The sequence below is a fragment of the Lentilactobacillus sp. TOM.63 genome, from assembly GCF_030361045.1.
In the GTDB taxonomy this organism is placed as follows: domain Bacteria; phylum Bacillota; class Bacilli; order Lactobacillales; family Lactobacillaceae; genus Lentilactobacillus; species Lentilactobacillus dabitei.
On the sequence record NZ_JAUCAP010000003.1, the window covers coordinates 1 to 57,671 of the forward strand.

Annotated in this window: 53 protein-coding genes; 6 read left to right on the top strand and 47 right to left on the bottom strand. The window is 42.0% G+C overall.

The window, feature by feature from the left end; all coding sequences use genetic code 11:
• Positions 1–160: 160 nt before the first annotated feature.
• From rpoD to rpsU, 11 genes are all read right to left on the bottom strand, one after another.
• Positions 161–1,342, bottom strand: a complete 1,182-nt coding sequence (rpoD, locus tag QUF07_RS00885; protein WP_217161309.1) for an RNA polymerase sigma factor RpoD — start codon at positions 1,340–1,342, stop codon at positions 161–163.
• A 17-nt stretch (positions 1,343–1,359) separates the two neighbouring features.
• Positions 1,360–3,186 carry a DNA primase gene (gene dnaG / locus QUF07_RS00890; protein ID WP_217161394.1) on the bottom strand — a complete coding sequence of 609 codons (1,827 nt, stop codon included), beginning with the start codon at positions 3,184–3,186 and terminating at the stop codon, positions 1,360–1,362.
• A gap of 135 nt (positions 3,187–3,321) precedes the next feature.
• Positions 3,322–5,403, bottom strand: coding sequence for a glycine--tRNA ligase subunit beta (gene glyS / locus QUF07_RS00895; protein WP_289426605.1), 2,082 nt, complete (start codon positions 5,401–5,403; stop codon positions 3,322–3,324).
• Positions 5,403–6,329, bottom strand: coding sequence for a glycine--tRNA ligase subunit alpha (gene glyQ, locus QUF07_RS00900; protein WP_056982814.1), 927 nt, complete (start codon positions 6,327–6,329; stop codon positions 5,403–5,405). Before glyQ ends, glyS begins: the two co-directional genes overlap by 1 nt.
• 290 nt (positions 6,330–6,619) lie before the next feature.
• Positions 6,620–7,381: a DNA repair protein RecO gene (gene recO / locus QUF07_RS00905; RefSeq protein ID WP_217161312.1), complete on the bottom strand. Its 762-nt coding sequence runs from the start codon at positions 7,379–7,381 to the stop codon at positions 6,620–6,622.
• Positions 7,382–7,686: 305 nt separating this feature from the next.
• Positions 7,687–8,580 (bottom strand): GTPase Era, encoded by an 894-nt coding sequence (gene era, locus QUF07_RS00910; RefSeq protein ID WP_056982816.1) that lies wholly within the window; start codon positions 8,578–8,580, stop codon positions 7,687–7,689.
• 12 nt (positions 8,581–8,592) lie between these two features.
• Positions 8,593–8,994: a diacylglycerol kinase family protein gene (locus QUF07_RS00915; protein WP_056982817.1), complete on the bottom strand. Its 402-nt coding sequence runs from the start codon at positions 8,992–8,994 to the stop codon at positions 8,593–8,595.
• On the bottom strand, positions 8,978–9,460 hold the full coding sequence (gene ybeY, locus QUF07_RS00920; protein WP_217161314.1) for an rRNA maturation RNase YbeY: 483 nt from the start codon (positions 9,458–9,460) through the stop codon (positions 8,978–8,980). Before ybeY ends, QUF07_RS00915 begins: the two co-directional genes overlap by 17 nt.
• Before the next feature lie 20 nt (positions 9,461–9,480).
• Positions 9,481–10,446: a PhoH family protein gene (locus QUF07_RS00925; protein WP_217161315.1), complete on the bottom strand. Its 966-nt coding sequence runs from the start codon at positions 10,444–10,446 to the stop codon at positions 9,481–9,483.
• A gap of 79 nt (positions 10,447–10,525) precedes the next feature.
• Positions 10,526–10,975, bottom strand: a complete 450-nt coding sequence (locus QUF07_RS00930; RefSeq protein WP_054746610.1) for a GatB/YqeY domain-containing protein — start codon at positions 10,973–10,975, stop codon at positions 10,526–10,528.
• 93 nt (positions 10,976–11,068) lie between these two features.
• Positions 11,069–11,260: a 30S ribosomal protein S21 gene (rpsU, locus tag QUF07_RS00935; protein ID WP_003553874.1), complete on the bottom strand. Its 192-nt coding sequence runs from the start codon at positions 11,258–11,260 to the stop codon at positions 11,069–11,071.
• A 180-nt stretch (positions 11,261–11,440) separates the two neighbouring features.
• On the opposite strand from rpsU, the gene QUF07_RS00940 reads away from it, so the two are divergent.
• Positions 11,441–12,262 carry a pyruvate, water dikinase regulatory protein gene (locus QUF07_RS00940; protein ID WP_217161316.1) on the top strand — a complete coding sequence of 274 codons (822 nt, stop codon included), beginning with the start codon at positions 11,441–11,443 and terminating at the stop codon, positions 12,260–12,262.
• Between the two features lie 185 nt (positions 12,263–12,447).
• On the opposite strand, the gene QUF07_RS00945 is transcribed toward QUF07_RS00940, so the two are convergent.
• The 7 genes from QUF07_RS00945 to hisS all read right to left on the bottom strand — a co-directional run bounded on the left by QUF07_RS00945 (position 12,448) and on the right by hisS (position 21,082).
• Positions 12,448–13,371, bottom strand: a complete 924-nt coding sequence (locus QUF07_RS00945) for a deoxyribonuclease IV (protein WP_289426606.1) — start codon at positions 13,369–13,371, stop codon at positions 12,448–12,450.
• Complete coding sequence (locus QUF07_RS00950) at positions 13,371–14,582, bottom strand: CDP-glycerol glycerophosphotransferase family protein (RefSeq protein ID WP_249778543.1); 1,212 nt, start codon at positions 14,580–14,582, stop codon at positions 13,371–13,373. The genes QUF07_RS00945 and QUF07_RS00950 overlap by 1 nt, the downstream gene beginning before the upstream one ends.
• A 16-nt stretch (positions 14,583–14,598) precedes the next feature.
• On the bottom strand, positions 14,599–15,408 hold the full coding sequence (locus QUF07_RS00955; protein WP_054746608.1) for an ABC transporter permease: 810 nt from the start codon (positions 15,406–15,408) through the stop codon (positions 14,599–14,601).
• Between the two features lie 13 nt (positions 15,409–15,421).
• Positions 15,422–16,582, bottom strand: coding sequence for a CDP-glycerol glycerophosphotransferase family protein (locus QUF07_RS00960; protein ID WP_289426607.1), 1,161 nt, complete (start codon positions 16,580–16,582; stop codon positions 15,422–15,424).
• A gap of 219 nt (positions 16,583–16,801) precedes the next feature.
• Positions 16,802–17,677, bottom strand: a complete 876-nt coding sequence (locus QUF07_RS00965; protein WP_054746606.1) for a YitT family protein — start codon at positions 17,675–17,677, stop codon at positions 16,802–16,804.
• A gap of 307 nt (positions 17,678–17,984) precedes the next feature.
• A complete protein-coding gene (gene aspS, locus QUF07_RS00970; protein ID WP_217341334.1) occupies positions 17,985–19,772 on the bottom strand; it encodes an aspartate--tRNA ligase in 1,788 nt (595 codons plus the stop codon).
• A 2-nt stretch (positions 19,773–19,774) separates the two neighbouring features.
• Positions 19,775–21,082: a histidine--tRNA ligase gene (gene hisS / locus QUF07_RS00975; protein ID WP_217161319.1), complete on the bottom strand. Its 1,308-nt coding sequence runs from the start codon at positions 21,080–21,082 to the stop codon at positions 19,775–19,777.
• A 367-nt stretch (positions 21,083–21,449) separates the two neighbouring features.
• Between hisS and QUF07_RS00980 the strand changes: the two genes are divergently transcribed.
• Positions 21,450–22,295, top strand: coding sequence for an N-acetylmuramoyl-L-alanine amidase family protein (locus QUF07_RS00980; protein ID WP_289426608.1), 846 nt, complete (start codon positions 21,450–21,452; stop codon positions 22,293–22,295).
• 12 nt (positions 22,296–22,307) lie between these two features.
• Positions 22,308–23,147, top strand: a complete 840-nt coding sequence (locus QUF07_RS00985; RefSeq protein WP_289426609.1) for a fructosamine kinase family protein — start codon at positions 22,308–22,310, stop codon at positions 23,145–23,147.
• A 7-nt stretch (positions 23,148–23,154) separates the two neighbouring features.
• Here the strand turns inward: QUF07_RS00985 and QUF07_RS00990 are convergent, their stop codons facing one another.
• The 6 genes from QUF07_RS00990 to QUF07_RS01015 all read right to left on the bottom strand — a co-directional run bounded on the left by QUF07_RS00990 (position 23,155) and on the right by QUF07_RS01015 (position 28,880).
• A complete protein-coding gene (locus QUF07_RS00990) occupies positions 23,155–23,796 on the bottom strand; it encodes an HAD-IA family hydrolase (protein WP_217161322.1) in 642 nt (213 codons plus the stop codon).
• A gap of 194 nt (positions 23,797–23,990) precedes the next feature.
• Positions 23,991–24,437 carry a D-aminoacyl-tRNA deacylase gene (gene dtd / locus QUF07_RS00995; protein ID WP_289426610.1) on the bottom strand — a complete coding sequence of 149 codons (447 nt, stop codon included), beginning with the start codon at positions 24,435–24,437 and terminating at the stop codon, positions 23,991–23,993.
• A 12-nt stretch (positions 24,438–24,449) separates the two neighbouring features.
• A complete protein-coding gene (locus QUF07_RS01000; protein ID WP_217161324.1) occupies positions 24,450–26,678 on the bottom strand; it encodes a RelA/SpoT family protein in 2,229 nt (742 codons plus the stop codon).
• An 83-nt stretch (positions 26,679–26,761) separates the two neighbouring features.
• Entirely contained in the window at positions 26,762–27,508 is a 747-nt protein-coding gene (locus QUF07_RS01005; protein ID WP_289426611.1) for a 16S rRNA (uracil(1498)-N(3))-methyltransferase, read from the bottom strand.
• On the bottom strand, positions 27,509–28,468 hold the full coding sequence (prmA, locus tag QUF07_RS01010; RefSeq protein ID WP_289426612.1) for a 50S ribosomal protein L11 methyltransferase: 960 nt from the start codon (positions 28,466–28,468) through the stop codon (positions 27,509–27,511). It lies immediately after the preceding gene.
• A 43-nt stretch (positions 28,469–28,511) separates the two neighbouring features.
• Positions 28,512–28,880: a hypothetical protein gene (locus QUF07_RS01015; RefSeq protein ID WP_056982836.1), complete on the bottom strand. Its 369-nt coding sequence runs from the start codon at positions 28,878–28,880 to the stop codon at positions 28,512–28,514.
• Positions 28,881–29,051: 171 nt separating this feature from the next.
• Between QUF07_RS01015 and QUF07_RS01020 the strand changes: the two genes are divergently transcribed.
• The 3 genes from QUF07_RS01020 to QUF07_RS01030 all read left to right on the top strand — a co-directional run bounded on the left by QUF07_RS01020 (position 29,052) and on the right by QUF07_RS01030 (position 30,110).
• A complete protein-coding gene (locus QUF07_RS01020) occupies positions 29,052–29,201 on the top strand; it encodes a hypothetical protein (RefSeq protein WP_249778389.1) in 150 nt (49 codons plus the stop codon).
• Between the two features lie 66 nt (positions 29,202–29,267).
• Positions 29,268–29,447 carry a hypothetical protein gene (locus QUF07_RS01025; protein WP_243685839.1) on the top strand — a complete coding sequence of 60 codons (180 nt, stop codon included), beginning with the start codon at positions 29,268–29,270 and terminating at the stop codon, positions 29,445–29,447.
• Between the two features lie 237 nt (positions 29,448–29,684).
• Positions 29,685–30,110: a hypothetical protein gene (locus QUF07_RS01030; RefSeq protein ID WP_217161327.1), complete on the top strand. Its 426-nt coding sequence runs from the start codon at positions 29,685–29,687 to the stop codon at positions 30,108–30,110.
• Positions 30,111–30,176: 66 nt separating this feature from the next.
• Here the strand turns inward: QUF07_RS01030 and lepA are convergent, their stop codons facing one another.
• From lepA to rpsB, 23 genes are all read right to left on the bottom strand, one after another.
• Positions 30,177–32,015 (bottom strand): translation elongation factor 4, encoded by a 1,839-nt coding sequence (gene lepA, locus QUF07_RS01035; protein WP_217161328.1) that lies wholly within the window; start codon positions 32,013–32,015, stop codon positions 30,177–30,179.
• Positions 32,016–32,131: 116 nt separating this feature from the next.
• The gene (dnaJ, locus tag QUF07_RS01040; RefSeq protein ID WP_056982845.1) at positions 32,132–33,280 is read right to left on the bottom strand and encodes a molecular chaperone DnaJ; all 1,149 of its coding nucleotides are present in this window, start codon (positions 33,278–33,280) and stop codon (positions 32,132–32,134) included.
• A 111-nt stretch (positions 33,281–33,391) separates the two neighbouring features.
• Positions 33,392–35,263: a molecular chaperone DnaK gene (gene dnaK / locus QUF07_RS01045; protein WP_289426613.1), complete on the bottom strand. Its 1,872-nt coding sequence runs from the start codon at positions 35,261–35,263 to the stop codon at positions 33,392–33,394.
• Positions 35,264–35,290: 27 nt separating this feature from the next.
• Complete coding sequence (gene grpE / locus QUF07_RS01050; protein ID WP_217161330.1) at positions 35,291–35,896, bottom strand: nucleotide exchange factor GrpE; 606 nt, start codon at positions 35,894–35,896, stop codon at positions 35,291–35,293.
• 34 nt (positions 35,897–35,930) lie between these two features.
• Positions 35,931–36,974, bottom strand: a complete 1,044-nt coding sequence (gene hrcA, locus QUF07_RS01055) for a heat-inducible transcriptional repressor HrcA (protein ID WP_217161397.1) — start codon at positions 36,972–36,974, stop codon at positions 35,931–35,933.
• A 125-nt stretch (positions 36,975–37,099) separates the two neighbouring features.
• A complete protein-coding gene (gene ribF, locus QUF07_RS01060) occupies positions 37,100–38,056 on the bottom strand; it encodes a riboflavin biosynthesis protein RibF (RefSeq protein WP_289426614.1) in 957 nt (318 codons plus the stop codon).
• A 21-nt stretch (positions 38,057–38,077) separates the two neighbouring features.
• Positions 38,078–38,983: a tRNA pseudouridine(55) synthase TruB gene (gene truB, locus QUF07_RS01065; protein ID WP_217161332.1), complete on the bottom strand. Its 906-nt coding sequence runs from the start codon at positions 38,981–38,983 to the stop codon at positions 38,078–38,080.
• A gap of 212 nt (positions 38,984–39,195) precedes the next feature.
• Positions 39,196–39,549 carry a 30S ribosome-binding factor RbfA gene (gene rbfA, locus QUF07_RS01070; RefSeq protein ID WP_217161333.1) on the bottom strand — a complete coding sequence of 118 codons (354 nt, stop codon included), beginning with the start codon at positions 39,547–39,549 and terminating at the stop codon, positions 39,196–39,198.
• A 15-nt stretch (positions 39,550–39,564) separates the two neighbouring features.
• Positions 39,565–42,144, bottom strand: a complete 2,580-nt coding sequence (gene infB / locus QUF07_RS01075) for a translation initiation factor IF-2 (RefSeq protein ID WP_217161334.1) — start codon at positions 42,142–42,144, stop codon at positions 39,565–39,567.
• A gap of 4 nt (positions 42,145–42,148) precedes the next feature.
• On the bottom strand, positions 42,149–42,466 hold the full coding sequence (locus QUF07_RS01080; protein ID WP_056982855.1) for a L7Ae/L30e/S12e/Gadd45 family ribosomal protein: 318 nt from the start codon (positions 42,464–42,466) through the stop codon (positions 42,149–42,151).
• Positions 42,456–42,755 (bottom strand): RNase P modulator RnpM, encoded by a 300-nt coding sequence (rnpM, locus tag QUF07_RS01085; protein WP_289426615.1) that lies wholly within the window; start codon positions 42,753–42,755, stop codon positions 42,456–42,458. The genes QUF07_RS01080 and rnpM overlap by 11 nt, the downstream gene beginning before the upstream one ends.
• Before the next feature lie 18 nt (positions 42,756–42,773).
• Positions 42,774–43,976 carry a transcription termination factor NusA gene (nusA, locus tag QUF07_RS01090; RefSeq protein WP_217161336.1) on the bottom strand — a complete coding sequence of 401 codons (1,203 nt, stop codon included), beginning with the start codon at positions 43,974–43,976 and terminating at the stop codon, positions 42,774–42,776.
• An 18-nt stretch (positions 43,977–43,994) separates the two neighbouring features.
• A complete protein-coding gene (rimP, locus tag QUF07_RS01095; RefSeq protein WP_054746590.1) occupies positions 43,995–44,468 on the bottom strand; it encodes a ribosome maturation factor RimP in 474 nt (157 codons plus the stop codon).
• A gap of 124 nt (positions 44,469–44,592) precedes the next feature.
• Positions 44,593–48,909 carry a PolC-type DNA polymerase III gene (locus QUF07_RS01100; protein WP_217161337.1) on the bottom strand — a complete coding sequence of 1,439 codons (4,317 nt, stop codon included), beginning with the start codon at positions 48,907–48,909 and terminating at the stop codon, positions 44,593–44,595.
• Positions 48,910–49,154: 245 nt separating this feature from the next.
• Positions 49,155–50,864 carry a proline--tRNA ligase gene (locus QUF07_RS01105; RefSeq protein WP_289426616.1) on the bottom strand — a complete coding sequence of 570 codons (1,710 nt, stop codon included), beginning with the start codon at positions 50,862–50,864 and terminating at the stop codon, positions 49,155–49,157.
• Between the two features lie 34 nt (positions 50,865–50,898).
• Positions 50,899–52,173 (bottom strand): RIP metalloprotease RseP, encoded by a 1,275-nt coding sequence (rseP, locus tag QUF07_RS01110; RefSeq protein WP_289426617.1) that lies wholly within the window; start codon positions 52,171–52,173, stop codon positions 50,899–50,901.
• Between the two features lie 21 nt (positions 52,174–52,194).
• Positions 52,195–52,983, bottom strand: coding sequence for a phosphatidate cytidylyltransferase (locus QUF07_RS01115; RefSeq protein ID WP_217161340.1), 789 nt, complete (start codon positions 52,981–52,983; stop codon positions 52,195–52,197).
• A 12-nt stretch (positions 52,984–52,995) separates the two neighbouring features.
• Entirely contained in the window at positions 52,996–53,757 is a 762-nt protein-coding gene (gene uppS, locus QUF07_RS01120) for an undecaprenyl pyrophosphate synthase (RefSeq protein ID WP_289426618.1), read from the bottom strand.
• A 72-nt stretch (positions 53,758–53,829) separates the two neighbouring features.
• Positions 53,830–54,276: a hypothetical protein gene (locus tag QUF07_RS01125; RefSeq protein ID WP_054746588.1), complete on the bottom strand. Its 447-nt coding sequence runs from the start codon at positions 54,274–54,276 to the stop codon at positions 53,830–53,832.
• Between the two features lie 16 nt (positions 54,277–54,292).
• Complete coding sequence (gene frr / locus QUF07_RS01130; RefSeq protein WP_056982862.1) at positions 54,293–54,856, bottom strand: ribosome recycling factor; 564 nt, start codon at positions 54,854–54,856, stop codon at positions 54,293–54,295.
• Positions 54,857–54,858: 2 nt separating this feature from the next.
• The gene (pyrH, locus tag QUF07_RS01135; protein ID WP_289426619.1) at positions 54,859–55,581 is read right to left on the bottom strand and encodes a UMP kinase; all 723 of its coding nucleotides are present in this window, start codon (positions 55,579–55,581) and stop codon (positions 54,859–54,861) included.
• Positions 55,582–55,793: 212 nt separating this feature from the next.
• The gene (gene tsf, locus QUF07_RS01140) at positions 55,794–56,672 is read right to left on the bottom strand and encodes a translation elongation factor Ts (RefSeq protein ID WP_217161343.1); all 879 of its coding nucleotides are present in this window, start codon (positions 56,670–56,672) and stop codon (positions 55,794–55,796) included.
• 93 nt (positions 56,673–56,765) lie between these two features.
• On the bottom strand, positions 56,766–57,563 hold the full coding sequence (gene rpsB, locus QUF07_RS01145) for a 30S ribosomal protein S2 (RefSeq protein ID WP_217161344.1): 798 nt from the start codon (positions 57,561–57,563) through the stop codon (positions 56,766–56,768).
• Between the last annotated feature and the right edge of the window lie 108 nt (positions 57,564–57,671).

A 57,671-nucleotide genomic window follows, 5' to 3' on the forward strand; every position in this document is an offset into this window, starting at 1 on the left:
TCAAAACAAAAAGAGCCCTAATCACAAAGTGATTAGAACTCGAATTTAGTTTCACCAACAACAGTTGACGAAGAGCCAATTTAGTTTCACCAACAACAGTTGACGAAGAGCCCAAAATTTGTCACTTTGTTATGAACGCCTGCTGTTCTGTTGAATCAGATTATTCCAAAAAATCTTTTAATTGCTTGCTACGTGATGGATGACGGAGCTTCCGTAATGCTTTAGCTTCGATTTGACGAATCCGCTCACGGGTTACACCAAACACTTTTCCAACTTCTTCAAGGGTCCGAGTTCGACCGTCATCAAGGCCGAAACGCAACCGTAAAACATTTTCTTCACGATCGGTTAACGTATCAAGAACACTTTCCAGCTGTTCCTTTAACAACTCATAAGCTGCATGGTCGGCTGGTGAAGTTGCATCTTGATCTTCGATGAAGTCACCCAAGTGAGAGTCATCCTCTTCACCAATTGGGGTTTCAAGCGAAACTGGTTCTTGGGCAATCTTCAGAATTTCTCGAACCTTCTCTGTTGGCATGTCCATCTCAGCACCAATTTCTTCAGGCAATGGCTCACGGCCCAAGTCTTGAAGTAATTGCCGTTGGATTCGGATCAATTTGTTGATGGTTTCAACCATGTGAACTGGAATCCGAATTGTTCGAGCCTGGTCAGCAATGGCCCGGGTGATGGCTTGACGAATCCACCAAGTGGCATAAGTTGAGAATTTGAATCCCTTCCGATAATCAAACTTCTCAACGGCCTTCATTAAGCCCATGTTACCTTCTTGAATCAAATCAAGGAACTGCATCCCCCGACCCACATAACGTTTGGCAATCGAAACCACCAACCGCAAGTTGGCTTCAGCTAGTTCCTGCTTAGCTTCTTCATCGCCATCTTCAATTCGTTTAGCAAGTGAAATTTCTTCGTCGGCACTTAAAAGTGATACCCGGCCAATCTCTTTAAGGTACATTCTAACCGGATCATTGATCTTAACACCAGTGGGCGCAGAAACATCAGAAAGTTCCTTCTTAGTAACCTTCTTAGCGGCGCCAATCGCACGTGGATCTGGCTCGCCATTTTCATCAACGACACTAATTCCTGAGTCTTCGATTTCTTCAAGGAGTCCTTCCATATCCTTTTCGTTCAAAGAATATGGTTCTTGGATTTTCTTCTGGAGTTCATCATAGGTAATATGACCAATTTGCTTATTCGCTTTAACAATTGCGTCAAATTCCTTTTTATACGGCTTAGCAGCTTTCTTTGCGGCCTTTGTCTTAGTTGATGCAGCCTTTTTGCTTGTAGTTGCCTTTGTTACCTTTACCTTGCTTGTTTTTTTGTTAGCCATCAAAATGCCTCCTGAAGTTAGACTTGTTGCTTCGTTCTCTTTTGTTGCTCAAGTTTGATAATTTCAATCATTAATTCTTTTTGTTTGTCAACATCGCCAATCTTCGTTGCTTGTTTCAATTCGGTTCGCCTTTGCTTCAACTTGGCGTCTACGGGTGCCTGATGCATCAACACATTGACACAGTTATCAATTTCTTGATCGCTGGGTTGATCTGGTAATTCAAGCATTTCAATATCAATTAACAAGCTTTGCAGTGAATTTTCCGTGATGAGATTACTAAACGCAGCCACATTATAATCGCTGTATTTGGTGAAATAGCCCTCTGCTAATAGATACAACATTTGAAATTTTTCATCAACAAACGCAAATCCGGCAATATTACTGACTTTCAACCAAACATCATGATAATGGAGCATTCGATTAAGCAGTTGCATTTCTGCAACCTGCACTTTAGTTAAATGCTTTGTCTGCCTTGGCCGAATGGGGGGATTAGGCTGTTGATACTGATTAGTCGAAACCGATGGCGTTCGCTTTAATAACGGCATCAACTGCTGTTGCAACAACTTCTTCTCCACCGAAAATTCATCCGCCAACCGATTCAGATAAAGATCCCTCGAAATGCTGGAGTCCACTTTGCTAATTAATTTGACTGCTTCAGCGATATAGTTGCTCTGGTCAACTTCAGAATTCAAATTGTATTGCTTTTTCAAGTAGCTCAATTCAAATTCAATGGGTGCCTGGGCGTGAGTGAGCAACTCCTTAAAGGGATCGGCGCCTTTACTGCGAATGAATTCGTCGGGGTCCATACCATCGGGAACCGTGACAACCTTGATACCCATACTGTTATCATGCTCACCGAATTCATCAATGGCGCGTTTAATGGCTTTTTGTCCAGGAATATCACCATCGTAGCAAATAATAACATCCCGCGTAATCCGTTTGATATCATAAATTTGCTGTTCAGTAAGACTAGTGCCCATCGAGGCAATCCCAGACTTAATGCCAGCTTGATACGCTGTAATCACATCCATAAAGCCTTCAAACAACAAGGCAGGTTGCTGGCTTCGAATGTTTGCCCGCGCTAAATCCAGGTTAAAGAGGATTTTGCGTTTATTAAACGTTTCGGTTTCCGGACTATTCAGGTACTTTGGCATATCTGGATTCTTCGTCAGCATCCGGCCGGAAAAGCCAACCGTTTGCCCGCCACCATTTCGAATCGGATACATCACCCGATCAACAAAACGATCGCGCAAGTTACCATCCTGATCCTCAGAAAACAGCCCCGTTTTGCGTAGCAGCTGATAATCAACCTTGCGTTCATCGAAAAATGGCTTCAACAATCGTTGGACAGGCGCATATCCAAGCTTGTAGGTGGCAATCGTTTCATCAGTAATTCCCCGTTTGTGGAGATAATCCAACGCCGGTTGTCCCATCTTGGTGTTTGTCAAAATATGGTTATATAACTTGACTGTCTGCTCATGGAGATCAATCAATTGCTTTTGTTGTGAATTCTCATTAGCAGATGGGTCATTCGAATGATCCGCAAAATACTTCTTATCTAAAGGAATATTTTCGAGTTGGGCAACTTCATTAACGGCTTCTGGGAATGAAATATTCTTTAACTCCATTAAGAACTTGAATACATTTCCGCCGCGGCCACAACTGAAACAATGAAAAATCTGCTTATCCTCCGAAACTGAAAAAGACGGGGTCCGCTCTTCATGGAACGGACAGAGGCCAAATAAATTCTTGCCAGACTGTTTCAATTGAACGTACTGAGAAACAACATCAACTATGTTGACCTGTGATCTAACTTGCTCAATCACATCTTCTGGGATCTTGATAGTCTTTCGCCTCCCATCTTTAAAAGCCGTATAAATACCGGCAAAAAGCCGCACCCAAGAGTGCGACTCATTGTCTTAGCGATACGTGATTAAATACTATCATACAATGTCAATTAGTACAATCATAAGCACTCATTATCCCTTGACAACCAATTTATCCAAATCACCTAAGAACATAATCATGTTGGCAATCATTGTCAACTGACGAAGCCGGTTATTCCTCAGCTTTTCATCCTTAGCCATGATCATTGTAGCGTCAAAATAAGTGTTAATTTCATCTTTAAGCCCTGCTAGCCGTTTAAAATCGGCTTCAGCAGTCAAGTCTGTGTAACCATCTGCAGCCTTGGCCACAGCATCATGAAGTGACTTTTCGGAATCATTCTCAAACAAACTTGGGTCAACCGTCAAATCATCACTGCCAAATGAACCCTTTTTAGCGATCCGTTGAACCCGGGTCAGTGACTCAATGACCTCCTTGAAGTCACGATCATCACTGTGATTTTGCAAGGCCTTGCCACTAGCAATGTTAAAGACAATGTTGGTATGTGATCCAGAGGTAACGGCATCTGAAATATCATAACGAATACCTAAGTCATCAAGGAACTGTTTGATTCGATCCTTAATAAAGTCATCAATCGCTGAAACCCGTCCGCTCATATCCAAATCAGGGGCAACGTTTTGCTGTTTCTGCAACTCAATCACCTTGTTCAACGTTGAAGTTAAATCAAATTTCCAGTTCTTGTTAGAAACGATTCGAACAATCCCAGTTGCTTGACGACGTAAGGCATAAGGATCGTTTGAGCCACTTGGGATCATCCCGGCGGCAAAGAACGTTAAAATGCTATCCAATTTATCGGCAATCGACAAAATTGAACCAATATCTGATTGAGGTAAATCGCCGTTTGCTGAGATTGGCATGTAGTGTTCGGAAATTGCTTTGGCAACCGCCTCGGATTCGCCATTTAGCAACGCATATTTTTCACCCATTACACCTTGGAGTTCGGCAAACTCGCCAACCATGCCGGTAACTAAATCAAATTTGTAAATTTCAGCTGCCCGCTTCAAATCTTTGAGTTGGTCGTCAGAAAGGCTGAATAATTGGCCAAAGTAATGTGAAATAACTTGCACTCGCTGCATTTTGTCATACATTGTCGAAATTTTGTCATGGAAGCTGACCTTTTTCAGACGTTCCACATAATCAGCAATTGACTTCTTTTGATCTTCTTGATAGAAGAACATGGCATCTTCCAGACGGGCAGTTAAAACTTTTTCATTTCCTTGAACCACGTTCTGCAAGTCATAATCATTCCCGTTTCGGACGGAAACAAAATGAGGAAGTAATTTGCCTTCTTGATTAGTTACATAGAAGAAACGCTGATGATCTTTCATCGAGGTAATCAGGACTTCATCTGGGATTTTGAGGTATTTGTCATCAAACTTACCCGCAAATGCGGTTGGCCATTCAACCAGGTTATTAACCTCTTCCAATAAATCAGGATCCAGATTGATCTTCCAGTTGTTGTCTTGGGCAATCTTCTGAATTTGCTTGGTGATCATTTCTTTTCGTTTATCAGCATCGGCAACGACAAATTGTTCAGTCAACTTTTCTTCGTATTCATCTGCGTTTGCCAATTCAACATCTTTACCAAAGAAGCGATGTCCAGAAGTAATGCGATCAGTTGTCACGTCAAGGATCTTAAAGGGAACAACCTGATCGTTAAGTAAGGCGACCAGCCATTTGATCGGTCGGACATATTCAAATGAATAGTTCCCCCACTTCATCATCGTTGGGAAAGTCATTGCAGTAATAACGTCTTTCATCCCGGTTAAAATCTCGTCGACAGGTTTACCAGCAATGTGTTTTTCAACGAAAACGTATTGTGTCCCTTTAACATCCTTAAACGTGATGTCATCCGTGGTAGCGCCTTGCCCTCTTGAGAAACCAATCGCAGCCTTCGTCCAGTTACCGTCAGCATCTTGAGCAATCTTTTTTGCGGGTCCTTTGACGGATTTATCAATATCTGGCTGCTTATCAGCTAACTCCGTTATATAAAGAGCCAACCGCCGAGGGGTGCTAAAAGTCTTAATGTTGGCAAATGTAATTCGTTGTGCTTTAAGAAAATCGGTTGCCCGTTTTTTGAGTTGATTAATGCTTGGCGTCACAACATGGGCAGGGATTTCTTCCAAACCGATTTCCAGTAAGAAATTGTTAGCCATTATTTTTCCTCCGTTTCGTCTTTGAGTAGTTCTTGACGTTTCTTCTCGTCTTTAATCAACGGGAATCCTCGACGTTTTCTAGCGGCAACAAATTCCTTGGCGACCCGCCGGGCTAAATTGCGAATTCGGGATAGATAACCAGCTCGTTCGGTAACTGACACAGCGCCGCGAGCATCCAAAAGATTAAACGTATGACTGCACTTCAAAATGTAGTCATAAGCAGGATGAACAAGGCTTTGATCCAATAAGCGCTTGGCTTCATGTTCATACTCATTGAAATGCTTCAACAGCATTTCTTGGTCACTAACCTCAAAGCTGTACTTGGAATGTTCATATTCAGGTTCTTTGAAGATATCACCGTAAAGAACATCGTCTGACCATTCCAAATCAAATACAGAGTTGACGTTTTGAATGTACGACGAGAGCCGCTCCAAACCATAAGTAATTTCAGATGCAACGGGATCCATTTCGAGGCCCCCAACGATTTGGAAATATGTAAACTGGGTAATTTCCATTCCGTCTAGCCAAACTTCCCAACCAACACCGGCACATCCCATCGAAGGGTTTTCCCAGTTATCTTCAACAAAACGGATGTCATGTTCCAAGGGATTAATACCAAGTTCCTTCAAACTGTTCAGATAAAGTTCCTGAATATTTTCTGGTGAAGGCTTCATAATAACTTGAAACTGATGATGTTGATACAGCCGGTTCGGGTTTTCACCATAACGGCCATCAGCTGGTCGTCTGGAAGGTTCAACATAAGCGGCATTCCATGGCTCTGGGCCAATTGCCCGCAAGAACGTGTAAGGACTCATTGTTCCAGCCCCTTTTTCGGTATCGTATGCCTGCATTAACATACATCCTTGAGCTGCCCAATACTTTTGCAGCCGCAGGATAATTTCTTGAACTGATAGTTTTTCAGTCATCAATATTCCTCCTAGTTTAATCACAAAAAAATCCCTATGTTTAAAAGCTATACTTAGCCACTTAAACATAGGGACGAGTCAATCGCGGTTCCACCCTACTTCTGGTAAATTATTACCAGCACTTAATTGTTCAGCTCAAAAAGCGCCATCTAATTGATCAGTTTGAACTGGCTCTCACTTACCCAGTCTCGTTGGACAAAATCATCAATCAGTTTCTTTTCTCATTGCCGAATTATTTATTTCAGAAATAATCATAGTTGACATTAAAACGATTGTCAACGCAGCTTACATCAAATTTTGAATTTACCCAGTTGATCAATGAATCGTTTGCTTTTGGGAACCACCCCGACGCTGCGCTGATAGATTTGGTCTAAAACTTGTCGTAATAACTTTTTGGTTTTGTCACCTACTGCAATGTGCGCTAATTTTGATAAATCCACAACCGAAAATAACCTCAAGTAATAAATGGTTCTCGCGTCCAGATGCATTCGGTAAGGATCCTTGTCCCAGTGATTTTTGCATAGCAAGCCACCATACGCCTCGGAATAGTCAAACGGCAAATCTCGCCGATGACAGATCACACAGTCAACCCAATTAGGGGCAACCCCAAAGGCTTGAAGCAATTGAACTTCAAAGATATTTGTGATAATTTCTGCGTCGAAGCCTTCATCAATCAGTTTCAACCCCATTAACAACTTGTCGTACCAAACAGCTATGGGCTCACCGTCGTGAAATGCCAGATCGATTAACGACATTGTGTAAGTTGCATAAGCATTCTTAGTGATATCTTCAGCGATCTGATTAAAGTGTTCAACATGTTTGCCGTCATTGATGTATGACAAGCCATCATCTTTGATGTCGCCACCGTACAAGCCATATGTAAACGGTAAAATCGCCGCCCGCATTTTGAAGCGAGGTCGCTTGGCACCACGGACCAAAAACATTTTCTTCCCAAATTCACGGGTCAAAAATTTCACCAAAAGGTCATGTTCACGGTAGGGCTTGGTGTAAAGTAAAATTCCATTAAAATCTGTGATTTGGCCTTTGGACATGAAATCACCTCAGAACGCGATAATAAGTGCTTTGATCCCGGAATGTAAGGAAAAATTAATTACTTCCATTTTGGAATGATTGATTTCTAGCTTACATGGTTGAGATCAGCCTCCTGGTGCACATTTTTGTTAGGCAAAATAGGACAGCTTCAACCAACATTGAAAAAAGGTAAAGTTGCGTCTACATAGAATAGATTAGCTGTGCAAAGTAGGAACTGCCACAAAAGCAGCCGGACGATCCCCAGAGCAAAGAATCCATGCGTGGGTGACTTAAGTTCCAGTTCCTAAACGCTTTGCTTCGTTCACTATTTTTTGTACCCATACGAATCCAATAAGCTTTGCTTGTCACGCCATCTTGGTTGAACCTTTACCCATAACTCCAAGAACACTTTGTTGCCCATCATGTTCTCGATGTCTTTTCTTGCTAGGGTCCCAATTTTCTTCAACATTGAACCACCCTTACCGATCACAATTCCCTTTTGACCGTCCCGTTCAACGATGATTGTTGCTTGAATTCTCAACAACCCATTGTCATCCTTAATCTTTTCAATATAAACGGCGGTCGAGGTCGGAATTTCTTGGCGAGTTAATTGCATCACTTTTTCTCGAATTAACTCTGAAATCACAAATCGTTCCGGGTGATCCGTTACTTGATCTTCTGGATAGTACTGAGGTCCTTCTGGCAATTCCTTTACCAAAGCATCAATCAATTCTGGGACATTGTTTCCTTGTAAGGCAGAAATTGGGAAAACATCCTTGAATTTTAACGCATTTTGGTACTCACCAATAATTGCCATAATGTCATCAGGCGAAATTTGGTCAATTTTATTAATTAACAGGTAAACTGGTTGGTCAGTCTTCTTCAACTGGTCAATAATATAATTATCCCCAGCGCCTCGCCGTTCAGTCGCATTGACCATGAATAACACAGCGTCAACTTCTTTCAAAGCTGACAAAGCTGATTCCATCATAAAATCGCCCAATTTATCCTTGGGCTTATGAATTCCAGGGGTATCAATAAACACAATTTGAGCTTCCTTCGTTGTGTAGACTCCCTGGATCTTATTTCGAGTTGTTTGGGCTTTGTCACTCATGATCGCAATTTTCTGGCCGATCACTCGATTTAAGAAAGTTGACTTCCCGACATTGGGCCGGCCAACAATTGCAACAAATCCTGAATGATAATTTGGATTATCCATTTTTTACCTCACCTAACTTAGTAACTCAATAAACCGGGGAATAAAGATTAACGACCCGATAATGATTGCAAATAGCGCAGACATCAGGACACCACCAGCGGCGATATCCTTTGCTCGTTTGGCTAACAAGTCAAAATGATGGCCAACAATTAAATCGACCACATTCTCAATGATTGAGTTCAACACTTCCGATCCAATCACAGAAAAGAATGCAGCAAATAACCATAGCCATTCGTTAATTCTTATCTGAAGAATCACGCCTAGACACAACGTTAAAAATGCAATGATAAGGTCAAACCGAAAATTACGTTCCTCTAAAATGAGACGTTTGATTCCTTCTAAGGCGTGTCCTACTGATTGGAAAAAAGTCTTGTTCTTATCTATTTGTCTGCTGTCTTTATCTTTTAAGGCCATATTTATTTAAAATCTCTTTTTGCAAGGGAAACATCACGTCAGCATCAGCTTTCTTCATGTGATCATAGCCATTCAGATGCAAGAAGCCATGAACCACTAGAAAGCCAAGTTCTCGCTGGAAAGAATGACCCAAGTAATCAGCTTGTTCGGCAACTTTATCAACTGACACAAAGATGTCGCCAATGTTCTCTGGAATGCTTTCTTTGAGAGATTCATCCATAATAATCGGGAAATCATCATCGGCAGAATCTTCAATCGCAAAACTAATCACATCAGTTGCCCGATCGACGCCGCGATATTTTTTATTAATCCGGTGAATCTCGTCGTTATTGACCAAGGTCACAGACATTTCCGTGTTATCTGCCAGCTTAATGTACTTACCGGCAAAATCAAGCACGTTGGCAATTAATTTTCGGTCTTTTTCATCAATGCCGTCCTTTGTTTTATCGTATATCTCTAAATCCATTCTCATTCTTCCTCGATTAGTTAATGACCGCTATTCTCGTACGCGGTGATGATTTTTGCAACCACTGGATGTCGAACAACATCTTCCGCAGTGAAGGTTACAAATTCAATTTGGTCGATATTTTTCAAGATTTTTTGGGCAGCAACCAACCCACTGGTTGTTCGCTTTGGCAAATCAATTTGTGAAATATCACCGTTCACAATCATCTTTGAACCAAATCCTAACCTGGTTAAAAACATCTTCATTTGCATATTGGTGGTATTTTGAGCTTCATCCAAGATCACAAATGCATTATCCAGGGTCCGGCCACGCATATATGCCAACGGCGCAATTTCAATCACGCCACGATCCATCAACCGTTCAGTATGCTCCGCGCCTAAAATTGCGTGCAGGGCATCATAAATTGGCCTGAGATAAGGGTCAACCTTTTCTTTCAAATCACCCGGCAAAAAGCCAAGACTTTCCCCGGCTTCAACAGCGGGTCGTGTCAGCACAATTTTATCAACGGTTCCCTGTTTTAAAGCCGCCAGCGCCATGACAACCGCCAAATAAGTCTTACCGGTTCCAGCAGGTCCAATGCCAAAAGCCACATCATGATGACGAATCGCTTGAACGTATTGTCGCTGACCAAACGTTTTGACTCGGACTGCCTTACCCTTAGCATCTTTGATTAAGACTTGGTTATATAAATCCTGAAAATATTCTAATGTGCCGTTCTTGGCCATATTAATTGCACTAATAAAATCACTGCTATTAATACTGATGCCCTTTCCAATCAGGGAAAGAATATTTTCCAAAATGTGGATCGTCGTTTTGACTAAATCTTCTGTACCAGAGATCCGCATCGAATTACCGAACACGTTAATGGAAACGTCCATGCCCTCCTCAAGAATCGTCACAAACTCATCTTGAGTACCGACAATTTGCAATAGCTCATTGGGATCGGATACGATAAATTCTTTTGTAATCTGTTCAGTATCAGCCAAATACACAAACTCCTTTTTAATCCTATTATTGTGATACTAGCATAGAAAAAGCCATTTCCAAAGCATTATTAATCATTAATTAACCTTGAAGGTGTTTTTTTACAAGTTGATTAATAATACTTCCATCGGCTTTACCTTTAACTTTAGGCATCACAGCTCCCATCACCTTACCAAAGTCAGCCATTGACTCTGCGCCAACCTGTTTAATGGTTTCCTCGACAACGGCTTTAACCTCATCGGTTGACATTTGTTTGGGTGCATATTCTTCGGCAATCTTTAATTTGGCTTCTTGATCCTTGACCAAATCATCACGATTACCCTTCTTAAATTCTTCAATCGATTCTTTTTGTTGTTTAATTTCTTTCATGACGATTGAACTCACTTGATCTTCAGTTAACTTATGATCAGCACTTTCAACTTCAGCGTTCATTATTTGAGCTTTAATGCCCCGAATCACACCTAAGCGAATTTTATCATGTGCCTTCATTGCTTCTTTTAAGTCTGCATTCAATTGATCATAAACAGTCATCAAAGTAACCTCTTTTCAATTTATAATTAAATTTTACCATTAAAAAAGATCAGAGACTAATAAAAATTAGGCTCCGATCTCTCGAGTAGTGTCTTAGAAACGACGCTTCTTCTTGTTATTACGCTTACGTGCTGCTTCTGACTTTAATTTACGCTTTACACTTGGTTTTTCATAAAACTCACGTTTACGATATTCCTGTAATGTACCGCTTTTTGAAACTGTACGTTTGAAGCGTCGAAGAGCATCATCAAGAGACTCGTTTTTACGAACGACTGTCTTTGCCATGTGAAATTCCCTCCCTCCGAGCTTGAATGTAACTGTTTAAAAAGCACTCCAAGTGCATCCTAAAACGGTTCGAAATAAATTATACATATTAATGTCTTTGTCGTCAATGATTTAAGTTAAAAACGCTATCACATGTTAATATTTAATTAGGAAATTTTATTTTAGAGGAGAATAACCTATATGAAAACGCAAAATGTGTTCATTATTTCTGATTCAAGTGGTGCCACCGCTCAAACAATTGCCCAAACAGCCGTTTCACAATTTCCTAATCTTAAGGCCGAAATGCGGCGCTTTCCGTTCATTCAAACCGACTCAATCTTGCGGGGAATTCTTAAATTGGCCAAAACCAACCATGCCATGATTTTTCATACATTGGTTAACACCGATTTAAGTGAAATGGTTGATGAATTTTGCACTCAAAATCATATTTATGACTTTGATTGTATTCAAGAGCCAATGCGGATGCTCAGCAAGCTAACCGACGAGCAACCTGCCCATATTCCTGGGTTGATCCACGATCTTAATCAAAATTATTTCGAAAGAATTTCATCAATCGAATTTGCGGTTGAAAATGACGATGGTAAGAATGCCAAAGGCCTATTGGAGGCGGATATTGTCGTACTGGGAGTTTCCAGAACATCCAAGACACCACTCTCCCTTTATTTGGCTAACCAAAATCAAAAGGTCGCAAACTTACCCATCGGACCAAGTTTAAAAATTCCTGAAGAACTCGACCAAGTAGACAAGAATAAAGTCTTTGGCCTCTTGAACACCCCTGAGAAGCTCCACAAGATCAGAAGACAGCGGATGTTGTCATATGGTCTAGATGCAGATACACCTTACTCAGACACCGAAAATATTAAGAAAGAATTGAAATATGCAAAGGACCTCTACAGAAAGCTTGGTTGCTTGACGATTAACGTTGCCAATAAGTCAATTGAGGAAACCGCAACAATTATTTTGGAAAGTTTGAACCTGGACACGACAACATTTGAAGACTAATGGTCAGGAAGCATTGAGGTGACCTAACGACTTCATCACACTATCAGGAAAGACACGCACGATCGATTTTAACGCAATGTGGGCTTGATGAGCCTGCTTAGCACTTATAAAAGAGTTACAAAAGTAGGGCACTTCATGATTGGTATGCCACTTCTGTAACTCTTCTTTTTACAACTGTCAAAAACCTAACTAAATGGCCGACCAGCCTTCATATCAGCAATAATATTTGGGTTGAATTGCTGCCGTTTGAGCATCGCAACTTCGTAGCCATGGGGATTATATTTAATCTTCTTATCTGTTTCGTCTTTTAAAATCGGTGTTTCCATAATCTTTGGGACGTTGGTCAACTGTTCATGATGCGCAATATAGTTCAACGTCTCAAAGCCAATGGTCCCCAACCCAATAATTTGGTGGCGGTCTTTATGGCTGCCCTGTTCGTTCTTGGAGTCATTGAGATGAATGACTTTCAATCGATCAATGCCAATCACATGATCAAATTCATTCAAAACACCGTCGAAATTATTCTTGATATCATAGCCGGCATCACTGGTATGACAGGTATCAAACGTCACTGAAAGTTTATCATTATCTGTAACCTTGTCAATAATTTCTGCCAGTTGTTCAAACGTGATGCCCACTTCGGTTCCTTTACCAGCCATGGTTTCTAGCGCGATTTGGACTTTTTGATCGCTGGTGATGACTTCGTTGAGGCCCTTGGCAATTTGAGCAATCGCCTTTTGCGGACCTGCCCCGACATGCGCACCTGGATGTAAAACAATCTGCTTAGCCCCAATGGCTTCAGCCCGTTTAATTTCTTGCTGCAAGAATTGAATGCCAAAGGTAAAATTCTGAGGCTTCAAAGTATTCCCCAAGTTGAAGATATAAGGGGCATGGACAACAACCTCTTGTAGCCCATGCTCCTTCATATAGGCTTTACCGGCATCTCCATTTAACTTATCAATTGGTTTGCGAACCGTATTTTGAGGGGCCCCAGTATAAACCATAAAGACGTTTTCGCCGTATGAATCGGCTTCCTTGGCCGAACCCAGGAACATGTCCTTGCCATTCATACTGACGTGGGAACCAATTAAGAACCTTTCTTCACTCATTATTTTCCTCCTCGTAAAATCAACTGACCAATCTTTTCAGCTGCATGACCATTTTCCCAAGTACAGAATTGATGATTAAATGCGCGCAATTGATCATCAAAAGCCGAAAATTGACCAGTCTCAGTGTATTCTTTTAAGTATTTTGTAAAGGCCGCTTCGTCAGTCGCCATCGGTCCCGGTAAATTGGCTTGGTCATAGTCAAAATAAAATCCTCGCAACTCATCTCGATAATGAGCGAGATCATACGGGAAAAACAACATTGGTCTTTCAAGATTGGCATAATCAAACATCACCGAAGAATAATCGGTGATTAGCAGATCTGTGATCAAATATAACTCGTTAATATCTTCTTCAGCAAAGATTTTCACCCGATCGGCAAAACCAGTGATATCGATGTGATCTTTGACCAAATAATGGGGCCGAATAATCAGAACCGTGTCATCAGAAACTGTTTTGAAAAAATTTGCAAGCGAAAACGGCAACGTAAAGTTGTAGCGCCCTTGTTGTTTAAAATTATCATCCCGCCATGTGGGCGCATACATGATAATCCGTTTTGGCTGATAACCGAATAATCGTTGCTTAATCTCCGCGATGTGGCTTTGACGATTATCCTGATAAAGGGTGTCGTTACGGGGATAGCCAACTTCTAAAAAGTCATGTTTGAACTTGAAGGCAGATTTAAAAATATCCTCTGAATATTGATTGGGAGCGATTAAATAATCCCAGCGAGCAGCTTCATCAACGAATCCCTGATGATATTGTGCCGTGGTCGTTCCGGGAATCTCGACATGTTCAATGTCCACACCCAATTTTTTTAACGGCGTCCCATGCCAAGTCTGAATATAGGTCGTCTGGTGGTTTTTATGCCACCATTTGGGCATCCGGGAATTCATCACCCAGAAATCTGCGCGGGCTATGTAACTGACCCACCCCGGAGTAAACCGCCGAATGAGTTGAATGTCCGGAAATGCTTTGGATAACCGCTGATATTCAGATGGTTTCACACTGAAATAATAATGATCCCGGTCAGCAGGATTCATTTTCACCAATTGCTTGTAGATAGCAAATGGATTGTCGCTAATATCACGCCCATTAAAGCTTTCAAAAATAACCGTGCCTTTTTTCACTCGCATACAAAGAAACCCATCGTTCATCACGATGAGTATCCAGCGAGCTATCAATTTAATTAACTGAATCATTTGATTTTTCAACAGCTCATCCTCCACACTATATTAAATCAACAAATCTTGATCTGAACTTGTAGTGGAGATGGGACCCAACTAGGAGGAAGAAGAGAATCATTCCCCAAAAGACAACTGTTAAGGTTGGCTTTTGCCAGAACCAATTCGTCGATAGCATCGAATCCCTGAAGCCAGAAACAACATAGAAGAATGGATTTAGCTGCAAAATGTGGACGAATGGTGCCGGAAATGAGTTGGTTTCAAAGTTAAAAAGCACGCCAGACATATAAAATAACATTCTCATCAATGATTGCAATAGGATTCGGTAATCCCGAACGAGCACAGAAATGGTTGAATTGAAAATACCAAACGCAATTAACCAGGCAATCATGCAAATGAAGTAATAGAGCCATTGGAACCAATAGATTGATGGTCTAACACCATACATCCCGCCAACTACAATTGAAAAGACCAACATTGTCCAAAAGGCACTTAAATTGCTGACAATCTTGATGGTTGGCAAAATACTAACTGGAAACTTCATTTTAGAAACCATCCCAACCCGCTGGTAGATACTCTTTGAGGCATCCAAACTTGCCCGGTTCATGAAGAACCATGGTGTAATTCCAATCACCATCCATGGCAGGTAATCGACCCCGTGAGTGGTATTCCCATGTTTCAAGCCGATACCAAATACCAGCCAGTAAATTCCGATTTGAATTAATGGATAGAGATATTCCCAAACAAGTCCTAAATAATGGCTTTGATACTCAGCTTTATCTTCATACTTGGAAATCCGAAAAATAATCCCAATATTTTCAAACTGTTCTCGTAATAGCGTTAAAACTTCTTTCACTTTCAGGCACTCCTTAACGTGACTTCAGCAACTGGATATACCGATCAACGACCCGCTGAGTTGCTTGACCGTCGTTAAACGTATTCCATCTTTTGTTAAAATCATCAAAATTAGTTGGTTTAGCGTCAATAATTGCTTGTTTTAATTGATGAACCGTCGTAATCGGCGGGGTTGGCAACCAGTCTAAATAATCATCTTGAATGCCTGGATTGCGCCGATATTGATCGATGTCAAACATGAAAAAGATCATTGATTTGGCATTGGGCAGTAAACTAAAATCAAAGGCTACCGATGAATAGTCGGTTACTAATGTATCTGCAACGGCCAATAAGTCACTGGTCGCCAGTTCATGATAGAACTTGATTCTTGGATTGCCGACTTCCCGCACGGCGATTTCCTTATCTCGAAACACCGGATGCAATTTGACAACGACGATCGCATTTGGATCAGCGGCCAAGGCATCACTCAGCCCAATTGGCAGCTTAAAACTTTGGTGGGGCCGATAAGTCGGGGCATATAAAATGACTCGCCTGCTTCTTAATTCAGGAGCTGCCCGGTAGATTCGTTCCCGAGCGACTTGTTGCCACTTCGGATCGAGGTATTGATCGGATCTGGGGTAACCTAACAGCCGAATCTTATCAAAACTTTCATGATAACTTGAAACAAACACATTTCCCATTGCTTTGGAAGCAACAATGTATTCATCAAAATGATCATAAACAGATTGGAATCGTCGTTTATCAAATTGACTTCGTTTAGCGGTCGTTGGGTCTTCCCAACCAAACTTTTTGATTGCCCCATCCGCATGCCAAATTTGAACGATCTTGGTTGAAGGCCGATGAACCAGCCCTCCCAAGAAAGCATAATAATTATCACAAATAATTAACCTTGCCCCCATCAATAATGGCACAAAATCAAAAACAAATTTGAGACCATCATTAAATGGCCGAGTGACAATTCCAAACGCGGCCAAATCGGTTGCAGCTGCTTCAGTATCGGGACGATACAGGACGACCAGCTTCATCTTCGGCGGCATCTTCTGGGCCAGTTCTTTGATGAAGTCAACATTATCATCAAAACTCATCAAGTAAACGACTTTATTTCTGCGCCGAAAAACGTTCAACCCAGAAATCATTTTAATCAGCCATAAATATAAAACTTTCAAAATTTTCACCGTTTTTCAGTATTTTGTAATCACACACTGAAATATTATAACATAAACATTTTTCAGAACTGGTTTCTTAAAGAATCTTTAGAAAGAAGCGTCGGCTTCAAGCTAGATCCCCCTTTTGCATGAATCAGGCAGTCAAGAAAGCTAACTTGAACAACTTGGTTTTCAATCTGCTAATTCGAACTCAAACAAAGGATTAGACCAATGACTCTTTCGAATTTCTCACGGTTTCGGTTCATAAAATCTTCCCAATATCTTAACTGAGTCTGCGATACTTGCGAACGCATTTGGATCCGACTCCAATAAGGCCTCTTCCAATTCATTCATCTCATAACGCGAAATAACCGTGAATAAAATCGTTTTCGCATCATGCCGATAGGCACCTTCTGCATTGTGAACAATGGTAATCCCCCGACGAAGATGATTTTGGACACTGTCGATCACTGTATTGGGTCGATTGGTGATGATCATTACCTGCATTCGTTGCTGTTTGGTATAGGTCATATCCATGACCTTTGCATTGACAACCAAACTCAAGGCCGAGTAAAAGGCATATGGCCAACCATACATGAAAGCTGCGGCAATGATGATCAAAGTATTGAAGGCAATATTAATCGTCCCAATACTCCGGCCAGTCCGCTGACGGATGACAATACCAAGAATATCCAAGCCACCGGTTGAAATGCCATTCTTCAAAGCCAAACCAGTTCCGAAACCATTAACTGCCCCACCAAAGATCGCGCAGATAATCGGGTCATGGGTTAACGGGATCGGCTTCAATAACTGAATCATAAAACTAGATAGAAAAACGGTAATGATGGTAAAAACAGTAAATTGTTTACCAATTGCCCGCCAGGCTAAGAAAAATAATGGCACGTTTAAAAGAAACAAACCAAGGCCAGTCGAGATCGTGATTGGCAACGCCCGCATCGAAATTGTATTCAGCAGCTGAGCAAAACCGGTGATCCCTGATGAATAGATATGACCAGGTGTCCAAAAAAAGTTCACCGCAATCGAAACGAGAATTGCATAAATCAGAGAAGTTGAGGTTTTAGTAACATAGGTGTGCCGACGCATAAGTTTTGAAACGTCATCCATATTAGTTTCCTTTCATAAATCGCAAAAGTATCTTCAGGTTTTATGATAACCTTGATGCCGCAATAATACATCAAAATTGGCTGAAATATTAGTCAGAAAAGTGTTGATAAACGCAACTTGGCTTTCTAAAGCCTGCAGTTAATGACTAACCCCTGCCATTTAAGCCAAGAAAGCAATGCATCCAAAACTAGAATGCATTGCTTTCTTGGCTTAAATTCTGGGATCAAATTGCCTTTTCTCCCAATCTCTTGCTTAAAAATGGCAATTATTTGCCTAAGACGATTCAAATAGTGATAAAGAACGTCGTTTATTTTTGATCGTCATGATCAGCAACAAACAAGCCCAAGTCCTCAAGCTGTTTGTTAGCAACGGGTTGAGGAGCACTGGTCAATGGTTCGACAGCTTTAGAATTCTTAGGGAACGCAATGACGTCTCGAATGTTCTCTCGATCAGCAAGCAATCTGACAAAACGATCCAAGCCGATTGCCAAACCACCATGAGGTGGAAAACCGTAGTCGAGCGCATTTAGGAAGTAACCGAATTGAGCTTCGGCACTTTCTTTAGTAAACCCAAGGGCTTCAAACATTTTTTCCTGAAGGGCTCGAGTATGAATACGAATGGAACCTCCACCAAGTTCAAGGCCGTTCAAGATAATATCATAACTTTGAGCATAAGCCTTATGAGGATCTTCACCCTCGTTCATTAAGTAGTGAACATCGTTTTCATTTGGCATTGTAAATGGATGATGGGCAGCGACGTACCGTTTTAAATCAACATCCCATTCAAATAATGGCCAGTTAACAATCCACAGGAAAGCAAATTTGGATTCATCGATCATATTTTGTTGCTTAGCAATTTCAACTCGTAAGTAACCAAGTGTATTGGCAACAACCCGGGTATTGTCAGCGGCGAACAAAAGTAAATCGCCAGGTTTTGCTTCTGCCTTGGCTAAAATCTTTTCTCGGAGATCAGGATCCTTGAAGAACTTTGCAATTGGGCCATTGAAGCTATCGTCAGTAACTTTTAACCAGGCGAGCCCCTTAGCACCAAATCGTTCAACATAGTCGGCAAATTGATCTAAATCTTTTCTAGAATACTTATCAGCACCGCCAGGAACGGCAATCGCCTTAACTTGGCCGCCATCTTTAACGGCACCTGAAAATACCTTGAAATCGACGTCTTTCATAATGTCTGAAAGATCTTTCAATTCCATTCCAAAACGTACATCAGGCTGATCAGTCCCAAAGCGGGCCATTGATTCATCCCAGTCCATCCGCTTGAATGGCAATTGAACATCGATTCCCATGGCATCCTTCATGACCTTGGCAATGAAGCCTTCAGTGACGTCTTCAATTTCCTCTTGGTCGGCAAATGACATTTCCATATCAATTTGGGTAAATTCAGGTTGACGATCACCACGCAAATCTTCATCACGGTAACAACGCGCGATTTGATAATATTTATCGAAGCCAGCGCCCATCAACAATTGTTTAAATTGTTGAGGAGATTGTGGCAGTGCATAAAATGACCCTGGATAAACTCGTGAAGGAACCAAGTAATCCCGAGCACCTTCTGGAGTTGATTTTGTCAACGTTGGCGTTTCAATATCGATGAACCCTTCTTTGTCAAAGAAACTGTGAATTGATTGAATAATTCGATTTCTTAACAAAATGTTTTTTTGCATCTCAGGACGACGAAGATCCAAATATCGATACTTGAGTTTAAGGTCTTCAGAAACATTGATATTATCCTGAATATAAAATGGTGGTGTCTTGGCAGTGGCCAAAATCTTTGCATCGGTGATGTCGACCTCAATTTTACCGGTCTTCATCTTCGAATTAATTTCTTTAGGGTCTCGGGCAACAACCTTCCCCTTAGCTTCAACAACGTACTCGCTTCGAAGCTTATCGGCTACTGCAAGCGCATCCTTGCCGAACTCCTCACTAAACACGAGTTGAACGATTCCTTCACGGTCACGCAGTTCAATAAAAATCAAGCCACCAAGGTCTCGGCGCTTTTGAACCCAGCCTTTTAAAACAACTTCTTGGCCGATCAACTTATCGTCAACCAAGCCAGCATAAGTGGTTCTCTTCATGTCTAATCAATCTCCTCATCATCATTAAAATATTCATTGATCACATCATCAAAATCAAGAATAATGTCATTCAACGAAACTGAAACTTCTTTTCCAGTAGCCATTCGTTTAACATTTGCGGTTTTGGCCTTAAGTTCACTTTCACCAACTGTAATCGTATACTGGGCATTTAATTTATTAGCGGTCCTGAACTGAGCCTTTGGTTTCCGGTCAAGGTAATCGCGGTCAGCCGCAAATCCATCTGCCCGCAGTGCTTGAACAATCCGGAGGGTTTCAACGCTGGTTTGTTCACCAATCCCCACAACATAAGCATCAAGTTGATCAAGAACTGGAAATTTAACGTTTTGAGCTTCCATCAGCAACATTAACCGCTCCATTCCCATTCCAAACCCAATTCCGGGCATTTCTGGGCCGCCAAGCTGTTCAACCAGACCATTATAGCGACCACCGGCACAAATGGTGGTGTAACCATCGCCAAGGACTTTTGAATTGACCATGATCTCAAAGATCGTGTGATTATAATAATCCAACCCTCGAACCATATCAGGATCAATCACATAGGGAATGTTCAAGGCATCTAACAACGATTTAACTTTATCAAAATGACGTTTCGAATCCTCATTAAGATAGTCAAGAATTGATGGGGCATCCTTGACAATGGCTTGATCCCGCTTGTCTTTACTATCTAGAACCCGCAGCGGATTCTTGTGGAGACGAACCTTGGAATCGTCACTTAACTCATCGAAATGAGGATCCAAGTAATCAATTAAAGCCTGACGATAAGCATCTCGAGATTCTTGGTCACCAAGAGTGTTAATTTCTAGTCTCATATCAGAAAGGCCGAATTGTTTGAGCAAATCCATGCCCATTGCAATCACTTCAACGTCTAACTCGGGCTCGTTACTTCCAAATGCTTCAACGCCAATCTGATGGAATTCTCGTTGCCGGCCAGATTGTGGCCGTTCATAACGAAACATTGGCCCCATGTAGAACACTTTAACCGGCCGTGGATGCTCCGGACCATACAATTTATTTTCAACAAACGCCCGAACAACACCAGCCGTTCCTTCTGGGCGCAGGCTCATGTGCCGTCCACCCTTATCATCAAAGTCATACATCTCTTTGGTGACAACGTCTGAAGTATCACCAGATGTTCTGGAAAAGACATCAAAGCTTTCAAACATCGGTGTGCGAATTTCATGATACCTGTAATCTTCAAACAACATCCGAGCAGTTTCTTCAATATAGCTCCATTTTTTTGCATCATCTGGAAGAATATCAGCTGTTCCTTTTGGTCGTTGATATTTCATTAATTGTTGCCTCCCATTTATATTTTCCGAAAAAAAAGACCCCTGTCCTCAGACAAGGGTGCAAACGCACGGTACCACCTTTATTAACTCTCAAGAATAACGCTCGCGCGAATAGCAATCACTATTAACCATTAACTCAAAAAGTGTCACTTCAGAATCATTACCACATTCTCTCAGCAAATGAATGTTCTCTGTCAGGCAATTCCTCTTACTGTTCTTTTCATTCGGTTGAATATTTAACTGTAATTAAGATTAGTTGACAACGACTGAAAAGTCAAGAACCGATTGATGGGAACCGTCAACAAAGCTAGCCTCCTTGGCAATTTTCAACTATAATAATGTTATTTGAGTGAATGGAAGACATTTAATGAAAACGATTAAGGAAAATAAGAATTGGATAATCACCACTGCAGCAATCGTGATCACGTTCCTCATCCTATTGCTGGCACTCTACTCCAACTCAGTCACGGTTAAAGTAAACCAGTTAAATATTCGCAGCGGCCCGGCAGTCACCTACTCAGTCAAAGCAAAGGTCAAACAAGGCCAGCGCCTGCAGGTCATCAGCCGTAAAGATGACTGGCTTAAAGTAGTTTATAATCACAAAATTATCGGCTGGGTGGCATCGTGGTTAGTCACCAATCCGGACATTAAAAATGTCACCAAGCTTTCCGAAGCGACGGTCGTCATTGATCCCGGCCACGGTGGTGACGACACAGGTGCCTTGTCCGCAACTGGGCAACCAGAGAAGCGCTATACTTTAGATGTCGCCAAATTAGTGGCCCAAAAGTTGCGGGCTCGGGGGACAAAAATCATTATGACCCGAGATAGTGATCGAACTGTTCCGCTTTATTCGCGGCCACGAACGGCAATCAATGCGTCCGCCAACGCCTTTATTAGCTTTCACTTTGATTCCTCTGATGCCGATAACACCGCTTCGGGTTACACGTGTTATTATTACCACAATGGGCAATCTAAGGATCTCGCCAAAGCTGTTAATACCCAAATGCAAGCGCTACCGCTAAGGAGTCGAGGCGTTGATTTTGGCAATTACCTCGTGATTCGGGACAATTCGGTACCGGCAATTCTGATTGAAGGCGGTTATATTAACACCAACAAAGATTTCAAGCTCATTGAAAGCAAGTCTTATCAAGAAGCATATGCCGATGACGTTGTTTCTGGATTGGCAAACTACTTTAAAAATCATAATCATTAAGGAGTTCATCCTATGTCTTTAAGCAAAAGTTGGCTTCAACAATTACCAATCGATGACGTCAGAACTATCAAATCAGTTTCAGGCGGTGATATCAACGATTCTTACATGTTGGAAACCCAAACCAACAAATATTTTATGAAGGTTCAACCAAAACGGGGAAAAGAATTCTTTGCTCATGAAGTTGAAGGCTTGGAATTACTGGGAAAAGTTGCCAATACACCCCAAATTGTCGCGACCGGTGAAGTTGGCCTTGATGGCTTCCTTATTTTAAATTGGATTGATACTGGCAGCGGTAGTCAAGTCGAACTCGGCAAAATGGTCGCCAGGGTCCACCAACAACACGCTAAGCAGTTTGGCTTAGATCATAATTTTACGGCAGGTAACTTACCCAAAAATAACACTTGGCAGTCGGACTGGACAACCTTTTATCTCAATCAGCGACTTCAACCGCTTGTCGATTTGGCCATCAAAAAAGGCCGCTGGAATGACTGGCGAAAAAAACAATTCCAGTCAATGAGCAACCAATTTAAAAAGTACTATTCAACTCATGAAGTGACCCCAAGCCTTTTACACGGAGATCTTTGGTCTGGCAACTATATGTTCACTTCAGATGGCACCCCAATGCTGATCGATCCGGATGTCTTTTATGGCGACCGGGAACTCGATATTGCCATGACCACTATTTTTGGGGGCTTTTCTCAAGAATTTTATCAAGGCTATAATTCCGTCTATCCACTCAAAATCGGTGTCGATAAAAGACTCGGCTGGTATCAACTGAACTACCTATTAGCCCATTTGAACCTATTCGGGGAAACTTATGGGCCAATGGTCCAATGGTCGATCAAATTCTGAGAGCTTACTAGGATTTAGACAGCCAAGGGATTAGATCGGATAACGCGGTGATCCGAATATCCGGATTCCCAGAATCACCAATAATCCCATCAGGATCAAACAAACAAGCAGCAATATTTGCATTGTGCCCCGCAGCAACATCTAGCTTACGGTCACCAATCATTATTGCTTTTTTTCTGTCGACATTATTTTTGGTAATCAGGTAATTGATCGATTCTGGATTGGGCTTTCGAGGAAATTTTTGGTTAGAAGTCACGTAATCTGTAAAATGCTGCTCCAGATCAAAATGAGCCAATAATGCCTTGGCTTGATTGTCACGATGAGTCAGCAAATAATTATGACCGCCAAGCTGTTCTGCAAGGGCAAGAACGGCTTTTGCCCCCGGAAACGGTTCGGCAGCAGAAACCAGTTCCGTCTGATACCGCTTATTCAATGTTCGCAATGTTTTTTCGTCAATGCCATAAAAGGCCGCACTCTTTCGAATCGCCGTTCCGACATCATGCTGACGCATCGTGAGATAAATATCGTGCTCATCAATTTCAACTTCATCAATATCGAGGTCAATTAAGGCGTGTTTGAACGCCTGCACCATTTTTGGATAGGTGTTGAATAAAGTACCATCAAAATCCCAAAACAATTGATTGATCATTTAGTTATGTTGCTCCTTCTGTAAGAGATTGCTGAGTCAAGCTGTTGAAAAAGCCGAAAATTCTTCAAATATTAACTCAAAACAACCAACGATGAACGAACTTGATCCATCATTGGTTGTTTTGCTACGGCGCAAGAATGATCTTAGGAAACCTAATGTTACGTTGATTAACGATCATCCTCTTTGGTTGTCACTCACTTATTCTCGGTGTCAAATAAAATCGTGACTGGGCCATCATTTTGGATGTCCACCAACATATCAGCACCAAAGACGCCGGTTTGGACATCTAGTCCTGCATCCCGTAATTTGTCATTAAATTGTTCATATATCTGATTAGCATGACTGGGTTCGCCTGCTCCAGTAAAACTGGGTCGATTCCCTTTTCTGGTATCAGCATATAAAGTAAATTGTGAAATTGACAAAATCGAACCACCAACCGTATCGATATCTAGATTCAGTTTGTCATTGTCATCTTCGAACACTCTTAACTTATGAATCTTGTGGGCCAGATAGTCAATTTCTTCTTGGCCATCAGAATCCTGAACGCCAACCAATAAGACAAAGCCCTGACCAATTTTCCCGTGGACTTTACCATTAATCGATACTGACGCTTGTTTCACTTTTTGTAAGACAACTCTCAATTGATTAACTCCTTACCTGAATTTTCGTTCAACCAAATAAACGTCATGAACATTCTTAATTGCGTTAATTAACCGTTCTAATTGTTCAAGATTTCGAATGCCAACCAATAAACTGATTGTTGCCATTTTATTATTGTCCACCTGACCATTTACTGACGAAACTGTTTTGGTCACGTTATTGACTGCGGTCAAAACATTTGTGAGCAGCCCAGCTCGATTGTATCCCTGAACCGAAAGGCTGGCTTCATAAGTGGTTCTGGCCCCCGGATCATTTGCCCAGGCAACCTCAATCAACCGCTCACCATTTTCTTCAGCCTTGACGATATTCGGACAGTCGACTCGGTGAATTGAAACACCCCGACCTTTGGTAATATAACCAACAATTTCATCGCCAGGAACTGGGGTACAACAATGACTCAACCGAACCAGTAAATTATCGACGCCCTCGATGACAATTCCATTTGAGGATTTACGAGCCTTCTTTTTGGCCGCTTCACTGGTATTCTCGGTGATCGTTTGATGGCCTTCGAGCACTTCTTTTTCAGCTTGATCCTGACGCTCCCGCTTCTGTTGTGCTCTGACATCTTCAGTAAGTCGATTCACAACACCGGTGGGTTGAACATCTCCAAACCCAATGGCTGCCAGCAAATCTTCTGCATGCTGATAATGCATGTTGGTAGCAGTCGTTTCTAATTTATCAGGCGTCATCACTGTATGTGGATCAAATCCTTCTTCACGCAGCTTGCGAGTAATGATCAAGCGACCATCTTCAATGTTTTTAGCCCGATCTTCCTGTCTAAAGTACTGCTTAATTTTATTTCGGGCCCGTCTCGTATGAACCAATGGCAGCCAGTCACGACTCGGACCAGCAGAACCTGTTGAGGTAATGATATCGACAATATCACCCGTTTTGACTTGATGATCCAGTGGCACAATTTTGCCATTGACCCTCGCACCAGTTGTGTGATTACCAACTTCTGTGTGAATCATATAGGCCATATCAAGTGGACCGGCACCCTTTGGTAATTCGTAAACGTCTCCCTTGGGGGTGAATACATAAACGTGATCGCCAAAAAGTTCACCTTTAACACTGTCCATAAAATCAGCGGCGTCATCGGTATCCTCTTGCAGCTCAATGATCTGTTTGAACCAGTTCAGCTTATTGTTGTCTTGGGAAGCTTTAACCTCACTACGAATGCCTTCCTTGTATGCCCAGTGAGCTGCAATACCAAATTCAGCGACCCGGTGCATTTCCTCAGTCCGAATTTGAACCTCAAGGGGCTTGCCTTCGGGGCCAATGACTGTCGTATGCAGGGATTGATACATGTTGGCCTTAGGCATTGCAATATAATCCTTAAATCGACCAGGCATCGGCTTCCATTTGGAATGAATTGCCCCTAAAACGGCATAACAATCCTTGATTGAATCAACAATCACCCGAATTGCCAGCAGGTCATATATCTGACTAAATTGTTTATGCTTTTCAACCATTTTTCGATAAACGGAATAAATGTGCTTTGGGCGGCCATAAATTTCACTCTTAATGTCCAAATCAGCAATCGCGCTTTTAACCTCCGCGATTGCTTTTTCGATATAATCCACTCGTTGATCCCGACGTGAATTCATCAAATGAACAATTCGATAGTATTGCTGGGGGTTCAAATAACGTAATGAAATATCTTCAAGTTCCCACTTAATCGTTCCAATACCTAAACGATCAGCGATTGGGGCATAAATCTCCAGCGTTTCTTTTGCAATCCGCCGTTGTTTATCAGGCCGTAAGGATTTTAGTGTCCGCATATTGTGTAGTCGATCAGCCAACTTAACGATCATCACACGGATATCTTTACACATTGCCAAGAGTAGTTTTCGGTGATTTTCCGCCAACCGTTCTTGACTGGACTTGTACTTAATCTTGGAAAGCTTCGTGACCCCATCAACGATCAAGGCAACATCGTCCCCAAACAGCTCTCTAATGTCACCAAGAACTGCGCCGGTATCTTCGACCACATCGTGCAAAAAACCGGCTGAAACAGTCTCAGGATCCATATGAAGGTCAGCTAAAATCCCGGCCACTTGAATGGGATGAGTAATATAAGGCTCTCCCGATTGCCGTCTCTGATCCTGATGAGCGATTTTGGCAAATTCATAGGCTTTCTTGACTTGCTTAACGTGCTCATCATTCATATATTCAGACACTTTTTTAATGACATCGTCCGCTGTCCAAATTTTAGTCGCCATTCTTATCAACTCTTCTCTAATTCTACCCCTCACCGGGTTTGTGAATGCTATTATGAATATTTTAGCATGATTTACACGTTTATTCAGCTACCTTGTAATTCGGTCAGGACGGAAACTGCCGTTAGAAAATATAACGGCGCCGTTTCGGTTCTCATAATCCGCGGCCCCAAGCCAACGTTAGTAAACCCATTTTGGTTCAATAATTGGATTTCTTCAGGGGCAATCCCGCCTTCGGGTCCAAACACCGCCACAATTGAATGGCCAACCGGCGTGGCTTCTACCTGCTTAAGCAGTTCAGCCTTTTCGCCAACTTTTGCAGATTCTTCGTAGGCAACCAGCTTGGTGTCAAAATTCATCGCCACAAGAGCTTTCAAACTCTTTAAATAGCTCACTGTCGGCACCACATTTCGATGTGACTGTTCTGCCGCGCTCAAGGCGACTTCATTGAGCCGCTTGATCTTTTTAACACTTTTTTGATCCCACTTAACAATCGACCATTTCATTGGTAAAAAGACTATCTGAGAAACCCCCAGTTCAGTCGCTTTTTGGACGATCAGTTCCGGTTTATTCCCCTTTGAGAGACCACTGACAATTGTCGCCTTAACGGGAAGTTCAACGTTCACAGGTAATTGCTTAGTAACTGACACGGTGACTTTTCGCCTGACTAATTGGCTTACTTCAGCTTGAAAAACAAGCTGTTCTGAAGAAACAACCTCAATTTGGTCGCCAACTTCAGCTCGAAGCACTCGGCTTAGGTGATGGCTGACGTCATCAGGAAGTTGGATTTGATCGCCAACTTTAATTGTTTGGCTTAAAAAATAATGTTGCATTTACTCCTCATCCTTTGGCTTTTGGGCAATAATCGCGTACCAATCTTTCATTTTCATTGATTCTAAGACTTGAAAGCCACCATCAACCATCACCTGTTTGACTAAATCATATTTGTCATTAATGATGCCAGAAGTTAGAAAGTACCCGCCCACTTTGAGGTTGGCAAATGCCTGAGGAACCAGTGGCACAATAATCTCCGCCAAAATATTGGCAACCACGATATCAACGTGTTCATGAATGCCCTTCAGCAAGTCATTAGCAGAAATTTGAATATCCTTGGCTGCTGGATTTAAATCAATATTTTTCTTTGCAGATTTAACCGCCACATCATCGACGTCAAACGCCTGCACGTTACCGGCACCCATTAACTTAGCGGCAATGCTGAGGACTCCTGAGCCAGTGCCAACGTCCAAAACCGATTCGCCACCGTGCATGACAATTTCGAGCGCCTGCAGGGATAGTTGAGTTGTCGGATGCGTTCCGGTCCCAAAAGCCATTCCTGGATCCAATCGAATGATTTTTTCAAACTCAGTTTTCGGTTGATAGTCTTCCCAACTTGGAACCACCGTCAACATTCTTGTAATTGAAACGGGATGATAATATTTTTCCCAAGCAGTCCGCCAGTTTTCGTCTTCGACAGCGTTAGTGGTCACTTCAGCGGGACCAGGATTTAACCCGAATGATGATAATTGCTGAACCCGTTTGGTTATTTCAGGCACTTTTGTTTGAATATTTTTGTTATTTGGAAAATAAGCAGAAACAATCGCTCCAGTTGCAACATGGGTTAATGATGCCGGTTCCACAATTTCTCCGTGGCTCCCATACCGGCCAGCTTTGAGCTTATCAAAATCCTTGGCGTCTTCTATTGATACGCCTGTTGCACCATTGGCCATCAAAATATTTGAGACTGCCTCGACAGCCTCACTGCTTGTGATGATCGAAACTTCTGTCCAGTCCATGTTGGTTCCCCTTTGTTAATTTAATAAATACAAAAAGAGCATCCTACTTGGATGCCCCATCAGGTACTTGATGCTCTTTGTCGTCATTGTTCTCATGAGCTTTCTGAGCCTTTTCCTCACGAGCACGAACTTTGGCCTCATGCTTCAGAAGATGTCCTTCCAAATATTGCAGCAACTCAGATTCATTATCAAAAATCCGCGGATGCTTTTGCTTGTGAAGGCGTAGGTCAATTTCATTGATTCGTTGCCTGCCGGTCCACTTATGACTGTAACGAATAATTAACCGATTGTCTAAACGATCACGACCAAATCGGAAAATATAAATGTTATCTGGCGTAAGTAAGGGGCGAATATATTCTTTTTTATAAAAATAACCATTTTTTCTGAGATATTGTTTTGTTCTACTTAACAACGATAGCCACCTCCTTACTTGTTATTTTATTAAAGGAACTCAAATCGAATAAAAAACGAATTAATATATATAATAATTGAATGTGATCGAAAACGCAAACATTTTGTTGACAATCCCGCTTGCTTTCCTTGATCTATCTATCATATTATTGAAGAAAGGAGTTGAAAGGGCATGGAACTATTTCGTATTCGGTTTATCAACAAAATTCGGCCAGATACCATTGAGATCAGATATTGGGCAGTCTTAGAAGCTCATTCAAGCGATACAATCTTTGAAGGGCATCAGTGTTTTAATCGAAATTACTTAGATTATACAATTTAAAAAAACGGTGAAGTGGCGTTACGAGCCATCACAAATATTTTTTCGGCAGTCCCGAAAAATCTTGTTTTGGATAAAGTCAGTTTCGAGCAATCCCATGATCGTAATCTATTACAAGTTCCAACCAAGCAGTTTTTTGATGACTATATTATCAATAATCATCAAATAGATCGCGTCATCAAGAAAACAGACGATGAGCACCATGCGATCATTGACACAAAATTGATTACCGAACTCCGAATTGGGTGATCCCTTTCCAAGTCAGCATATTCTCAGAATATTGTGCAGACGGGGCTGAAATTGAAAGCCTGTTTTCTGTTTGTATATTCTCCAAGCCCAAATAATTAATAAAAAATTTGACTCTATATGTCAGCTGACATATGATATAAGTGTAATTATTAATTTAAACAATTTAATGTGGAAATTGATTTGGGGAATTGATGACATTTGTTATCAAAATTAGTGATCAATTCCGGGTGAAGGAATATGAACGTCAGGGATAAAATTCAAGTGATTATCGATAGCGGGGATAGTGCTTATCAAATCCAACAGTTGACTGGAGTTAACTCATCAGTCATTATTCGCTTAAGAAATAATAACCGTTCGATTGATAATTTATCATTGAAAACCGTTGAGAAACTTGAACAGTACTATGATTATCACTTATCAGCCAAACATCCAGCACCAAAGGATGTCCATTTATCACATTTTCGCCACCGACTCATCAACGTTTTACAGGAATTGTATGAGTTCCAGCAGGAAAAGGTTGAACAAGTGGACGCCCCTGATGATGAACAGGCAATGGCTGCAGTCATCGAGCAACTCTTTAATGACATTTTGGCTGATCAGTTAGAAATCGAAAAAATGAAACAAATCTACAACCAGAAGTTAACTAAGAAGCCAACAGTGTAATTCAAAAAACATAAGACAGTAAAAACGGGAAGCAGATCATGATGATCGCATCCCGTTTTTTTACGCCTATTTGTCGCCTTTTTCTTCCTCGTCAGTCTGCAAAACCGCCATGAAAGCAGCCTGTGGGATATCGACCTTGCCCACAGCTTTCATCCGTTTCTTACCGGCCTTCTGCTTCTCAAGTAACTTCATCCGTCGAGTTCGATCACCACCATACAACTTGGCGGTCACGTCTTTTCGATAAGCCTTAATATTGGTCCGGGCAATAATCTTTGCCCCAATTGCGGCTTGGACCGGAATTTCAAAGTTTTGTCGTGGAATGATGTTCTTTAATTTGCCAACGATGTCACGAGCACGAGTGGCCGCAAACTGTCTGTGTGAAATGAAACTTAAGGCATCGACCTGTTCGCCGTTTAAGAGAATATCAATTTTAACCAGATCACTTGGCTTGTAGTCTTCCAAATCGTAATCAAGCGAAGCATATCCCTTAGTGCTGGATTTTAACTTATCAAAGAAATCAAAGATAATTTCTGACAATGGCATGTGATAAATCACATTTACCCGGTATTCATCGAGGTATTCCATTGTGTCAAATTCACCCCGGCGGCGTTGGCAAAGTTCCATGACAGGTCCTACATACTCGTTAGGCACCATGATGGTTGCTTTCACATAGGGTTCAGAAATCTGTTTAATTGCTGAAACGTCGGGCATTTCAGATGGGTTTTCAACTTCTTTCTTTTCACCATCTGTCATATCGACTTCATAGGTAACTGACGGCGCGGTGGTAATTAACTCAAGATTAAATTCCCGCTCTAACCGTTCCTGAACAACATCCATGTGAAGCAAGCCCAAAAAGCCACAGCGAAAGCCAAACCCCAACGCCTTAGAAATTTCTGGTTCAAATTCCAACGCAGCATCGTTCAGTTTTAATTTCTCAAGAGCCTCACGTAAATCGTCGAACTTCGCGTTGTCGGTTGGATAAAGTCCGGCGTATACCATTGGATTCATAATCCGATAACCAGGCAGCGCTTCGTCAGCGGGGTCGTCAGCGTTGGTAACCGTATCACCGACACGAGTTTGAGTAATATCCTTAATACTGGCAGTGATGTAGCCAACATCGCCAGACATCAAGTAGTCACGTTTAACCGGCTTGGGTGAGTTTACACCAACTTCGGTTACTTCATATTCACTGCCACTGTTCATCATCCGAATCTTGTCACCAGGCTGAACGGTTCCTTCGAACAGACGGACGCTCAAAACAACCCCACGATAGTCATCGTAAACTGAGTCAAAAACCAACGCCTTTAATGGCCCGTTCACATCACCATCGGGAGCCGGTATTTTATGAACAATTTGTTCAAGCAAATCTTCAATTCCAATGCCCTTCTTAGCACTTGCCAAAACAGCATCAGATGCGTCAATTCCGATGACATTCTCAATTTCAGTTCGTACTTTTTCAGGTTCAGCTGACGGCAAATCAATTTTGTTAATCACCGGAACAATTTCAAGGTTGTCATCGATAGCTAAATAAACGTTAGCCAACGTTTGAGCTTCAACCCCTTGAGCAGCATCGACGACCAAAACAGCCCCTTCACAGGCCGCCAAACTTCGTGACACTTCGTATGAGAAGTCAACGTGTCCAGGGGTATCAATTAGATGAAACTCATAGTCATGCCCGTCTTTGGCATGATAAGTCAACTCAACGGCATTCAACTTGATCGTAATACCCCGTTCTCGTTCCAGATCCATGTTATCCAACAATTGATCCTTCATGTCCCGTTTAGCAACTGTATCAGTCATTTCGAGAATTCGATCAGCCAGTGTCGATTTCCCATGGTCGATGTGAGCAACGATGGAGAAATTGCGAATATACTTTTGATGTTCCTTCATTTTTTCTAAATCCATGTTGTATCTCACTTTCATTCTTCATTAAATCTCTTATACCAACCATTATAACAATTAAGAGGCTGGATTTAACCAACCTCTTAAAATAATGTCACTTATTTAAGTTTAGAATGCCTCTATTTTTTGTTATCAAAAGCATCCTTCATTTTGTCAAAAAAATGACCGCCGCCTTTGCCATCCAGGCTTTCACCACTCGCTTTGGCAAATGCTTCCAAAGCAACTTTTTGGTCCTTATTTAAATTCTTAGGGGTTGTAACAGTCACCGTAACCCGTTCATCACCAGTGCCATTACCACGAAGACGAGGAGCGCCTTTACCTTTCAATCTAAACGTCGTTCCAGTTTGCGTTCCAGCAGGGATCTTCAATTCAACATCTCCATGGACCGTTTTCACTTTGACCTTGCCACCTAAAGCAGCACGGGCAAAACTGATTTTCTCGTCAACAAAAATAGTTGAGCCGTCTCGAGTAAAGTCTTTACTTGGTTTAACTTTAAAGACAATGTACAGATCACCGTAAGGGCCGCCATTTTCGCCAGCTTCACCTTGTCCTTGAAGGCGCATTTGTTGACCATCGTCGATTCCGGCTGGAACATTGACTTCTAATTCATGACGTTCGTCAACTCGACCACGACCACCACAGGTTGGGCACTTTTCTTTAATTTCTTTACCAGTTCCATGACAAACTGGGCAGGTTTGCCGAGACTGCATTCTGCCGAGCGGCGTATTCGTTTCAGTCGTGACATATCCACGGCCGCCACAACGAGAACAGGTTACAGGTGAGGTCCCTGGCTTGGCACCAGTTCCACCACAAGTCTTACATTGAGCTTCACGATTATATTTAATAACCGTCTTCTTACCAAAAATGGCTTCTTCAAATTCCAGCGTCATTTGATACTGGAGATCGCGGCCCTGCCTTGGTGCAGAAGGATCCGCATTCCGTTGGCCGCCACCAAAGAATTGGCTGAAAATATCATCAAAACCAAAACCGCCGCCACCATCGAAATTACCGAATCCACCAGCGCCGCCACCGCCAAATCCGGCACCAGCACCATCGGCTGATCCGTATTGGTCATAGTTTGCCCGCTTCTGTGGGTCACTTAACGTTTCATATGCTTCGTTAATTTCCTTGAACTTCTCCTCAGCATTAGGAGCCTTGTTGATGTCAGGGTGCCACTTCTTGGACAACTTACGATAGGCGTGTTTGATTTCATCGTCGCTGGCGTCTTTTGAGACCCCGAGGATATCATAATAATCTTTACTTGCCATTAGAAACTCCCATCTTCAATCAATTGTTTATCCTTGATAGAATACCATATTTTAACAAAAAGCCAAAGCCAGATTGGCCTTGACTTCTCGTCTAAATAACAATCTCAAAGATTATTTTTTATCATCGTGAACTTCATGGAAGTCACCGTCAACGGTACCGTCGCCGCCTTTACCATCATCTTTGTTATCATCAGATGAACTTTGCGAACCGGTTTGAGCACCCTGAGCACCGCCATCTTTTGGCGCTTGTTGTTGATATAACTTAACGGCAAGGTCTTGGACGATCTTGTTCAAATCATCTTTCTTAGCCTTCATGTCGTCAACGTTATTGTCTTCCTTAGCTTTCTTAAGTGCATCACGGGCATCTTCGGCCTTCTTAATTTCGTCATCGGAAACCTTACCTTTAACTTCCTTAAGGGTCTTGTCAGTCTGGAAGAGTAACTGGTCAACTTCGTTATTGAGATCAGCAGATTCCTTACGTTGCTTATCTGCCTCTTCGTTTTCCTTGGCTTCCTTCATCATCTTCTTGATTTCATCATCGGAAAGACCTGACGAATCTTTGATGGTAATCTTTTGTTCCTTACCAGTTCCTTTATCCTTGGCAGAAACGTTCACAATTCCGTTCTTGTCAATGTCAAAGGTAACTTCAATTTGAGGAACACCTCTAGGGGCAGCAGGAATGTCAGTCAACTGGAATTGACCCAGTGTCTTGTCATCGGCAGCCATCGGTCGTTCACCTTGAAGAACATGGATATCTACGGCTGGTTGATTATCTGCGGCAGTTGAGAAGACCTGTGACTTACTAGTTGGAATGGTTGTATTCCGATCAATTAACTTAGTGAAGACCCCACCCATGGTTTCAATACCAAGTGACAATGGGGTAACATCAAGCAAAACAACATCCTTAACATCACCAGTAATCACACCACCTTGAACAGCAGCCCCTAAGGCAACCGCTTCATCAGGGTTAATTGAGTGATTAGATTCCTTACCAGTCCATGACTTAACGGCTTCTTGAACAGCTGGGATTCGAGTTGAACCACCATTTAAGATCACTTGATCGATGTCTGAAGTTTGTAATCCGGCATCCTTCAGAGCGTTGTCAAATGGCACCTTGGTCTTTGCAACCAAGTCAGATGTCAATTCGTTGAACTTTGCACGAGTCAAAGTCGTTTGCAAATGTAATGGACCGTTATCGCCAGCTGAAATAAATGGCAGGCTAATTTCGGATTCAGTCACACCTGACAAGTCTTTCTTAGCCTTTTCGGCAGCATCCTTCAAACGTTGAAGAGCCATCTTATCCTTAGAAAGATCAACTCCATTTTCCTTTTTGAAGTTATCAACCAACCAATCAATAATCCGTCGATCAAAGTCATCCCCACCAAGGTGAGTATCACCATTAGTTGAAAGTACTTGGAAGACACCATCACCTAATTCAAGGATGGAAACATCAAAAGTACCACCACCTAAGTCGTAAACTAAGATCTTTTCATCTTTATCTTGCTTATCAAGGCCGTAAGCCAAAGCTGCAGCAGTTGGTTCGTTGATGATTCGCTTAACATTTAAACCAGCAATCTTTCCAGCATCCTTGGTTGCCTGACGTTGGGCATCATTAAAGTAGGCAGGAACAGTGATAACAGCATCTGTCACTTTGTCACCCAAATAATTTTCTGCGAAATCTTTAATATACTGCAAAATCATTGCTGAAATTTGCTGTGGTGTATATTTTTTGCCTTCGATATCAACTGTATAACCTTGTTCACCCATATGACTCTTAATTGACCGAACAGTGTTAGGGTTTGTAATCTCTTGACGCTTAGCAACTTCACCAACCTGAGGCTTGCCATCTTTAAATGCCACAACAGATGGTGTAGTTCGGGCTCCTTCAGGGTTTGCAATGATTTTAGGCTCGCTGCCTTCCAATACGGCAACGGCTGAGTTAGTGGTACCTAAATCAATACCGATAATTTTATTACTTGCCATAGATAATCCTCTTTTTCTTTTAAAGATTTATTTTGCTACAACAACCATTGCTGGTCGTAAAACACGGTCCTTCAAACGGTAACCGTCCTGAAGAACTTGAACAACCGTTTCAGCAGGATGATCCTCATCCGCATCTGCAGTTTGGATAGCCTGTTCAAACTTTGGATCAAATGGTTTATTCAGGGCGTCAACAACCTCCACACCATTATCCTTGAGTGCTTTGTTAAGATGCTCATAAACCATCGATACACCCTTTTTAAGCTGTTTCCCATTGTCGTCAGTGACTTCAACGGCAAGTGCTCGTTGTAAATTATCAACAATTGGTAGGATGTCATGAGCCAACTGCTGGCCATCATACTTAATTAAATCAGCTTGTTCTTTTTTTGCGTGATTCTGAATATTTTTCATATCAGCTTCAGCACGAAGATATCGATTTTCCATATCATCAAGCTTTTTTTGAAGTTGAACAACTGTCTGCTTCAACTTGGTAACATCTTCAGCACTCTTACTGGAATGGTCAGCCGCAACCTTTTTTTCATGATCATTTTTTGCCTGATCTTTGGGTTGGGCAGTCGACTGTTCCTTTGGCTGGTCCTGCTTCTTATTCAGTGATTCTTCCTTATTCTCTGCCAAACAATCGCCTCCTTAGGTTGCCAAATCGCTGGCATTAGTCCTGGTCATCATCATAGTAGCCGAGAAGCTTCTTAGTCAGTTCCTCTCGTAATGCACCAACTATGCCAATAACCTTCGAATACGGCATCCTTGTCGGCCCAATGACCGCAATGACCCCGTGTCCATACTCCTTTAAATCATAAGTTCCAGTGATTATACTGTAATCTTTCAACAGATCGTTTCGCAATTCACCACCGATCCGAACCTGAACGTCGTTGGACTTGGTATTAATGATTTTTTGTACCGTGTCCTCGGTTCCAAGTAAGTTATAAAGGGGCTTCAAGCGATCAACGTCTTGACGCTCGACAAATCGCAGCAAGTTCAACTCACCATCAACGTGAACTTTGTCCTTACCGGCTTCGTTAAGCATCTCACCAAATATCTTCAAAAATCCTTCAGGAGTTTGAATATACTTGGTCATTAGCATTGGAATATCGAACTTGAGTTTCTCTAAAACCTGTCGCAACGGCTTGCCAACCAATTCGGAATTAATAATGTTAACAATCGTTTCCAGCTGCTCAGACGATACATTTGCCAGGCGGAAAATCTTATTCACAACATGACCGTTATTCGTGACGATAATTGCCATCACCTGTCGGTCATCAAGCTTCACAAGTCGAAAGCCACCCAACGTCACATCATCGCCTGATTCTGGATTGAATGTTAACGCCATATAATTGGTTAAATCAGACAAAACCTTCGCAGATTCTTGGACGATCTCATCAATTCTATTAAACTCACTGTTAAAAGAGCTCTTAATCAAATCTTCGGCACTATCATCAAGTGGATCCGGTTCAACCAAGTTATCCACATAATACCGATAACCTTCAATGGATGGTACCCGGCCTGATGAAAAATGTGTCTTGGTAATCAAGCCCTTTGATTCAAGTGCAGCCATATCGTTTCTAACCGTCGCAGAACTGACATGGGTTGGAAACTCTGAAGCTAATGCCTTGGAACCAACTGGCATTCCCGTTCTTGTATAATCACGAATGATTATTTGAAGAATATTTTTTTGCCTATCCGTTAACACCAGAATCACCTCTTTTTAGCACTCAATATATTCGAGTGCTAAGGCACATTTATAATTTAACAAACCACTCCACATTAGTCAAGGAATTATGGCCGATTTTTAGCATTATTTTGTTTTGAGTGCTAATTGTGCTAATTCAAACTCTTGGAATGGTCTTTGAAATATTGACGGGTTTCGTTGGCATCCTGATCGAGTTGGTTAATCAATTGCTCTGGTGTCTGGAATTTAATCTCATCTCGCAGATAATGCAGCCAATCAACTGTCACAATTTCGCCGTAAATATTTTGATCAAAGTCCAATAAGTTGATTTCGACGGTCATTGGATGGACATCTGAGAAAGTGACATTCTTGCCGATTGAAGCCATTCCAAGGTATTTTTTCCCAGCAATCGCAACGGTCACAACATAGATCCCAATTCGGGGTAACCACTGGTATTCTGAATGCTCAACGTTGGCGGTGGGATAACCCAACAAACGGCCGCGTTCTTCACCGTGGACGATCACCCCTTTTGTTTGAAACGGCCGACCAAGCAACTCATTGACTTCATCGATATTACCGGAATCCAACTCAATTCGAATTCTGGTAGAGCTGACCTTTTTCCCATCGCTATCAACTGGAGGAACGGTAATGACTTTGAATTTCCCGTTGGCATACTTTGGGAGATTTTTCATGGTGGCAGTTTGTTTATCACCGTATGTATGGTCAAATCCAGCAACTACAGCGACGGCATTAAAACGATCAATAAAATTCGTAACAAATTGGGCTGGCGGCTGGCTTTGAAATGCATAAGAATAATTAACCAAAAAGACTTGATCAACCCCAAATTTTTCAAACAACTCCATCTTGTAGTCGAGTAGTGTCAAATAACGTTTTTCATGAGCGGCCATTTTTTTATAAACTAGGGCAGGATGATGGTCATAAGTGAGGACTGCGAACTTAGCTCCCACTTTTTCCGCCTCTACTTTGGCTCGTTGAAGCACCTCTTGATGCCCCTTGTGGAAGCCGTCAAACACCCCCATTGCAACGACTGTCTTTCCTTCGACATGAAAGGAGTCGGCCAGTGGATAATGAAGTTTAGATATTTTCATAATCATTTACACCTTCTTAATTTACGCGATAAACATTTTATAGGGACGATATTTCATAAGCTCAGCATCAAATTTGTACAGGGCTTTGACTGCTCCCATGTAGGTTAAACAAACAACGGGCTTGTGATCAGGATTGATGGATTGATCCAGAAAACCACCATGGGAAACAATTTCCCAACGGCTCTCATCAAGTCTGTATTGAGGATAATCGGCTAAAGCCTCTGCCAGGGGCCGAAAGATCGTTTTCAAGTTGTCGTTGTCAACCGCTGCTTGAATCTGTTTTAAAGTGACACACTGGGAGATATCAAAACCCCCGCTCTTTATCCGGGTTAAATTCGTCATTACTGAGGGAACGTTGATCAGTTTGCCGAAATCTACCGCAAGGGTCCTCACGTAGGTCCCTTTTGAACAACCAACTTCGAAATAAATCGTCTGGGTCTGCTTTTCCTGATCATAGGCGGCCGGTTTAAGCTGTTTAAAATAATCAATGTGAATTGGCCGAGGGTCACGGTCAATTGTTAATCCTTTACGGGCATATTCATACAACTTATGACCATTCACTTTAACTGCGGAATACATTGGTGGCACTTGCATGATATCGCCTGTTAATTTCGCCAAGACATCATCAATCTGGGCAGATGTTAACGGAGATTCAATCGGCTGTTGCGCAATCAACGTTCCATCCAAATCCTCAGTATCGTAGGCCATTCCTAGCGTAATTTCACCTTGGTAGACTTTACCTGATTGCATCATCAATTCACTAATTTTCGTTGCCTGGCCAATACAAATAGGCAGAACTCCATCAACATTTGGATCTAAGGTGCCAGTGTGCCCAACTTTTTTTGTGTGTAAAATTTTTCGTAATGAGCTCACACATTCATGACTCGTCATTCCGCGTTCTTTATATAAAGCAATTACGCCATCCATTGTTTCTCTCCTAATAAAATCATGTAGTAAAATTATATCATAAAAATCAGCATGGGTAATAGCGTGTTTTGGCCTTACTGCCATCTTATTAACAGCATCATACGGCGAAAACTGCCATTAATTACATAAGAGCTCCTGAACTAAATCCCCAAATCAGGGGTTTAATTCAGGAGCTCTTATGTAACCGAAAGACGTTTTTCTTCAGACACTTCTTATTCGCCTTGTTGCTTCAATTTATTAATCAATTGGTCAATCTTATCACCATATTGAACTGAACTATCCAATTCAAACTTAATTTCAGGTGTTTTATAAATACTCAATCGATGTCCTAACTCGCCACGAATCAGCCCAGCGGCCTTTTCAAGCCCCGTCTGAGTTGTTTGTTCATCCTCTGGTTTATCGGAGAGAATACTATAATAGATCGTCGCTTGCTGAAGATCACCGGTTACCTCGACTCCAGTTAAAGTCACTCCCTGTACTCGAGGATCCCGGACTCGTTTGAGCAAAATATCGTTAACTTCTTTTTGAATTTCTTGTTCCAATCGACCAACGCGATAATGAGCCATGAAAACACCTCCGAATTACTTAACAGGAACTTCCTTCATCACATAGGCCTCGATCACGTCGCCGACCTTGATATCGTTATAGTCCTTGATTGTTAAACCAAGTTCAAATCCTTGTTTAACTTCATTCACATCATCTTTAAAGCGTTTCAGACTGTTCAATTCACCAGTGTAAACAACGACACCGTCCCGAATTAGACGAACCTTACTGTTCTTCTCAACAAAACCGTCAACAACCATTCCACCTGCAATTGTTCCGACTTTAGAAGCCTTAAAGATATCACGAACTTCAACTTGACCGGTAACTTCTTCCTTGTAAGTAGGAGCAAGCATCCCTTTCATAGCTGATTCCACCTCATCAATTGCATTGTAGATCACTTGATGAAGACGAATGTCAACGTGGTCACTTTCAGCTTGTGATTTAGCTTGAGGAGTTGGTCGAACATTAAAACCAATGATGATCGCATTACTTGCTTCAGCCAAAGCGACATCACTTTCATTAATCGCGCCAACAGCCGCATGAATAATGTTAACTTTCACGCCTTTGACCTCAATCTTTTGAAGACTGTTAGAAAGTGCCTCAACGGAACCTTGAACGTCCGCTTTAATGACAATGTCAACTTCCTTCATTTCCCCTTCCTTGAGGGAATCAAACAAGCTATCTAAGGTTACTCGGGTGGTCTTTCGACGCTCTTCAACTTGAGCTTCTTTAGCCCGTTCCTCACCAACTGAACGAGCGGTCTTTTCGTCCGCAAAGACGACGAATCGATCACCAGCTTCTGGCACGTCGTTTAGTCCGGTAATGGAAACTGGTGTAGCTGGGGTGGCCTTTTTCAGATCCCGTCCCCGTTCGTTCGTCATTGTCCGAACTCGACCGAAGGTATTACCAACAACAATTGGATCACCAACCCGCAACGTCCCTTGCTGAACAAGTAAGGTTGCAACTGGTCCTTGGCCTTGATCCAGTCGAGCTTCAATTACAGAACCTGCCCCTGGTTGATCAGGGTTGGCCTTCAATTCAAGCATTTCAGCTTCGAGAATGATCATATCAAGCAATTCATCAATATTCTTCCCAAACTTGGCAGAAATATTAACAAAAATAGTATTACCACCATTATCTTCTGGGATAAGGCCATACTGCATCAATTGATCAGTCACGTGCTGTGGATTAGCATCCGGCTTATCAATTTTGTTAATGGCAACGATAATTGGTGTCTTAGCTGCCTTTGCATGGTTAATCGCTTCAATTGTTTGAGGCATCACCCCATCGTCGGCCGCAACCACCAAAACAGTGATATCGGTGATGTTAGCACCACGGGCTCGCATTTCAGTAAATGCGGCATGCCCAGGGGTATCCAAGAAGGTGATCAAGTTATCGCCGTGGCGAACTTGGTAAGCACCAATTGCTTGAGTAATTCCACCAGCTTCGCCAGCAGTGATATGCGAATGACGCAAATGATCAAGTAAAGTGGTCTTACCATGATCAACGTGACCCATAATTGTCACAACGGCTGGGCGTGATACTTGATTATCCGTGTTGGCTTCTTCTTTTTCAAAGATTTTATCCAAGTTGGATAGATCTTGATGAACCTTTTCTTGAGCTTCAATTCCATAATCAGCTGCGAGAATTTCAATTGTGTCCTTATCGAGTGATTGGTTTTGGTTAACCATCACACCAAGCATGAATAACTTTTTAACAATTTCAGCCGGCTCCCGATGCAAAATCTTACCAAGATCTTGAGCATTCATCCCATCTTGATATTCAAGCACCTTTGGTAATGGTCGTTCCTTACGTTCTGGAGCACCATGATGTTCAACTTCACGCAACCGTTGATTCTTTTGCTTCCGTTGCTTTTTGTTGCGCTTCTTATTGAACTTTCTGGAACCGCCGCGATTGTTATTGTTATTACGGTTCAAACTGCCGCCAAATCGACCGCTTCCAGTATTTCGATGGGCATTATTTGAATGCGCATTGCCGCTGTTGTTGCTGGTCCGATTGTTAGACGATCTCGTGTTGGAAGCTGCAGGCCGAGATGTCCGCGTAGTGTTGTTACTGTTGTTATTACGATTGTTTGTATTATTGTTACGTGAATTGCTATGGTTCTGGTTTTGATTGCGACTGTTTTGATTGCCGCCGTTATGATTCCCATTGTTGTTAGAGCTTGAGTGGTTCACGTTATTATTGCGATGCGTATCATTATGAGCCGCATTACTAGTGTGCTGGGCTGAATTACTGTGATTTGTCCGGGCACTTTGATGTTGGTCACGAGAATTGTGATTACCATTTCTAGAATCACTATTCCGATTGTTTGGCCGACTTGCAGTGTGGCTTGAACTGCTGGTTGTCGAATGAGTTTCATTAGGCTTCTTGGCTACATGAGAAGTTGAATGTTGTGACTTGTTTTGTTGTGGTCTAGCAGAGTGACTAGTCGCACTTGCACCCTTGCTAAACATCTTTCTGATTTGCTTTTCTTGGTTATCATCAACGGTTGACATATGGTTTTTAATTGTAAATCCTTCTTTGTCAGCGCGATCGACGATTTGTTTACTGGAGACATTGAGTTCTTTAGCTAATTCATAAATCCGCTTTTTCCCCATATCATCACTCTCCCTTATTGTTATCGGTTAATTCAACCAATTTTTTTGCCATACCCCGATCGGAAATTCCGATGATTGTACGTTTCATACCAATTGCATCACTCAACACTGCTTTAGTGTACATGGTATTGACGGGGACATGATAGTAATTAGACTTATCTGTAAATTTTTTTTGAGTTGCCTGGCCGGTATCTGAAGCGATAAACAGGAAATGAACTTTGCCATTTCGAATTTCAGATAACAATTTATCTTGTCCAGAAACAATTTTGCTGGCTCTTCTGGCAATTCCAATAAAATTTAAAATTGCTTGCTTATTGTCCATTCTCAAACAACTCTTTTCGAGCCTGTTTATGATCAACGTAGGCAATTAGTTCATCGTAGAAGCTTTCATCCAGTTTGGTGGAAAATACTTTTTCAAAAGTATGCTCTGACTTGGCCTTCTTCGCAATGTCTACATTGATGGAAATGTAAGCACCTCTACCGGATTTCTTACCAGTTTCATCAATGGAAACCTGACCATCTGAATCTCGGACAATCCGAACTAATTCTTTTTTAGGAGCCATTTCTCCAGTGACGATGTCTTTTCTCATTGGAATCTTTCGCTTTTTCATACAATCGCCTCCTAAAAATTAGTCTTCATCAGATTGATCAGAATCCGGATCATTTGGATTTGTCACTGATGCTTCTGCAGAATCCTCGTCACTTGATGGGTCAACTGAATCATCGGTCGAATCGGTTGAATCATCGACCGGATCATCTGAATCATCAGCTGCAGCTTGGCGCTGGTCCATCAATTCTTTGGCTTCTGTTTCAGATTTAATATCAATCTTAAATCCAGTTAATTTAGCGGCCAACCGAGCATTTTGACCCTTCTTACCAATTGCTAGTGATAACTGATAATCCGGAACAATGACCGTACATGCCCGATCATTATCCTCATCGAAGATCACATCAACCACTTCAGCAGGATTTAAAGCATTGGCAATATATGACGCATCGTCTTCATCCCATTCTACGATATCCATATTTTCGCCGTGCAGTTCATTCACAATTGTTTGCACCCGTTGTCCACGGGGGCCAACAGCCGTTCCGACTGGGTCGATATCGGAACTATTCGAGCGAACAGCTACTTTAGCCCGATCCCCAGCCTCTCTTGCAATTGAAACAACCTCTACAGTACCATCATAAATCTCTGGGACTTCTTGTTCAAATAAACGTTTTAACATTCCAGAGGCAGTCCGGCTCACAAAGACTTGTGGGCCTTTGGTGGCATTCTCAACCTTCGTTACATAGACCTTAATCCGGTCCTGTGGCCGATACACTTCATTTGGCATCTGATCTTTGACACCCATAACGGCTTCCACTTTACCCAGGTTAACGTATACAAAACGCGTATCCTGACGTTCAACGGTTCCAGTGACCAATTCGTCCATGTATTTGGAGTACTCATCAAAGACGTTCTCTCGCTCAGCTTCACGAACCCGTTGCATGATCACTTGTTTTGCAGTCTGAGCGGCAATTCGACCAAAGTTCTTTGGCGTCACCTCAAACTTTATTTCATCGCCCAGTTCGTACCCCTTATTGATTTGAAGGGCGTCGTCCAAGGTCACTTGAAGTTGATCGTTCACAACGTCTTCCACAACGGTTTTAACAGAATAGACGTGCATTTCACCCTTTGTTTCATCGAAGTCAACCTCGACGTTCTGAGACTGACCGTAGTTTCGCTTGTATGCAGAAACTAGGGCTGCTTTCAAGGCGTCGATCACAACCTCTTTCTTGATACCCTTCTCTTCTTCTAGTGCAGAAAGGGCACCCAAAAGTTCTTTACTCATTTTTATTGTCTCCTTTAGCTAAAATTTAATCGCCAACCGCGCCTTAGCAACTAAATCACGGGGAACTTTCAAAGTTGGATTCTTGCCCCACTTGTCGTTTTCCATGATCAATTGATCGTCATCAACAGCTGTCAGTGTTCCTTCAAATGACTTGCTGCCATTTAAATTCTTATAAAGTGACACATTGATGTACTCGCCGATTGCCTGTTTAAGCTCTTCTTCATTACGAAGCGGCCGTTCTGCACCTGGCGATGATACTTCCAAGAAATAAGCTTGGGGTATCGGATCTGGATCCAGGGCATCTAATTTTTCACTTAATTCATCACTCACGACAACACAATCGTCAATGGTGACGCCCCCGGGCTTATCAATATAAACCCGAAGGTACCAACCGCCTTTTTCTTTTACAAACTCAACATCGAATAAGTAAAATGAATGTTCATCTAAAATTGGTTTGACGACCTGCTTCACCGTTTCAACAACATTGCTCAAAAAAAGGCCTCCTAAAAATTATCCATTAAAAAGAGCGAGCATTTCTGCTCACTCCTTGCAAGTTATTTTATAAATTAAGTATAACATATCGCTGAAAATATTACAAACACGACTATTAACCACGTTACATCATATCAAAAAGGCTGAGCTGATTTTCATCAGGAAGACCATCCAATACATGATTTTCAGTCATAAAGTCAATCAAGGTTTTGGATACCTTCCCCCGTTTAGACAAGTCTTCCTTAGACAGGAATGGCTTATCTTCTCGAGCAGCCACAATCTGCTTGGCTACGTTGAGACCCAGACCCGGCACAGAGTTAAACGGGGCAATTAACGTATCTCCATCAATCAACCACTGGCTGGCATCCGATTTGCTTAGATCAACCATCTGAAATTGGTATCCACGTTCAAGCATCTCATTTGCAAGTTCCAGAACCGTTAACAAATTCTTTTCCTTGGTCGAAGCTTCCATCCCTTTATCATTAATCTGCCGCATTGCATTCTTAACAGCTTCTTTACCACGGCACATCGAAACAATGTCGAAGTCATCAGCCCGAACTGAGAAGTAGGCAGCATAGTAAATCATTGGGAAATAGACTTTGAAGTAAGCAATTCGAAGCGCCATTAGAATGTAAGCAGCCGCATGGGCTCGTGGGAACATGTACTTGATCTTTAGGCAGGATTGGATATACCAGTCGGGAATTTTGGCTTTCTTCATTTCAGCTTGCCAATCATCTGGAATTCCCCGGCCATGACGAACGCTTTCCATGATCTGGAAGGATAATTCAGAATCCAGGCCCCAATTAATCAAATCAGTCATAATGTTATCCCGGCAGCCGATCACATTGGCAATCGTTGCCGTCCCGTTCTTGATCAATTCATCGGCATTGCCCATCCACACGTCAGTCCCGTGAGACAAACCAGAAATTTGAAGCAACTCTGAATAATTACTTGGATGAGTTTGTTCAAGCATCCCCCGAACAAACCGCGTCCCAAATTCCGGCACTCCCAGCGTTCCAGTCTTGGATTGGATCTGGTCCTCGGTTACGCCCAATACCTTAGGACTTGAAAAGATTGACATGACGCCAGGATCATCCATTGGAATTGTTTTTGGATTAATGCCAGATAAATCTTGAAGCATTCGAATCATCGTCGGATCATCATGACCCAGAATATCGATTTTTAAAATATTGTCATGAATCGAATGGAAATCAAAGTGGGTCGTTTTCCATGCAGCATCTTGGTCATCAGCGGGATATTGGATGGGCGTAAAGTCGTAAATATCCATATAATCCGGCACAACGATAATCCCAGCCGGATGTTGCCCAGTTGTCCGCTTAACCCCGGTGGCGCCTTTTGCAAGCCGATCTTCTTCAGCTTGACGGTAAACTTTACCCTTGTCCCGCTCATAGGCCTTCACGTATCCATAAGCAGTCTTATCAGCGACCGTCCCGATCGTTCCGGCACGGAATACGTTCTTCTCACCGAACAGCACCTTAGTATAATTATGAGCGATTGGTTGATAGTCACCAGAGAAATTCAAATCAATATCTGGAACCTTATTTCCTGTGAATCCCAAGAAAGTTTCAAACGGAATATTGTGGCCATCGCCAATCATTAGGGTGCCGCATTCTGGACACTTCTTCCGAGGTAAATCATAGCCTGAACTATATTCGCCCTTTGTGAAGAACTCTGTGTGGCGACAATTTGGGCAACGATAATGGGGTTGCAATGGATTTACTTCGGTAATTCCTGTCAGTGTCGCCACCAGACTTGAACCAACAGATCCTCGTGACCCAACCAAATACCCATCTTTGTTACTTTTGGCAACCAGTCGTTGAGCAATTAAATAAATAACGGAAAATCCGTTGCCGATGATACTTTTCAGCTCTTTATCCAAACGATCAGACACAATTTTAGGCAACGGATCACCATACCACTCGTGAGCAGTATTCATGGTCCGGGTTTTAATCTCGTCTTCGGCACCCTCCATTCGAGGCGTGTAGAGCTTATCTTTTAATGGATGGACATCATCAATCTCGTCGGCAATTTTATTTGTGTTGGTGACAACGATTTCTTCAGCCTTGTCCGCACCAAGAAAGCCAAAATCACCTAGCATTTCGTCGGTCGTCAAGAAATGCAAATCAGGCAGCTCCTGGCGATTCAGTGGATTGGCGCCACCTTGAGAATTAATCAGAATTTTTCGATAAATATAGTCCTGCGGGTTGAGATAGTGGACATCTCCGGTAGCAACCACTGGTTTACCCAGTTCATCGCCAAGTTTCACAATGTTAGAAATAATTTCCTCTAAGTTATCTTCATCAGCAATCAATCTAGATTCGATCAGTGGTGCATAAGCCCGTCTTGGCTGAACTTCAAGATAATCATAGAATTGGGCCTTTTGGCGAGCTTCATCCATCCCTTTTTGCATCATCGCAGTGAAAACTTCCCCTGATGAACAGGCAGATCCTACGATAATGCCGTCACGATATTTCTCAAGTTGGCTCCGAGGAACCCGGGGGACCCGGTGGAAATATTGAACGTTGGAAAGTGAAACAATCTTAAACATATTCTTCAATCCAGCTTGAGTTTGGGCAAGCAAAATTGCGTGGGACGGGCGCGCGTGACGATAGGCGTCATTATCCGTCATATGCTCATTCAATTGGTCATGATAAACAATCCCATAACGCTTTTCCGCATCTTTTAAAAAGAGATAGTTCAAGTGACCAGTGGTTTCAGCATCATAGATTGCTCTATGGTGGTGCTCCAAGCTGACATCAAATTTCTTTGCTAAAGTGTTTAACCGATAACCCCGCAGGTTAGGGTACAAGAATCGGGCAAGTGTCAGCGTATCGATGATAGGATTGGCCATTTCGTGCATGCCATGGCGAACATAGCCTTTATTCATAAAGCCCATATCAAAAGTAACGTTATGGCCGACAACAATTGCATCGCCACAAAATTCTCTAAATAATTTGAAAACTTCTTCTTCGGATTTAGAACCGTGGACCATTTCATCGGTAATTGACGTCAAGTTTGTCGTCTGTTCCGAAAGATGAAAACCGGGATCGATGAACTCTTCAAATTGATCGATCACATTACTATTTTTCATTTTAACAGCTGATAATTCAATGACCCGGTCATACATGGCAGACAATCCCGTTGTTTCGGTATCAAAAATAACGTACGTTGCATCAAGTAACGGAATATGCTGATCATTGTAAGTAATCGGGACACCATCATCAACCAAGTTAATTTCAACGCCATAAAGCATTTTAATATCATTTTTTTCGGCAGCATGAAAGGCATCTGGGAATCCTTGCACCGCGGCATGATCCGTGATTGCGATGGCTTTGTGCCCCCATTTTTTAGCCTGCTTGGTAAAATCAGCGATGTTGTTTGTCGCATCCATTTGACTCATTGAGGTGTGGAGATGAAGTTCAACTCGCTTTTTATCGTCAGGCGCACTGTCTTGACGGGAAACCGTTTTGACAGGATTAATGTCATAGGCATTAAGGGTTAACTCATGAGAATAATTGTCTTCTTGAACATTCCCACGGACTTTGACCCAATCGCCTTCGTTAACCCCTTCAAACAAGGCTTCTTCACCCTTATTAGAGAACTTCTTCACCTGAATAGAAGAGGTATAATCAGTTATTTTTAGCATTAGTAACTGACGACCAGAGCGCAATTCCCGAATTTCTTTGTTAAAGACATATCCGGAAACAACAATGGACCGCTCTTCTTCGGTAATCTCTTCCAACTGGGTGACCGGCAAATCATCCTTGATTTTTCGGCCAATTAAACTTTTGGCTGAACCACCATGTTTTGGTTTAGCGGCATTGGTTTTTTGAATGGCTTCGTTGGCTTTTTTGACCAACTCAGCATTAGCCGCCTCATTTTTCTTCTTGAATGCCTGAATATTCTGTTGAGACAAGCTTTCATCAACGATTGTATGAATTGTAAAGTCGGGAAAACCAGCCTGTTGGTACATTTCTTCGATTGGTCCTAAGGCAGTATTGGTCATGAAATCCTTGACAATGTCATTTTCGGCAATGAATTCAATTCTCGAATCAACAATTGAAGGATATTTATCTTCACACAATTCCTTGATTAAAGGCGAAGTGACTCCACTGTTAACCACGACCCACTGCCAATATTGCCGAAGCAGTTGTTCATTGAAATTGTTGTTGGCCGCTGAAATATTAAGTGATACCTGGGCAATCTCGTCGAACGCGGACTTAAGGCGGGCATTGAAATCTGTGAAGACTTCAAATGGTAGAATTCGGGGCGTTGTGATGTCAAACTGCCAACGATTACTTTTCTGATGGACTTCCAAATGATCAATTTTGGCACCGTCGAAGTACGGCATTTGGCCGGCTTGCGACCATTGAAGTTGTTGTAATAATTTATCAAATAATGCGTTCCGATCCAAACTCACGGCAGGTCCTCCTATAAGTGGTGAAAAAGACGATTGTCTTCTAAAATATCAGCAATAGAAAAGACTTTTTGTCCTGTTGCTAATACTTAATGACAGAAAGTAGTCGCCCAAAATCACAATTTAGCAATCAAACAGTCAAACTTCCTCAAATAAAAGAGAAGACCAAGGACAAAACACAGCTTTGCCCCAGCCTCCTCAAATTGAACTGATGACAATCAGTTACATACTAGAAGGTATATACGAGATTAGTCAAGATTCTTCAACAATATTTTTATTGTATCACTTAATTCTTCGACCTTGCTTTCAACAGTTTCGCCACTTTTACGAATTTTAATTTCGACAATCCCATCTTCAGCTTTTTTACCAATGGTGATTCTCAACGGAATTCCCATCAAATCAGAGTCAGCAAATTTAACACCAGCCCGTTCTTTACGGTCATCAACCAAGACTTCAAGGCCATTCTTGGTTAATTGATTCTCAATCTGGTTGGCCAAATCCATCTGAACCTGCTTTTTAGCGTTAATTGGAATAACGTGAACCACGTATGGGGCCACAGCAACTGGCCAAACCAGCCCGTTTTCATCAGCGTTTTGTTCAGAGATTGCTGATAATAAACGACTGATTCCAATCCCATATGATCCCATGATAACTGGGACAGCCCTGCCATTTTCATCCAAAACATTGGCTTTGAGACTCTTTGAATACCTTGTACCAAGTTTAAAGATATGGCCGATTTCGATTCCCCGAGTGAATTTCAGCTTACCCTTGCCATCAGGTGACAGTTCGCCTTCCTTGATGGTGACAAAATCGTCCACTTCGTCGATCCGAAAATCACGGTCAGAATTGGCATTGACGTAATGATAGCCATCTTCGTCAGCGCCAACCACGGCATTTTTCATGTTGGCGACCCGTTGATCAGCGAGAATTTTGATGTCTTCGCTCACTCCAACTGGTCCCAACGAGCCAAAGTCTGCTCCGAGATATTTCTGAGCTTGTTCGTCAGTCGCCAAATCAAGAAAATCAGCCTTGAGATAATTTTTAACCTTAACCTCATTCACATCATAATCGCCACGAACGAGCACCATAACCGGTTTTTCGTCCGCAATATACAACATCGACTTGATTGTTTTGGTTTCAGGCACATTCAAAAAGTCGGCAACTTCTTGAATGGTTTTAGCGTTGGGGGTTCCAACCTTCTTGATTGCTTCTTCAGCATCGGTATCTGGGGTCGCATCCACTTTAGACTTTGCCATTTCGAGGTTGGCAAAGTAATCGCTCTTGTCCGAATAAACAATCGTATCCTCACCCACAGCTGCCATTGCGGAGAATTCCTTGGAATCAGACCCCCCCATTGCACCACCATCGCCAATAATGACCCGGTATTTCAAGCCAATTCGATCAAAAATCGTCCGATAGGCTTTTTCCATTGCCTGATAAGCCTTGTCCAAGTCCTCTTCGTTAGTGGCAAAAGAATATGCGTCCTTCATAATAAATTCCCGGCTGCGGAGCAACCCATAACGAGGCCGGTTTTCATCCCGATATTTATTCTGAATTTGGTAAAGAATCAGTGGTAACTGCTTATACGATTTAATTGAATCACGAATAAGCGCAGTGAATGTTTCCTCATGCGTTGGGCCTAAAATAAAATCGGTATCATGACGGTTCTTGAACTTAAAAAGTTCAGGCCCATATGTATCATAACGACCGGACTCTTTCCAAAGGTCAGCCGGTAAAATATCAGGCATCAGCATTTCGTGGGCAGATGTTTTTTCCATCTCCTCACGAACGATCGTTTCGATCTTGGTCAATACGCGGTAGGCAAGTGGCAAGTAGGCATACATTCCAGCTGAAACTTGACGAATATAGCCAGCCCGAACCAACATTTTGTGGCTCAGGGCCTCTGCACCACTTGGGGTTTCTTTGAGGGTTGGCACCAAAATTTGTGATTGCTTCATCGAAAAAAGATCTCCTTTAAATTCTAATTGTTAATTAATGTAAGAAGTAACGCTCGATATCATTCCAAGTTACGAGAATCATGAGTAACATTAAAAATGCAAACCCAATCAAGGTCACAACTGTTTCGGTTGTCTGAGAAACAGGTTTGCGACGAATAGCCTCGATGATGTTCAGAACTAACTTACCACCATCTAAACCTGGAATTGGAATGAGATTAATAATCGCCAAGTTGAGAGAGAGGAACGCCAAGAAATTCAAGACGCCACTCAATCCCATGGAAGCGGCCGTAGAAGTAGTTGCGAAAATTGCAACCGGACCACCAAGATCGTTCAAACTAAAATGACCACTCACCATAGACCAAAGCGCCCCCAGCAAAGTTTTACCCATCGACCAGGTTTTCGTGAAGCCAGATAGGATTTTTGCTTTAAAACTGGTGTCCATGGACTGGGTAACCCCAATGAAACCACTCTTCTTGCCGTTGAGGGTTTGGGATTTGGGTTTCATTGAAAGGGACTTATTCTGGCCATCACGATTGACAATAACTGAAATTTTTTTGTTTGGATTCGCACTAATTTGGACAGCCATCGCTTGCCAATCAGTCGTTTTGTGTCCATCAATCGACACGACCCGATCGCCTGATTTCATTCCCGCATCCCGCGCAACTGAATCATTTGGCATCACGTTGACTTTATTACTGTTTGAGGCAACCCCACCTTGAACAAAACCAAGAATGGTATAAACCAAAATCGCCAAAATAAAGTTATTAAAGACTCCGGCAACATTCGTGAGCATTCGCTTTGGTAAAGTTGCAGATTGGAATTGAACATCCCGCGGGGCAATTTGAAGCTCGGTGCCATCCGTTTCAATAATTGTCGCGTCATGATCAACAAGATAGGACTTCACTTGCGACTCGTCCCCATTTTCGTATCCTTTAATATACAACCCAGTGTCTAAATCAGTATTAGTAACGGTCAATGGGATTCCTTGAAACAAGGAATGCTTGTTACTGGTATTAATGGATGTGACGACCCCTTGATCATTCAATTGAAGTGTGACTGGAGTTCCAGGCTTTAATTCCTCTTCACCATCATCGCCCTCGCCGGCCATGCGGACATAACCGCCAAGTGGCAACAATCTCAACGTAAACGTTGTGCTGTTTTTTCGGTAGTAGAACACTTTTGGCCCCATTCCAACCGAAAACTCTCGAACAAGAATTCCCGAGCGCTTAGCAGTAATAAAATGGCCAAACTCGTGAAAGATCACCAGAATACCAAAAACGATTATGAAGACAATAATTGTAGTTATCAAGTGACTCTTTCCTCCTAAAAACTAAATGATTCCGACTAAATGAAGCATTGGCAGGACAAACAATAGGCTGTCAAAGCGGTCTAAAATCCCACCATGCCCTGGAAGTATTTTACCAGAATCTTTCACCCCATAATAGCGCTTGAGTGCAGATTCAATCAAATCACCAAATTGACCCGCAATTGAAAGGAGAATTGTGATGATAATCATTTGCAATAGTGAATATCCAGAAATCGGGAAAAAGTAAATGTAAATTGAACAGATAATTGTCGCGGCAATCGATCCATAAATTGAGCCTTCCCACGTTTTGTTGGGACTGATTCTCGGCGCCAATTTGTGTTTGCCAAACATTCGGCCAAAAATATAGGCACCACTATCAGTCGACCAAACGATAAATAAAGCATACAAGAGGACAGTCAACGAAACGGCTCGGGCCAGAATAAAGTAATGGAAGCCCATTCCGACATAGAGCATGCCCAATGCGATCACACCAGCATCATCGAACGTGAATAAGTTTTTGCTGAAGACGGTCAATAACAACAGCATCAACACAAACAAGAAAAAAACGAAGTTCTGTTCTACCTTGGCAGGTAAAATTGCTGTCCAACTGTCCGGCAGGATCAGCACACTGACACCTAAATAAGCAATAATTGACTCGGCAGAAACCAGAATTCGCTTCTTCATGATTAGGACTTCAGAAACTGCCACAACCCCTAATGCCATTGCAGCGATATCAACCCACACGCCGCCCAATATGATAATTGGAATAAAAATGATTAACGCAACTACTGCTGTTATTACCCGTTGTCTCACAACTGTTCGCTCCTATTTACTATTATTGAGGCCACCAAAACGGCGATCTCGTTGCTGATACTCCTCAATCATTTGACTAAGGGTTACCCCATCAAAATCCGGCCATAACGTATCTGTAAAAACTAGTTCACTATAGGCGATTTGCCAGAGAAGAAAGTTGGAAATCCGTTCCTCTCCACTCGTTCTGATCAGTAAATCCGGATCCTGAAAGTCTCCCAAAAAACCGGTCATTAAATGATTCGAAATCATCGCATCATCAATTTTCTGAGGATCAACTTTACCGGCCTTCGCCTCACTGGCAATTTGTTGAACCGCCAGTTTAATATCTAAACGACTCCCATAGTTTAAAGCAAAATTCAAGATCATGCCAGTGCACTGACTAGTATCCGCAATTGCATTCCGAACTGCTTGCTGGGTCTTGGGTGGTAATTGGTCAATCAGTCCCATCACCTTGACTTGAACATTATTTTCAATCAGCTCAGGAATAAAGTTATTGAAAAATTTAACTGGTAAGCCCATTAAGAAACTGACTTCATCAGTTGGGCGTTTCCAGTTTTCGGTTGAAAACGCATAGAGTGTTAACACCTTCACTCCCAGCTTACTGGCAGCCTTGGTAACAGTTTTAACGGTTTCCATCCCCTGTTTATGACCTGCAATTCGTGGTAAATGACGTTTTTGAGCCCAACGACCATTTCCGTCCATGATGATGGCGACGTGGTTGGGAATTCGGCTAGGATCTACTATTAACTTGTTTTGATTGATTTGCTTGGACATGGCACGCTCCTAAATTTGGTTGAGGGCAAAAATAAAGGATGAGAAGAACTCATCCCAAAATGCACTCAATTGTTAGTTTGTTGCACCATCTGGACGTTCAACCATTCGCCATTCGCCACGTTTGGCATCAGCTAAGGTATTGAAATATTTAAGCAAGTTGTTAGCATCTTCAGGGCTCTTTTGACCTAACATGTTGAGCCCCTTACCGGTCGTCATTGGTTCTGACAAGTCGGTAATTTCATTTCCCTTTTCGATTGTTGCATTTGAGAATGCAATGACCCAGTCTTCTTCAACCAGTTGAGAAACGATGAAGAATAAGTTGAAATCGTCAGTAACGTATGCTGGCATTGCATATAGATCATCTTGAACTGGTTGTAGGTGACCGCCATTGTAGTCCAACACAGAAAGATTGTCGGGAGTTACTGGTTGGTTCAATTTAAAAAGCATTTTGCCAAATTCGTCAGTTCCAGGAACTACTGCAACTTCATCGTCTTTGTTACCTGAATTGTTTTCTGCCATGTTCATATCCTTCTTTCTAACCGTTAATGACTTCGTCTTCTTTATCAGAAACGATTTTTTCAAGACTTTTAATATTAGAATCAGTTAGTTTTTGAACTTGATCTTCGAAACGGTGTAATTCATCGTCCGTAATGTCCTCATTCTTATTACTCTTCTTCAAGCTATCCATTGCCTCACGGCGGACGTTTCGGATGGCAACCTTACTTTCCTCGCCAGTTGCTTTAACTTGCTTGGCAACCTCTTTTCGACGATCTTCAGTTAACGCTGGCACCGCCAACCGAATTGCTGTCCCATCATTAGCTGGATTAATGCCCAAATCGGCTTCATAGATTCCCTTTTCGATGTCCTCCAATGCAGATTTATCGTAAGGAGTAATTAGTATAACACGTGCTTCGGGAATTGTAATTGATGCAATCTGGTTCAGTGGTGTTGGTGCACCATAATAATTGACCATCACACCATTTAACAGGCTGGCGTTAGCACTTCCTGCCCGGATTTTACCAAGTTCACGTTCAAGAACTTCTTGGGCTTTCTTCATCTTTTGTTTTGCTTCATTTAATACTGTTTGCGAATCTGCCATATCTATTTCTCCTTCACAGTCGTTCCGATGTTTTCACCAATGACCACTTTGCGAATATTTCCAGGGTTATTAAGGTTGAAAACAACTAACGGAATATGATTGTCCATTGAAAGTGAACTAGCCGTGGAATCCATCACTTTCAATCCCTTTTCTAGTATATCCATATAGGTTAAAGTTTGAAATTTAACGGCGTTTTTATTCTTTCGTGGATCGGCAGAATAAATACCATCAACGCCATTTTTGGCCATCAAAATTGCATCAGCACCGATTTCTGCAGCTCTAAGGGCAGCAGTTGTATCAGTTGAAAAATAAGGATTACCGGTACCAGCAGCAAATATCACCACCCGACCCTTTTCGAGGTGGCGGATTGCTTTTCGGCGAATGTATGGTTCAGCAATTTGGCGCATTTCAATTGACGTTTGAACCCGGGTAGGAACACCTAATGATTCAAGGTTGTCTTGAAGTGCAAGACCATTCATGGTCGTTCCTAACATTCCGATGTAATCGGCTTGGGCCCGTTCCATCCCCATCTCGGCACCGGCTTCTCCACGCCACATATTACCACCGCCGACAACGATTCCAATTTGAACGCCAAGATCACATATATCTTTGACTTCCTGGGCGACATTTTTAATAACGGGTGGATTAATTCCAAAACCCCGCTCGCCAGCTAATGCCTCGCCGCTTAATTTTAAAATAATTCGGTTATACTTTACTTTAGACATCTAGGTGCCTCCCATAGTTAATCATTACAATCAATTTTAGCATACTAAAGAAGTCAGCAACAAGAAAACTGGCATTTTCAGGAATTCTTAGCATTTATTCTTATCAAAATCCAATAAAGGTACCCAACAGTTTGAAAATCCGATGAAAAATTAGCTTAACGCAGAAAAAAACCGGTTCAAAACAAGATGTTCTGGCCGGCTTAATGTCATTATTAGTTATTTAATTGATCACGAACTTCGTCTTCAAAGCTCTCTTGTTTCTTTTCGATGCCTTCGCCAACTTCGTAACGGACGAATTTGACAATTGAGCCATTCTTTGAAGCAACGTATTGGGAAACAGTTTGGTCTGGATCCTTAACGAATTCTTGATCCTCTAAGCAGATTTCTGCCAAGAACTTGTGAAGTCGGCCTTCAACCATTTTTTCAACAATCTTTTCAGGCTTACCTTCGTTCAATGCTTCTTGAGTTAAGACTTCTTTTTCATGAGCTAACCGATCGGCTGGCACTTCATCTTTGTTTAAGAACTCGGGATTAGTTGCAGCAACATGCATTGCAACGTCCTTAGCAGTTTCTTCATCAGCACCCTTTAATTGAACAAGGGCCCCGATCAAGCCACCATTATGCAAGTATGAACCAAATACTTCATCATCATTCTTATCAAGAATCGCAAAACGACGTAAGGTCACTTTTTCGCCAGTGACTTGCGTTGTTTCGATTAAATCATCTTTAACAGTCCCCTTGTCGGTCTTTAATGCGAGGGCAGCATCAACGTCAGCAGGCTTGTTGGCAACGATTGCGTCACTTACCCGACTCACAAGTGCCTTGAAAGGATCACTAGTGGCAACAAAGTCAGTTTCAGAATTAATCTCAACAATTGCGGCCGTATTGTCTTTAACAGCAATCGTGGTTAACCCATTAGCAGCAACTCTGCCGCTCTTTTTTTCAGCTTTGGCAACGCCTTTTTCACGGAGTACTTCGATCGCCTTGTCAAAATCGCCTTCAGTAGCAACTAAAGCTTTCTTTGCGTCCATCATACCAACGCCGGTTTTCTTTCGTAAATCCATAACTTGAGATGCGGAAATTTTTGCCATTATAATGGCCTCCCTTTTAATGTTAATAAAAACTGGCCCTACACCAAGGCCAAATTGGTCCACAGCGATAGGGTCAGCCTAGTGCTTAATTAATTACTTTTTTGAATTGTCGCCTTCAACAGCATTGGCAATATCTTCAATTGAATCTTCTTTTTTGTCTTTCTTATCAGCATCTTTACCTTCGAAAGTCTTTTCGTTAACGTCATCTTCACCTTGACGGCCTTCAATAATGGCATCTGCCATTGTTGAAGTGATCAGACGAACGGCACGGATTGCGTCATCGTTTGATGGAATGACAACATCGATTTGATCCGGATCAGTGTTGGTATCAACCATCGCAACGATTGGAATATTCAACTTCATTGCTTCGTGAACAGCAATTTGTTCTTTACGAGGATCAACAATAAAGATAACATCAGGAATCTTTGGCATATCTTCAATTCCGCCTAAGAATCGTTCCAACTTGTCTTGTTGCTTAATCAAAAGTGAAACTTCCTTCTTAGGAAGGATGTCGAATGTACCATCAGTCGCCATCTTCTTAAGGTCCTTCAAACGTTTAACCCGTGATTGGATAGTTTCCCAATTGGTTAATGTACCACCAAGCCAACGATTGTTAACGTAGTATTGGCCAGCGCGTTTTGCTTCTTCTGCGATAGAATCTTGAGCTTGCTTCTTAGTTCCAACGAAGAGAACAACGGCACCTTTTGCGGCTTCTTCCTTCATGAAATTATAAGCAACGTCAATTAACTTAACGGTTTTTTGTAAGTCAATGATATAAATACCATTACGTTCAGTAAAGATATATTGCTTCATCTTTGGATTCCAACGACGAGTTTGGTGACCGAAGTGGACACCTGCTTCCAACAATTGTTTCATAGAAATAACAGACATAATATAGCCTCCATATAGTTTTTCCTCCCCAACGATCTGCTGCTTCAAGAACCAGAATAGGCACTACTCAAAGCATCACGTCAGGTGTGTATTTAAAACACCTTTAAA

Bases quoted from the DNA above. Each gene is read 5' to 3' on its own strand.
- QUF07_RS00980 (WP_289426608.1), top strand. From the start codon at position 21,450: ATGAAAACGATTAAGGAAAATAAGAATTGGATAATCACCACTGCAGCA.
- QUF07_RS01125 (WP_054746588.1), bottom strand. From the start codon at position 54,276: ATGGCAGAAAACAATTCAGGTAACAAAGACGATGAAGTTGCAGTAGTT.
- ybeY (WP_217161314.1), bottom strand. From the start codon at position 9,460: ATGGATTTAGAGATATACGATAAAACAAAGGACGGCATTGATGAAAAA.
- rpsB (WP_217161344.1), bottom strand. From the start codon at position 57,563: ATGTCTGTTATTTCTATGAAACAATTGTTGGAAGCAGGTGTCCACTTC.
- nusA (WP_217161336.1), bottom strand. From the start codon at position 43,976: ATGAGTAAAGAACTTTTGGGTGCCCTTTCTGCACTAGAAGAAGAGAAG.
- tsf (WP_217161343.1), bottom strand. From the start codon at position 56,672: ATGGCAAAAATTTCCGCATCTCAAGTTATGGATTTACGAAAGAAAACC.
- glyS (WP_289426605.1), bottom strand. From the start codon at position 5,403: ATGGCTAACAATTTCTTACTGGAAATCGGTTTGGAAGAAATCCCTGCC.
- glyQ (WP_056982814.1), bottom strand. From the start codon at position 6,329: ATGACTGAAAAACTATCAGTTCAAGAAATTATCCTGCGGCTGCAAAAG.
- rnpM (WP_289426615.1), bottom strand. From the start codon at position 42,755: ATGAAAAAGCGAAAGATTCCAATGAGAAAAGACATCGTCACTGGAGAA.
- QUF07_RS00930 (WP_054746610.1), bottom strand. From the start codon at position 10,975: ATGACTGTTTATGATCAATTGAATGCAGACTTAAAAGAAGCAATGAAG.
- QUF07_RS01000 (WP_217161324.1), bottom strand. From the start codon at position 26,678: ATGGCGACTAAAATTTGGACAGCGGACGATGTCATTAAAAAAGTGTCT.
- QUF07_RS00965 (WP_054746606.1), bottom strand. From the start codon at position 17,677: ATGGATGACGTTTCAAAACTTATGCGTCGGCACACCTATGTTACTAAA.
- infB (WP_217161334.1), bottom strand. From the start codon at position 42,144: ATGGGGAAAAAGCGGATTTATGAATTAGCTAAAGAACTCAATGTCTCC.
- pyrH (WP_289426619.1), bottom strand. From the start codon at position 55,581: ATGTCTAAAGTAAAGTATAACCGAATTATTTTAAAATTAAGCGGCGAG.
- QUF07_RS00990 (WP_217161322.1), bottom strand. From the start codon at position 23,796: ATGATCAATCAATTGTTTTGGGATTTTGATGGTACTTTATTCAACACC.
- QUF07_RS01105 (WP_289426616.1), bottom strand. From the start codon at position 50,864: ATGAAGCAATCACAAATTTTGGTGCCAACCCTCAAAGAAACCCCAAGT.
- dnaK (WP_289426613.1), bottom strand. From the start codon at position 35,263: ATGGCAAGTAATAAAATTATCGGTATTGATTTAGGTACCACTAACTCA.
- QUF07_RS01030 (WP_217161327.1), top strand. From the start codon at position 29,685: ATGAACGTCAGGGATAAAATTCAAGTGATTATCGATAGCGGGGATAGT.
- truB (WP_217161332.1), bottom strand. From the start codon at position 38,983: ATGGATGGCGTAATTGCTTTATATAAAGAACGCGGAATGACGAGTCAT.
- QUF07_RS00985 (WP_289426609.1), top strand. From the start codon at position 22,308: ATGTCTTTAAGCAAAAGTTGGCTTCAACAATTACCAATCGATGACGTC.
- era (WP_056982816.1), bottom strand. From the start codon at position 8,580: ATGGATAATCCAAATTATCATTCAGGATTTGTTGCAATTGTTGGCCGG.
- dnaJ (WP_056982845.1), bottom strand. From the start codon at position 33,280: ATGGCAAGTAAAGATTATTATGATATCCTCGGGGTCTCAAAAGACGCC.
- QUF07_RS01005 (WP_289426611.1), bottom strand. From the start codon at position 27,508: ATGCAACATTATTTTTTAAGCCAAACAATTAAAGTTGGCGATCAAATC.
- aspS (WP_217341334.1), bottom strand. From the start codon at position 19,772: ATGAAGAGAACCACTTATGCTGGCTTGGTTGACGATAAGTTGATCGGC.
- recO (WP_217161312.1), bottom strand. From the start codon at position 7,381: ATGTCCAAAGGCCAAATCACAGATTTTAATGGAATTTTACTTTACACC.
- prmA (WP_289426612.1), bottom strand. From the start codon at position 28,468: ATGGACTGGACAGAAGTTTCGATCATCACAAGCAGTGAGGCTGTCGAG.
- rpsU (WP_003553874.1), bottom strand. From the start codon at position 11,260: ATGGCAAAGACAGTCGTTCGTAAAAACGAGTCTCTTGATGATGCTCTT.
- ribF (WP_289426614.1), bottom strand. From the start codon at position 38,056: ATGAAAATATCTAAACTTCATTATCCACTGGCCGACTCCTTTCATGTC.
- QUF07_RS00915 (WP_056982817.1), bottom strand. From the start codon at position 8,994: ATGGCCTTAAAAGATAAAGACAGCAGACAAATAGATAAGAACAAGACT.
- QUF07_RS01020 (WP_249778389.1), top strand. From the start codon at position 29,052: ATGGAACTATTTCGTATTCGGTTTATCAACAAAATTCGGCCAGATACC.
- uppS (WP_289426618.1), bottom strand. From the start codon at position 53,757: ATGTCCAAGCAAATCAATCAAAACAAGTTAATAGTAGATCCTAGCCGA.
- rbfA (WP_217161333.1), bottom strand. From the start codon at position 39,549: ATGGCTCATTATCGCGTTGGTCGATTGGAACAAGAAATTCAAAAAGAA.
- frr (WP_056982862.1), bottom strand. From the start codon at position 54,856: ATGGCAGATTCGCAAACAGTATTAAATGAAGCAAAACAAAAGATGAAG.
- hisS (WP_217161319.1), bottom strand. From the start codon at position 21,082: ATGAAATATCAACGACCAAAAGGAACAGCTGATATTCTTCCAGATGAT.
- lepA (WP_217161328.1), bottom strand. From the start codon at position 32,015: ATGGATTTAGAAAAAATGAAGGAACATCAAAAGTATATTCGCAATTTC.
- QUF07_RS00945 (WP_289426606.1), bottom strand. From the start codon at position 13,371: ATGAGTGAAGAAAGGTTCTTAATTGGTTCCCACGTCAGTATGAATGGC.
- QUF07_RS00940 (WP_217161316.1), top strand. From the start codon at position 11,441: ATGAAAACGCAAAATGTGTTCATTATTTCTGATTCAAGTGGTGCCACC.
- rpoD (WP_217161309.1), bottom strand. From the start codon at position 1,342: ATGGCTAACAAAAAAACAAGCAAGGTAAAGGTAACAAAGGCAACTACA.
- QUF07_RS01080 (WP_056982855.1), bottom strand. From the start codon at position 42,466: ATGGACAATAAGCAAGCAATTTTAAATTTTATTGGAATTGCCAGAAGA.